Below are 40,935 nucleotides of genomic sequence, written 5' to 3'. Positions count from 1 at the left end.
AACGTGTGGAGCTGACGAATACTAATCGGTCGAGGGCTTATCCAAGCACATTCGGCATGCAGCTAAGCAAGAGACCTTCGCAAAGGTTCGTATCCAGTTTTCAGGGTGGAAGTTGCCCGAATTACATACCGTTCCCTGATAGCTCAGTTGGTAGAGCACTCGACTGTTAATCGAGTTGTCACAGGTTCGAGTCCTGTTCGGGGAGCCATTTCTGGAGAGATACCCAAGTGGCTCAAGGGGACCCTCTGCTAAGGGGTTAGACTGCGCAAGTGGTGCGAGGGTTCGAATCCCTCTCTCTCCGCCAGAACTTGTTTCACATTCTTCCGGCCCGTTGGTCAAGTGGTTAAGACACCTCCCTTTCACGGAGGTAACAGGGGTTCGAGTCCCCTACGGGTCACCATTTTCGTTCCCATGGAGGCTTAGCTCAGCTGGGAGAGCATCTGCCTTACAAGCAGAGGGTCGGCGGTTCGATCCCGTCAGCCTCCACCATAACTGCATAGCAGTATTTTTAATGACGCGGGGTGGAGCAGCCCGGTAGCTCGTCGGGCTCATAACCCGAAGGCCGCAGGTTCAAATCCTGCCCCCGCAACCAATTTCAGACATTATCGGATCATTCCGAAGTGAATAATACGGAGCCGTGGTGTAGTGGCCCAACATGCCTGCCTGTCACGCAGGAGACCGCGGGTTCGAATCCCGTCGGCTCCGCCATTCTTTTCACTTGCTCATGCGGCTCGGTAGCTCAGTCGGTAGAGCAGAGGACTGAAAATCCTCGTGTCGGCGGTTCGATTCCGTCCCGAGCCACCATGTTCATTAAGCACTTTTACATCACTTGCCGGTGTAGCTCAGTTGGTAGAGCAACTGACTTGTAATCAGTAGGTCGTGGGTTCGACTCCTATCGCCGGCACCATTTGTTCGAGCCATTAGCTCAGTTGGTAGAGCACCTGACTTTTAATCAGGGTGTCGTAGGTTCGAGTCCTACATGGCTCACCATTTTCTCTTAATGAAGATGACAATTCTTTTGCGCGCGTATGGCGGAATTGGCAGACGCACCAGACTTAGGATCTGGCGGGCGACCGTGGGGGTTCAAGTCCCTCTACGCGCATTAAGACCTTAACAAAGAATGCTTCGAAGATCGATCCGATTGCTTTACGGAAAGATTGCATCATGCGGAAGTGGCTCAGCGGTAGAGCATCGCCTTGCCAAGGCGAGGGTCGCGGGTTCGATTCCCGTCTTCCGCTCCATATTTTGCGCCCTTAGCTCAGCTGGATAGAGCGTTTGACTACGAATCAAAAGGCCGGGAGTTCGAATCTCTCAGGGCGCGCCATTTTAAAATTAATCGTTACATAACGGGACGTAGCTCAGCTTGGTAGAGCACCTGGTTTGGGACCAGGGGGTCGCATGTTCAAATCGTGTCGTCCCGACCATATTTTTACGATTCAGCTCCTTGCTTACGCGGGGAGCTTTTTTGTTGTGTGGCAAGATCTTCGATTATTGTGCTTGCCCTAGGGAGTGGCACCAAAGTCTTGAGTTAGTGTGCTTTGCCCTTAGGGACAGTATTGATGAGTTAGGATTCGTGCACAGCGAAGAAATGGTGGATAGCATAAATCGGTGGCTAACAGGAACAGCAAGCATGACCTTGGAGTCGTTCAGCGATCGGGACCTGGGAAGCGGTATTATTAATCATGATAAAAACGTTTTATACCATTCGGGCATTGGAACGGCTTTTTTAGCGAGCGTTTTATGATTTAGTGCGCGAAAACCCAGTAAAATCAAGGTCCCTACAGTTATAAAAAACGTTTTAGTTTTATGTTGTTAGATGTGCCCAGGTAATGGTAAGATGTGAATATAAGTAAATGTAAGTGCTTACAATCTGAAAATCATCTTTCTCGAGGTGATGATGATCAGGCGGATTGGTTTGTATAAAACGTTTTATGTGGTGAATAAAATCATGCTTATCACTCTGGGGGGTTAAGTTCATGCAAAACAAGAAAGTTGTTGCTTTACTTACCACAACCGTCCTTTCGGCAACGTTGCTTGCGGCTTGCGGATCGAATAACGACGCAAACTCCGGCGACACGGCGAACACCGCGAATGACACGTCTACTAACGCAACCAACGCGGGCATCTCAACGGACAAGGGCAATTCAACCAATACGGGCGATTCAACCGACACAGGCAATACCGCGACAAACGAACCGGCTAAAGCGGACAAAACGATCACGTTCTCCACGATTACCAACTATTACACGGCTGGACTTCAAACCGCTGCCGACGATTACCATAAACTGCATCCGGAAACCACCGTGAAAATCGATATCGTGTCCGACAACACGACCTACCAGACTTCTTTTCAAGCGAAGATGGCTGCCGGCGGCGACGATGCGCCGGATATCGTGCATGCGAATCTGCTCGGCGACAGCCCGGCGAACAATGTCAAGAAGGGCTTCCTGCTGAAGCTGGACGATTTCGTCAAGAAACCGAACCCTTACAACAACGGCACATCGCTGTGGGACGGCATCAACGCGGACTACTGGCCGTACGCGTACACGGCTGACGGCAACATCTTCATGCTCCCGTTCGATATCGTCGGAACCGGGTTCTTTTATAACAAGGATCTCTTCGCGAAAGCGGGCATCGCGGATGCGCCGACGACTTGGGAAGACCTGTTTGCCGACCTGCAGAAGCTGAAGGACTCCGGCGTCATTCCGCTTGCCATGTCCCAAGCTACGGGAAGCGACTATGAAGGCTGGATGGTCAGCGCATTCCTCGACTGGTCGACGCGCCAATACGTGCCCGAGACGCTCGTTCAAGCAGGCGACGCCAGAGATACGCCGCAGGTCGAAGCGATCAATGCCAAGGTAAAATACGACGTCAATAATCCATTCTTCGATATCGGTGCCGTGGCGGATACGGAACGCCAGCTGGCCTTGTGGAAGTCCGGCAAATACGACGCCCAGGGCCCGGCCGAACAAAAGACATGGTCGACGTTGAAAGAGCTGTCGAAATTTCTGCAGCCCGGCTACGCAACGATGAAGGACGGAGACGCTTACCAGCTCTTCATCGCCGGCAAGGCGGCCGCTTATTGGAACGGAAGCTGGCAGGTCGGCCAGATCCTGAAGGATCAGAAGTCGCTCGGCGATAAAGCGTTCCAGTGGGGCACGTTCAAATTTCCGGACTTTGCGACGCCAGACCCGAACTTTCCGGGACATCCCCGCGGTATTCTCGTCCCCGGCCACCAACTGTCCGTTACGAACAAGAAAGACAAAGATACGGTAGAGCGCTCCGAGGATTTCCTGCAATTCCTGTACTCGCCGGGCGAAGCGCAAAAGGTATTCACGGACACGATCAACGCCGGCCAATTCGTTCAGGGCCCGAGCCTCGTGAAGGGCGTAACCTTGTCGGATGAGGTTAACTCCTACCTGGAGGGATTCAAAGTAGCCGGCAATATGACGGCCATCGCGCTGTTGACGGGCGGCAATCCTTCCGCGGAGCCGAACGCAACGGCGGAGATGAAGAGCCTTGAGCTTCAGTACTACAACGACAAGCTCTCGCTCGCCGATTATTTGAAGAAACGCGCCGATTTGACGAAGAAAACGAACGAGCAATACATCAAGGACAATAAACTCGACCTGGATCCGAAAACGAATCCATAAGCTGCAACGCAAACGGTGACGGGGCTGTGGCGATGACCACCCCCGTCCTCGTCTTTTACCATGTCGGACGCCATGCAAAGGAGAGCCACGGATGAACTTGGCCAAGTGGAAGAGATACGGCATTTCGTATTTGTTTCTTATCCCTTCGTTTCTGTTCATTGCGACATTCCTGTATTACCCGGTCTTACTTGCCTTCTTTCATTCCTTCACCAAATGGAATCTCGTGCAGTCGAGTTGGGTTGGACTGGATAACTTCAAACGGATGTGGACCGAAACGTCGTTCGTGACAGGCGCGAAAAACCAGCTCATCTATTCGGTGACGGATATCGTCAAGGCGATCGCGTTCCCGCTGATCGGAGCGGAATTGATTTATTTGCTCGGCGGCAACAAGCTCAAATACCTGTTCAGAACCGGCTTTATCTTGCCGATGCTTCTGCCGGGCGTCGTGACGATCCTGCTGTGGCAGAACATCTACGATCCGACGAACGGGCTCCTGAATCAACTGCTTCACGGACTCGGGATGAATGCGACCCATGCTTGGCTAGGCGAAGACGGTACGGCGATTTGGTCTATCGTCCTGATGGGGCTGCCGTTCATATCCGGTCTTCCGTTCCTGATCTTCTACGCGGCCATCGGCAACATGAACCAGGAGCAGCTCGAAGCGGCGCGAATCGACGGGGCAAACGGCTGGAACGTATTTACCAAAATGCATCTGCCATTCCTCATTCCGCAATTCAAAGTCGTCATCATACTCACGATCATCGGCAGCTTGCAGGACTACGTGAAAATCCTGATCATGACGGGCGGCGGGCCGGGCGTCGCGACGACGAATCCGGCGATGATCATGTACAACGCGGCATTCGGAAGCTCGCAATACGGTTATGGTTCCGCGATCGGCGTTGCGCTTTTCCTGGTTATCCTTATCGTGACGGTGTTCAACATGAAACTTCTAAAAACGGACTATTAAAAGGGGGCGCTCGCATGTCGGGTTCATTGAAAAAATGGCCAGGTGGGGTTCTGCTCTCCGTTTTGCTCCTATTGACGCTGGTGCCCTTCCTGTTGCTTCTCTTCTTCTCGTTCAAAACGCAGCTCGAGGTGCTGATCGATTTCTGGGGCATGCCGGAGAAGCTTCACTTCGAGAACTACGAGGCGGCCTGGAAAGCGGTCAGATCCAGCATCGGCAATTCGTTGTTCGTGTGCGTCGTGACCGTGTTCGGCGCGGTCGTGATCGGGTCGCTGTCGGGGTACGTGTTCGCCAGGCATCGATTTCCGCTTAAAGGCCCGCTGTACCTGCTGCTGATCGGCGTCATGATGATTCCGTCCCTGCTCACGGTCGTGCCGCTGTACGCCATCATCAACAACCTGCATATGACGCACTCGTTCTGGGGGCTGATCCTGCCTTATATCTCCGGGACGCAGCTGCTTGGGATCCTGCTGTGCCGAACCTTATTCGAGTCGCTGCCGGAGGAGCTCTTCGAAGCGGCGCGCATCGACGGCGGCGGCGAGTTTTATTTGTACGCGCGCGTGGCGATGCCGCTGTGCGTTCCGATTCTCGTCACGATCGGCATCGTGACTTTCCTCGCGGTCTACAGCGATTACCTGTGGCCGTTTATCGTCCTGGACCAAGCGCATCAGACGTTTACGATGGCGGCGGTCGGATTGAACAAGTCGGGCCGGTCGGATATCGGACTATCGTTCTCGGCTTATATCATCGGCAGCGTTCCGACGATTCTCGTTATTCTATTCGGCATGAAATATTACATCGAAGGCATGGTATCGGGCGCCGTTAAATCGTAGCCGTCAAATCGCAATCGAAAAGAGGAACGTTATGGAGACGCAATCTACGGAAACGAAGCTGCCGAAATGGATATGGCATCCGGATCGGGAACGCAGGCTCAGCCTTTCGCTGACCCGTACGTTCAAGGCAACGCATGAAATTCGCCACGTCTCCCTGCATGCCGCGTTTACGGGCGGAGCCCGCGTTTTTCTGAATGGCGCGCTTGTTGCCGCGGTGGAAGAACAAGCCGGCAACGCCGGAGCTTTCAAGCAAATCGCCCGGTTTCCGGAGACGCTTCAGCCCGGGGAGCACGAGCTGCGCCTTGAGCTGGAATGCAGCGAAATCGTCCCGCTGGCGGAAGTGAACTATTACCTGTGGAACCGCAGGGTAGGGGCGATCGCATACCTGCAGGGCGAAGGCTTCTGGCTGGCAACGGACGAATCCTGGCGCTCGGACGAAAGCGATGCCGCAGTGATTTGCCTGCTAGGCGAAGAGCCGTTCGGCGACTTGGAGAACAGTCCGAACACGTTCGTAGCCGGCGGATTCGGCGATATTCGGGCTTTCGACTTGACCGGCGTTACGCTGCTGGACGCCACGGCGGCGCAAGCATCCGTCAGCGGCGCCAAGGCAAGACTGACCGGCGTGCACGCTCAAGACGGGGACATCGCGCTTCCGAAGCAGCAGCAGCTGGAGCTGTTCTATCATCTTCGCAAGCAGAACGAATGGAAAGCCATGCGCGCCATTCAAAACGACATGGCGCTGGGGGAGGCTTCCGCGGTCGTGCTGGATCTCGGTGCCGAGCATAATTGCCGGTTTATCGCGGCCAACAACGGCCTGAAGCCCGTAAAACTGTTATGGAACGGCGCTGAATCGCTGCAGGAGCTCCAGCGCTACGACGGATGCATCACGGAATGGGTCGTCGTGCAGCCGGGACAGACCGCATGCACGCTTCCGCAAGGCTTTCGATACATCCGCTTGCATGTGCTGGGCGAGATCGGACAGCCTTTCGACCTAGCGCTGACCTTCCAATCGGTGCATGTCGCGCTGAATCAAGTCGGCAAGCTGGAGAGCGATTCCGCCCGGCTGAACGCCATATTCGAGGTATCGGCGCATACGAGCCGCATCTGCCATCAGATCGGTTTGTGGGACGGGATCAAGCGGGATCGTCTCAACTGGACGTTCGATTTCTATTTGGCGGCGAAATCGTGCTATTTCGTATGGGACGACTATGCCGTCATCCGACGCGCGGTTCGGGAGCTGGGGTTCGGCACGCCGAGCGGCCACTGGATGAACGGCATTTGCGAATACACGCTCTGGTGGATCAAGACGGTCTGCGAGTATTACGAACAGACGGGCGACAAGGATTTCGTCCTGGAGCTGAAGGAGCCGCTGCGGCGCCATGTCGCTTGGGTGCAGCGGAATACCCGGCCCGGCGAAGGATTGCTCGTGCAGCAGGACGGCGTTCTGGTGGAATGGGTTCCGATGACGGGCGACGAGAAGCTGCTCGCATTGCAAGCGATTTATGCGCTGACGCACCATGACCTGAAAAAGCTGGCCGCGTTCCTGCCGGAGCTCGAACTGTCGTTCCAATGGCCGAAAAAGGCGTTGAAGGGCAGCGACTATCTGAAAAAGGATCACGCGCTCGCGGTGAAAACGCTCGGCATCGCGAGCGGATACGTCTCGGACGAGGAGGCGGTCGCGTTTCTCGAGAGCTGCTCGCTGCAGGATCCGCTTACTCCTCTATCTGCGTTTCAGCTCGCGGAATGCTATTCCCGTTACGGCCGTCACGAGCAGGCGTACGATGTTATCGATAAAGTATGGGGCGGGATGCTGGACCATGGCGCAACCGCTTTCTGGGAGGCTTTCAAGTTGGATACGACCGGGGCGGAGGATTACCACGATGCGCTTACGACCTATACCGCGTACGGCTCCTACCGGATAAGCCTGTGCCATGCTTGGTCCAGCACGCCGGCGAAGTGGATTGGCGAAACCGTGCTCGGCGTGCAACCGCTCGAGCCGGGCTACCGCCGCGTTCGCGTCGCGCCGGCCGCGGTCGGCGGCATCCGCGCATGCAGCGGCACGGTGAACACGCCGCTTGGGCCGCTGACGATCAAGTGGCATCTGGATGCCGATGGCGAGCTGCGCGCGGTCGTGAACGCCCCGCCGGGGATGCGGATCGAAGCGCAGGAGCAAATGGTCGTCGAGCCAGGCGAGGTGTAAGAAGAACAAAGATTGACGAGAACACGCCCCTTGAAGCGAATGGCGACCGTTTGCGGTCATGCCAGGGAAGCTTCGAGGGGTTTTATTTGCCGCGCGCTTACCGAAATAACGGAAGCTGCACGGAGGCGGCAGAAATAGGCTATGGCGTTCCAAGCGCGTAATAAGCCATAATATAGGGATGCATGTGGAAATGGATTGAAGGAGGAGCAGCCGCAGTGGAGCTTTTGAAAGAAAAGATCAAACAGGAAGGCATCGTGCTGGAGGGCAGCGTGCTCAAGGTGGATACGTTCTTGAATCATCAAGTGGACGCGGAGCTGATGCACGAGATCGGGCGGACGTTCGAGCAGCTGTTCTCGGAAAGCGGCGTGACCAAAATCATGACGATCGAGTCGTCGGGCATCGCCCCGGCCGTGATGACGGCGCTTCGGATGCGGGTGCCGATGGTGTTCGCGCGCAAGCGAAAATCGTTGACGCTGCGAGAGGATCTCTATACGGAGCGGGTCTATTCCTATACGAAACAGGAAGAAAGCGAGGTCACCGTGTCGCGCAAGTTTCTGGCGCCGACGGATCGCGTGCTGATCATCGATGACTTCCTCGCGCACGGCGAGGCCGCGCTCGGCATGGCGCGTATCGTCGGCCAAGCCGGCGCCGAGGTTGCCGGCATCGGGATCCTCATCGAGAAGTCGTTTCAATCCGGACGCGGCAAGCTGCTCGAGCTCGGATACCGGGTAGAATCGCTCGCGCGCATCGCTTCGCTGGATGGCGGGACGGTTACATTCGCGTAGATGTTGGAGGCGCCCGCATGAATGCTGATGCGGCGTAAGCTTACGAAAAAGCAAAGACCCAAAAACGTCCCCGCCGTTAGTCGGCAGGGACGTTTTTGGTATTCGGGCGAAGACGTGTCGTTGTAGATGCCGCAAGAGCGCGTCAGGTTAGGCCGTATGCACGACAGCGGCATTGTCTTCAGCCGCTTCCGGCTTCTTCTGCAGGCGCGCATTGCCGAGCGTAAGCGCGATAATCGCGCCTGCCGCCATGACGAACAAGGCGAGAATGAAGCCGTGAGAGATGGCGTTGCCGATCGCATCCCGCATGAAGGCAAGCAGGTCAGCGGGCATATCCGATGCGCCGCGGAGAACGGTCTCCGGATTCGTCAGCGTCGCCGCCTGGTCGTTCGGCAACTGGAATTCGGCGATCGCTTCCCGCGACGAATCCTTCAGACTCGCGTTGACGAGCACGGCCATCAAGGAGGCGCCCATCACGCCGCCGATATTGCGCCAAAAGCCGACGACGGAGGAGGAGATGCCGATGTATCTCGTATCCACGGCCATCGCCACCGCGCTCTGGCCCATGCTCATCAGCGGTCCGATCACGCCGAGACCGAGCAGGATCATGATGCCGATCACCTGCCAGTACGGCATATCCGGCGAAAGATTCATGAGCAGGAGGGAAGCGACGACGCCGAGCGCCATGTTCGCGAACATCACCGTACGGAACTTCAATTTGCCCGCGACGAAGCCCGCCGCGATCGCGCCGCCGATCAGGGAAGCCATCATCGGCGTCAGGACGCCGTTGGAATTGGCTTTGCCGAGCACGCTCGTCGCGTAGAGCGGCAGGTACGTGATGGCCGAGAACATGATGAACCCTTGGCAGAAACAGAGCAGGCTCGTGCCGAGCACCAGCCGATGCTTGAAGATCGAGAGCGGCAGCATCGGTTCCTCGGCCTTGGATTCGACCCGCAGGAACGAGACCGCGCCCAGCGCGCCGATCGCGAAGAGTCCGATGATTTGCCAGGAGCCCCAAGCGTAATCCTTGCCGCCCAGCTCAAGCGCGAGCAGGACGGAGACCGTCGTGACGATCAGCAAAACGGCGCCAAGATAATCGATCTTCGGCTTGCGCTCGGCCTTCGACTCGCGGAGGGAGAACAGCAGCACGAGCATGGAGGCGATGCCGATCGGCAGGTTGACGTAGAAGCACCAGCGCCAGCTGAAGTGCTCCGAGATCAAGGTGCCGAGCTGCGGACCGGCGACGGACGACAGGCCGAACACGGCGCCCATGACCCCGGACAGCTTGGCCGCCTGCTTGGGATCGCCGAACAGCGTGAAAATAATGGAAAACGATATCGGAAAGACGGAGCCGGAGCCGATGCCTTGGATGACGCGGAACCAGATCAATTGGTCGATGGTTTGCGCCATGCCGCAGAGAGCGGAGCCGATCAGGAATAGGGATATGCCGATCAGGTAAAACTTCTTGCGACCGAACAAATCGGACAGCTTGCCGAAAATAAGCATGGTGCTGGTGGCCGCGAGCATGTAGGCGGTAAATACCCACGAGATTTTCTCGAATCCTCCGATGTTCTCGATGACCTTATTGACGCTGGCGGATACGATCGTGTTATCCAGCGAGGCCATCAGCAATCCTAATGCCATGGACAGGACGATGAGTCCCGTATGTTTCGAAGCCGTTGACATGGACGTTGCCTCTCCTTTCAAGTCGATATAAGGTGGTTGACCTGTGCGGCTGCGCGCCGAACGGGGCTATTCAAGCTCCGTAAGCTTTCGCAGCGCTTCGTGCAGGGTCTTGGTCTTGGCCGCGTTCAGTTCGAAGCCGATGTCGAGACAGAGCGTCTTTACCGTCGACAGTTCGGGCTTCATCTCGGTAACTTTTTGCTTTATCAGGCTTATCTGCTTCTCCGCTTCCTCGGACTTGCGAATCTCGTCGCGTACCCAGTCGGTCAGCGTATCGTGGTCCATATGCTCGCCGAAGAACATCCGCACCATAAAGTCCGAGCGGTAGACGTCCTTCTCCACCGGCGATTCCAAATAGGCCTGAAACTGCGCCCGCCCCGCTTCGGTCAGCGAATAGACGTTTTTGTTCGGGCGGCTTTCCTGAATGACGCTTTCCTTGAGGATGTAGCCCTGCGCTTCCAGCTTCGCGAGCGTCGGATAAATCGTGCCGAAGCTGGCATCGAAGAAGAAGGACAGCGGCATCTCGAGCATTTGCTTGATCTCGTACCCGGATAACGGCTGGCGGTGAAGCAAGCCCAATATGACATCTTGACTGTTCATGCGTATAACGGCCTCCCGCGATATAGTTTGGCGATGGATTTAATATATCAGGTCAGTATATATCGAGTCAATATATAAATCGATGACAGGCGGAAACTCCGCAGGCGAAAAAAACGTTCCCGCTTAGGCGAGAACGTTTTTTGTCGGTGCTATGGCGGGTTGCGTTCAAGGAATACGAGTCAAACGCGATACAGGCGGTTATGCCCACGTTTTCTTCAAGATATGCAGGTACCGGAGGAGCGCGGTTTGGAAAGTTTCGATCGGGTCGGGCAAACCGTCCAGCAAGGCTCGCATGACCGCTGCCATTTCTCCGCGATGAGGCGCTGCCCAGCGTCTTGCGGCAGTCGGCCAGAGCAGCCGCGCGGCGGTGCGCGTCAGCGTATCGTCCATCTCTTGATTATGGCCGAGCGCGATGATGCTGCGGATGGCGGCAAGCTCGAACGAGGAGAGACTTTCCGGACCGTCGCCGACCGAATCCGCACCGAGCCTGGCTTGCAGCTCGGCGCCCAGCTCCTTGGACAGTCCGCTCAGGCTTTCCGGATCGAGCCGTCTCGTGCCGATGACCGCAAAGAGGAGCATGGCGGCGATCAGTTCCAGCAGGTCGCCGGTACGCCTTGCCGACGCGTCGAGCACGAGCACGCCGTGTTTCGGGATGATCCGCACGAAGCCCTCCGTCTCCAGCCTTTGGAGCGCGGCCCGGATCGGCGTTCGGCTCATGTCGAGCCGCGAGCCGAGCTGGACCTCCGAGGTTACCGTGCCTTGCGCAAGTGTGCCTGCAATGATTTGGGCGTAAATGCTATGATAGGCTTGATCGCGAAGCGAGCGTTGGGTCATGCGTGCTTATGCAGCCTCCTCCGGTGAAGTCTTTAGTTGAAGTATAGCATAGGCATGAATGCCGCGACTCTCGGTGTACGAAGCCGGGAGGCATGGCATCAAGGAAGAATGGAAACTCCATCGGCGAGGAGCTGGGCAGATTGGACAAGCGGGATGCGGCCGTCACGCTGCGCGAAACGGCGTTTCAGGTCATCAAGCAGCATATCGTGAACGGGGAATGGTCCGGGGGAACCTTCTTGACGGAGAAGTTTCTGAGCGAGCTGCTCGGCATGAGCAAGACGCCGATCCGCTCTGCGCTGGACCGTTTGGAAATGATGGGGCTGGTAAAGCTTTCGCCCAAGCAGGGCGTAATCGTGCAGGAGCTGTCGCTGAAGAAAATTCTCGAATTCTACGAGCTTCGGCTTTCGTTGGAAACGTACGCCGCCCGAAAGCTGACGGGGAGGATGGATGCGCCGTTCTTCCAAAGGCTGGATGCCAACATCGCGCTGCAGGACGAGGCGATTCGCCATGACGATATCTCGGGCTACGTGGAATTGGATCGGGCGTTCCATGCCATGATCGTCGGGGGATTGGACAACGAGGAATACGCAGAGGTCATGTCGCGGATTCAGGATAAGTTTCTCCTCGCGGTACGCATGACGTTCGTCAAAAACAAACGGCGGCTGATCGGCAGCATCGAGGAGCATCGACTGATCCGAGAGGCGCTGGCAGGACAGGATCCGGCGTTGTCGGCGAAGTTGATCGAAGCGCATATCGAGTATGTGAAGAAGATTATGTTTTGATTGGGAACGGGGGAGGAAGCAGGCGAATGCTGCATTCCCTGTCTTGCGACAGGGAACGAAAACCAATCGCCTCTTTCGAAGAAGCAGATGAATGCTGTACTCCCCGACCTCCGTCGGTGAGCACAAACCATTCATCTCATGTATACAAGTTAGACATCTTGTCGCTGTCACCCCCCTGTGCTACGTTGAAGCTAGCAATCCACACTTCGCGCAAGGGGAGAGACGCTAATGAGAATCACCGACATTCGCACGTTTATTTTGGGCAATCCGTGGAAGAATTGGCTGTTCGTGCTCGTCGACACCGACGAGGGCGTGACGGGGCTCGGCGAGGGGACGCTGAACGGCTTCGCCAAGACGGTGGAGGCCGCGATTCACGAGCTGAAGCATCTCGTCATCGGACGCGATCCGTTCGACGTCGAGACGATCAGCCTGAAGCTGTTCCGCGACGTGTATTCCGACGGCGGGCAAATCCAAGGCTCCGCGCTGGCCGCTATTGAAACCGCTTGCTGGGACATCATGGGCAAGGTGACGAACCAGCCGCTGTACAAGCTGCTCGGCGGCCGATGCCATGACAAGCTGCGCGCGTACGCCAACGGCTGGTACCGCGGACCGAACACGCCGGAGAACTTTCACGAGAAGGCCAAAATCGTCGCCGCCAAGGGCTATACGGCGCTCAAGTTCGATCCGTTCGGCGCGGCTTGGCGGACGGTGACCCGGCAGGATTTCGCGGCGGCGCTCGAGAATATCGCCGCGGTCCGGGAAGCGGTCGGGCCGGGCGTCGACATTCTCATCGAAGGCCACAACCGCTTCAGCGTCAGCACCGCGCTGCAGTTCGCGGACGCCATGCTGCAATACGAACCGACGTGGTTCGAAGCGCCGGTGCCGCCGCATTTGGTGTCGTCGATGGTGGAGGTGGCCAGGCGCAGCCCGGTACCGGTCGCGTGCGGCGAGGATTATTATTCCCGCGAGCAGTTCGCGGAGCTGCTGAGGCACGACGCGGTCCACATCATCCAGCTCGAGCCGCAGTTTCTCGGGATTGCCGCGTCGAAGCAGGTTTGCGGCATGGTCCATGCGCACAACGGCGTCACCGCGCCGCACAGCGCGCAGGGCCCGGTCTGCTCCGTCGTGTGCAGCCATTTGAACATGGCGACGCCGAATTTCTACCTGCACGAAATTTTCGACGAGTTCAACGAGCCGTGGGAAGAACAAGTGCTGATGCCGGCGCTCCGCGTGCAGAACGGCTACTTGACGCCGCCGGAGGGACCGGGTCTCGGCGTGGAGTTGAATCTGGCGGAGATCGACAAGCATCCTTACCAGGTCGGCAACTGGCTGCCGCTCTTCAAGCAAGGCTGGGAGAAACGCGAGTCGGTGAAGGAAGACTAATCTCATTCGGGAGCGATGAAAACCATGACGCAAGCGAAAGCGGAACAATTCGCGCACGCGGCGGAGCTGCTGCTGGACGCGAGAGCGATTTTGGCCGAAGGGCCGCATTGGAACGCCGCGCAGGGCAAGCTGTATTGGGTGGATATTCAAGGCTGCTCCTTCGGCAGGCTGGACGTTCGCTCCGGCCGCAACGAACAATTTCCGATCGGCAAGACCGTCGGCGCCGTCGTGTCGGCCGCGGAAGACGGCGAAATCGTCTATCTCTCCACGCGGGACGGGTTCGAACGGTACGATTGCCGGACGGGCGTGCTGACCGCGATCGCCGATCCGGAAGCGGATAAGCCGGCCAACCGGTTCAACGACGGCAAATGCGATTCCCGCGGCCGATTCTGGGCCGGTACGATGGAAGACGCGGAGCACGACGTGACCGGCGCCTTGTATGTGCTCGATAACGATCTAGGCTGCCGCAAGGCGCATGAGAACGTCGGCGTGTCGAACGGCATCGCCTGGAATGCCGAGGAGACCGGGATGTACTACATCGATTCCATGAAAGGGACCGTGACGGCGTTCGATTACGACGCGGCATTCGGGCGCATCGCCAATCCGCGGATCATCATCGATTTTCAAGCGGAGCAGGGCGCGCCGGACGGCATGACGATCGATGCCGAAGGCATGCTTTGGATCGCGCATTGGGGCGGCTGGCAGGTGTCCAGATGGAATCCGGAGACCGGGGAGAAGCTGGATGCGGTATACGTGCCCGCGGCCAAAGCGTCGTCCTGCATCTTCGGCGGCGATGATCTCGAGACGATGTACATCACCACGGCGAGCATCGGCTTGTCGCCCGAGCAGCTGGCGGAACAGCCCCACGCAGGGGGGATTTTCGCGTATCGTCCGGGCGTGAAAGGAACGCCGTCGCATGCCTTTCGCGGCGCTTCAAGCTTAAGCTAAACTTTAGCAAAAACTAGCCTTAGGTCGGCTATCAAAGTCTCTGAAATCGGGTATAGTAGACGTAGAGACGAAAGCGGACCGCAAGCGAATCAGCTGCGTTCGCCTGCGAGGAGATGGTGTTTGTGAAGAGGCATGCTATAGGAATCGCGCTGACCATTCTGGGTTTATCGGCTTGCATTTCAACGGTGTCGGCTGTTGATAACGAGTATGCGCCGGTCAAGCAAACGCCGGATACCATAACGGTCTTTATCCGCGGCATCGACGTGAAGGACGGCCGGGAAACGCTGCAGGTCGACCCGATCTCGTGGTTCGAAGGCAAGGCCGCGGACGAACAATTTCTGAAGGACGAACCGGATTCCGGGCTTGACGGCGCGCCGGACGGTTATTATATCGTCAACGACGACGAGAAGCTGGAGACGCTCGAGGTCGATCCGCAGGCAGCCGTCCTGATGCAGATTTACGATCGCACGGGCAGCCTGGTGGATGCGACGACGGAGTGGAACCAAGCGATTTCGCTCGCGAAATTCAATGCGGTCTACCGCAACAATGGCGTTCTCGACGCGAGCGATTATCCGTATCATCTGACGGTGAAGGACGGCAAGGTCGTCCGGATCGTACAACAATTCATTCCTTGATCGCCGATAAATGCGAAGGCCCTTCCACGATGGTGGAAGGGTTTTTCGTTCGGAATGGCGTACAATGAAAGGAGCATGATTTCAGGCGTTGCGAAAAGGGAGCTGAGCAGTCGTGTTTGATCCAACCATATTCGATAACCTGAAGGTCGCCATCGAGAATTGCGTCTACGATCTGGACAATTTGGATGCGCGCGTCGTCATTACGGATCGCATCGACCGGCTGGACATGGCCGTCATGTCCCGGGCGTTCGCGCTGCAATTTTCGCTGGCGAGCGGCGGCGGCGTTACCGCCGAGATCCGGCTGGAAGCGTCCTTGAAGGAGCTGGCTGCCGAAATTCTCGATCAACCGGGAATGTCTCCGGGGTGCAAGCTCAGGCTCCGGTTCTTCATGCCGGTGGAAGACATTGATCGAACCTGCGCGAACGCGGAGCGGCAGCTGACGGAGATCTGGCAGCCGGACATGCCGCCGACGCAAACGATCAGCTTCTTGTACGGCGAGCCGAACCGTTCGTACCAGAACGAGATCGAGGTGCATTTCAACCGCAAAATCAACGAGGAGCAGATGGAGGACGTGCCCGTCCTGATCGACCATATGCTGAGAACGCTCGAGACGCTTGAGGCTTATCCCGATAAGCGGCCGTAGCTGCCGGCAGTCCTTCGCAACGGCATGCGCATAGGCGAAACCAATGGACGATATAGGTTCTTCGTATTTCACGCCGTCGGCGCCGTGGATTATGATGGATACAGCCTTGGAGGTGGTCGAGATGGAAAACATGCACCATGTGCGCAGCACGTTCGATGCGTCGGCGAACGGCTACGATGCGCAGCGCCGGAAATTGATTCCCTGCTTCGATGACTTTTACGGCACGGCCGTATCGCTGGCGGTGACGAACGCGAAGGAGCCGCGCATCCTCGATCTGGGAGCGGGCACGGGATTGTTCGCTTCGATGCTGCTGCAGAAGCATCCGAAAGCGCGGCTGACGCTGGTCGACTTGTCGGACAACATGCTGGCCGTCGCGAAAGAACGGTTCGGCGGAAAGCCGGACATCGCATATTTATGCCAGGATTACACGAGCTATGGTTCGGAGGGCGAGTACGATCTGATCGTCTCGAGCTTGTCCATTCACCATCTCTCGGATGAAGGCAAGCAAGTCGTGTACGGAAATGCCTTCGCCAACCTGAAGCCGGGCGGGATCTTCATTAACGCCGATCAGGTGCTCGGCCGCACGCCGTTCATCGATACGCTCTACAAGCAGGACTGGTGGAGCAAAATCGCGGCGAGCGGGCTCACCCAAGCGGAACTGGACGCCGCGCGCGAGCGGACGAAGATCGACCGCATGGCGGGACTCGGCGATCAGCTGGCCTGGCTTGAGCAGGCGGGTTTCGCGGACGTGGATTGCGTCTACAAGTATTTCAATTTCGTCGTCATGTACGGGCGCAAGCCGTTATAGCTGACTTACCGGCGTATTCGAATCGCCCTGCGTGCAATCGTCTCGTACGATTCGCCCGGGGCTTTTTTTTGTTGCGGTCGGACGAGCCGTCAAGCGCGCACTGCCGCGCGGATGTCGGATCACGAATTCGCGGCGTTTCGCCGAACTGCGGGGCGGCGGATCACGCGACCGACGTTAAGCTTTCCCCGTTTCGGCCGATAAACAAGGTAAGTTTATTAATGACGCCTGGGCGGCGTAGGCTGATGGTCATGAAACCGAGCGTTTCAAATTAGGGAGAATTTAAGGATGTTGAATTTTTCCATCGCCTGCTATAATGGTAGTCTACCTTTTTTATTTCCCGGAAGGAGATTCTATGCGAACCAAATTACTCGGTCTGGCTCTTATTCTTGTCGTTATTGTCGGCAGCCTCGGCTTGCGCTCCAACGATGCTTCGGCCATAACGAAGCTTCCCTATCAAGCGAAAGTGATCACCGCCGCGCTAAATATTCGCAGCGAGCCGTCCCTCCAGGCATCCGTCGTGGGCCAGCTGAAGGCAGGCGACGTCGTCAGCGTCACGGAGGAAGACGACGACGGCTGGGTGCTAATCAAGAAAAATAAATTAAGCGGCTATGCGGCGGGCTACCTGCTCCGCAAGCAGGACGACAGCGGGCAACCGGCGGGCTCGTCCCCGTCCTCGACGGGCGGCAAGGTGAGCACGAGCCCGGGCTCGACCGCGACCGTCACCGCGGATTCGCTGCGCATCCGGTCCGGTCCGGGCACAAGCTACAAGACGATCGGTTCTTTGACGCAGGGCGAACAAGTCACGGTCACGGGCAGCCAGAGCGATTGGCTGAAGATCCGCACATCCGGCAACGTTGCCGGCTGGGTAGCGAAGGAATACGTCGACAAAGGCGTGTCGCAGCAGCATTCGTCCGGCGGCACGGGCATTCGGGGCAAGCTCGTCGTCGTGGATGCCGGTCATGGCGGCAGCGATCCCGGCATGATCGGGACGACGTACGACACGAAGGAGAAGGAGCTGACGCTCAGCACCGCGCAGTACCTGAAGCAGGAGCTCACGCGGCTCGGCGCGAAGGTCATCATGACGCGGACGACGGACGTGAAGCCCGAGCTGTCGGAACGGGTGCAGGTCAGCGAGTCCAATCATGCGGATGCGTTCGTCAGCATTCATTATAATTCCTCGGTGAAGAAGACGAGCGGCACGCTGACGTTCTTCTATTCGGACAAGAAGGACAGGCCGCTGGCGTCGGCGGTGGAGGCGGAGCTGTCCAAATCCGGCATCGGCCTTCGCAGCAACGGGCTTTCGTTCGGCGACTTGTACGTGCTTCGGGAGAACGCGACCGTCGCGACGCTGGTGGAGCTCGGATTCCTCTCCAACCAGAAGGACGAGTCGATCGTCCGCGGGTCCTCTTACCAGAGGAAAGCCGCGGCTGCCATCGCCCGGGGCGTGGCGGATTATTTCGATTGAGATAGGCAATTCGGCGGCGATTCGTCCGCGAGTCGCGTGATTTCCGAGAGGCTCGGCCTTCGGAACCGGTGCATTCGGCTTTCGCGGCAGCAGGTCAACCAGTCAACTGGTTGGCCTTTTTTGCGTTTTCATGGCGTCGTGCCCGTCCATGCCGCGGGGCGGCGATGCCAGTTTGACACCGAGTTGTAACTCTTCTGTAACGACATTAAATAGGGGGCGTTTTATAATCGTTCTGTAGCCGGAAAACAGCGGTAATTTAGACAGCAAGTGGGGCCATTTCCCCTTCTGGAAGGAGAATAATCGATGCCCAAACCATTAGGAAGCAGCCGGTATATGCCCGGTCTCGACGGGTTGCGCGCGATCGCCGTTTTCGCGGTAATCGCTTATCATCTTAACCTCTCGTGGGTGCCGGGCGGACTGCTCGGCGTCGGTATATTCTTCGTCCTCTCCGGATACCTCATCACGGACATCCTATTGAAGCAGCATGCCGCGAAGGGGCGGCTTGACCTGCGCGATTTTTGGATCCGGCGCGCGCGGAGATTGCTGCCCGCGATGCTGATCATGCTTGGCCTCGTCTCCGCGTGGCTGTTGGTCGCCGATGCTTCGCGGCTGGCCTCCATGAGGGGAGAAATCGTGTCGGCGCTGCTTTACTATAGCAACTGGCGGTTGATCTTTCATCACGTTTCTTATTTCGAGAGCTTCGGCCCGCCTTCGCCGCTCGGCCATCTATGGTCGTTGGCGGTCGAAGAGCAGTTTTACCTGCTATGGCCGATCGCGCTCGTAGTGTTGGTCCGCGCGGTAAAGCAGCGCGGCCGGCTGATACTCTGGATTTTGGCGGGGGCGGCGTTGTCCGCGGGCGCGATGGCGCTGATCTACGTGCCCGGTCTCGATCCGAGCCGCGTGTACTACGGAACGGATACGCGGGCGTTCGGTTTGCTGATCGGCGCGGCCCTGGCGGTCGTCTGGCCGAGCTGGAAGCTGGCCGAGCCGATATCGCGCCGGGGAAGCATCGCGGTGGATGCCATCGGCACGGGCGGACTGCTCGTCGTCGCGCTGATGATCGCCACGGTCGGCGAATACGATGCGTTCCTGTACCGCGGTGGCATGGTCGTGCTTTCGCTGGCGGCAGCGGCGGTCGTGGCCGCCATGGCGCATCCGGCCAGCCGGCTTGCGCGAATCATCGGCAGCAAGCCGCTGCAGTGGTTCGGCGCCCGCTCGTACGGCATTTATTTGTACCATTATCCGGTCATCGCGCTCTCGACGCCGGCCGCGCAGGCAGATGAATTTCAGCCGCTGCGCGCGCTGATTCAAGTGCTCGCTTCGATGGCGCTCGCCGAGCTGTCCTGGCGGTACGTCGAAGAACCGATCCGCCATGGGGCGCTTGGCAGGCTGTTTGGCCAACTGCGAACGGGCCAAGGTCTGCAGCCCGGGCGAAGACGCGGCATGATGCTGGCCTGCATCTGCGCGCTCGTCATCGCGAGCGTCTCCTGCTCCAGCCAAAACAATTTGGTGCAAGGGGATAACGGGAAAGCCCAGACGGGCAGCGGTCAAACGGCGGATACAGGCGCTAAAGGCGACGAGTCCGGCGTTGTGCCGTCCGGGAATCATCAAACGGGCAGCGACGCGGCCGGGACGGGGAATCAGCCTGCAGGGTCGGCGGAGGAGCCGGGGGCCGGCAATCAGCCTGCAGGGTCGGCGGAGGAGCCGGGGGTCGGCGGCAGGACCGCAAACGGCGGCGCGGGCAGCGAGAGCGGAGAAGCCGGCGGCGCAGGCGCGAATGGCGGGAGCGGGACTGGAACAACGCAGCCAAGCGATGACGGCGGTACCGTATCGCCGCCCGCGAATAGCGATACCGAGGGTGACACGGGCAAAGACACTGCCGGAAGCAACGGCGATAACGGGGGTTCGAACGCCGCCGGGAGCGAAGGTACGGCCGGGGGCAAAGGCAGTACAACCGGAGGAGAACGCGGCACAGCCGGCGCTGGCTCGAATGGCGACGTCGGCGATACGGGCGAGCCGGGCGATATGCCCGGCAAAGGGCAGGCAGGCGGCACGAATACGCCCGCAGGTTCCGCGGACGGCGCGAACCCGCCGGTTCCGCCGGTCGCCAAAGACGGCATTACCGTCATCGGCGACTCCGTGATCTTGGACGCCAAGCCGTTCCTGGAGGAGCTGGTCGAAGGCATCGTCGTCGACGGCAAGGTCGGACGGCAGCTGTCGCAGGCGGATGACGTGGTCGCCGACCTCAAGCAGCGCAAACAGCTCGGCAGGACGGTCGTCATCGAACTCGGCACGAACGGGTCTTTCACCGCGAAACAGCTGCAGCAGCTGCTGGATGAGATCGGTCCCGACCGGACGATCTATTTCGTCAATACGCGCGTTCCGCGCAAATGGCAGGATGCGGTCAACGACATGCTGGCGGATACCGTATCGAGCCTGCCGAACGCGAAGCTGATCGACTGGTACACGGCAAGCGAGGATCACGCCGATTTCTTCGGCAAGGACGGCGTTCATCTGAAACGCAGCGGCGGCGAGTTTTTTGCCAATCTGATCGTGGGCTCGCTTTGACGGCAAGGCATGGAACGGGAGAGGCCTCCGTCGGGGCCTCTTTTTCTCGGCGTATGTTGTTGGCTTGCCCGGATTGATCTGAGGACTTCAAGGAATTGGCCTGATGCTGGGCGCTAGGCAATAAGACCTCTCGGCGGTCGCTTGCTCGTCGATTCCCGCCCGAAAAGCCCCCGCTGCGCTCAGCGGGGGCTTTCGCGTGCCGTCGTCAAGCCCGCGGCGGAAGCTCGTCCTCGTCATTCCGGCTTCCATACCTGCTGCTTCGACGCTTCGTCGAAATAATGAATTTCTTCCGGCGCGATCGCGAGGATCACGTAGTCGGGATCGTCCGGTCCGCTGAACCATTCGCGGAGACTGTCGTTCCACAGCCTGCCGCGGAGGGCATTATCCTTGGTGATGTCCGCCGTGCCTTCGATCTCCACGATCTGCGAGGATTGCTCGCCGTCGTAGCCGAGCAGCAGCGAGATTGCCGGATTCGTGCGCAGCTCTTCCACTTTATGCGTCTTGCGGTCCGTCGCGAGGTAGACGTTCAAGCCCTCGTGGAAAACCGCCATGTAGCGTATCCTGGGCCGGCCGCCCTCCACCGTGGCGAATGCTCCGATTCGATGCTTGTCCAAGGCTTCGGCGATACGGGCCTCGAGTTGTTGCTTCTCCATGATAGCCATTGTATGATCTCTCCTTCGTTTTGAAATTAGTATGACGCAAGCCCCGGATGCTTCCGGCAAATCCGCCAACCGATAGGTTGCTGCGAATGCGACGGTCTCATTCATGCGTCCATGCGTCGTCGCCCGAGCGTGTTCGAACAGGCTGTCTTTACCCAATGCCGCCGGTTGCGAATCCGCCTCATGCTTCTTAGCGGGAGGGGCACCGGCGGCGGCCGATGCCCGATCCGTCTTCACTGGCAGGCCGGATAAGGGAAGATATCGTTGATATCGCCGAAAGGATAGTGAAAGGTGGCGAATTGGGACGCGTACATGTACTGCAGCACGTAGACTTCGCCGCCTTGCACGCCGCATAGCTTGCCGGAGACGCCTTGGCCGTTCTTCAAGGAAATCCCGACGGGGCTGCCGATCAGGTACATCGCCTTCTGCTGCAGCTGCATGCCGCCTTGCGTTTGATTGGGATTGGGCATAAACACGGGAGAAAAGTTCACTCCTTGTCTCGAGAGTATGGGATGCTGCAGTATGCGTATGCCCCGGATGACGGCTTGGGCACGGCGGATGCCCGGACTGCCGGGATATCCGCAAAGACAAAGCGGAAAAGCTCTTCGTTTCTCGAAGGAATTCATGCGGGAATAGTTCGCGGAGATAAGGTATACTAGACCGCGTACCAGGTTGTCCATTCCGCTTAAGCGAAGGAGCGTGCCTTATGAAAATGAACAAAATCCATCATGTCGCCATCATTTGTTCGAATTACGAGCTGTCCAAGCATTTCTATACGGAGGTGCTCGGCCTGACGGTCGTCGCCGAAACCTTCAGGGAAGAACGCGAATCCTACAAGCTTGATCTGGCGATCGGCGACGATTACCAAATCGAGCTGTTCTCGTTTCCGAATCCGCCCGAACGGGTAAATCGGCCGGAGGCGCGCGGTCTTCGCCATCTCGCCTTCGAGGTGGACGACGTGGGGGCGGTCGCGACGGATCTGGAAGCCCGGTCGATAGCGGTGGAGCCGATCCGCATCGATCCGTTCACCGGCAAAGAATACACCTTTATCGCGGACCCGGACGGACTGCCGATCGAATTCGTTCAAAAATAACGGCAAGAAATTGGAAGGATTCCATCATTTCGGGAATACTATCAAGGTAATTGCGCAAGTGTGAACATTATGTCAACAAAACTAACGCCAAGAGGGAGAAGACCGCGTTCCCATCAACAAAATTTGTTTACAAATTCATTTTTACACCGTATATTTGATACATATCCAAACAAATGATAAAAATAGTTTTTTACAAATGTTCAGGGTAGGGGCGGCAATACACCAATTATTAAGGAATGGGGCGTTTTAAGAGATGAAGAAAAGTTTAAGCTTACTCGTACTTTGCGTGTTAGTTCTGGCGTTGGCGGCATGCGGCAGCAACAACGGCAATAACGGCGGAAACAACGCGAATACCGGATCCAACGGCGGTACGAGCAACGGCGGCTCGAACAACGGCGGCACGAAAGCAACGTTCAAAGCGGGCATGGTGACGGACTCCGGCACCATCGACGATAAATCCTTCAACCAAGGCACTTGGGAAGGTCTGGAACGCGCGAAGAAAGAACTCGGCGTCGACGACAAATACCTGAAGCCGTCGGGAACGACGGAAGCCGACTACTTGAAAGAAATCGGCAACCTGTACGATGCAGGCTTTAAAATGATCGTCGTGCCGGGCTTCAAATTCGAGACGGCGATCTTCGCCGCCCAAGATAAATACAAGGACGCGAAGTTCGTCTTGATCGACGGTACGCCGCATTCGGCCGAACCAGACGCAAAGCCGGTCGTTGGTACAAACACGGTATCGATCTACTTCGCGGAGCACGAGTCCGGATTTATCGCCGGCGTAGCGACCGCGGTTCAATTGAAAGAAGGCGAAGCCGGCTTCATCGGCGGCATGGAAATTCCTCCGGTTCAGAAGTATAACTGGGGCTTCCAGCAAGGCGTGAAATACGCGAACGACAACCTCGGCACGAAAATCACGATCAAGCCGGAGAACGTCGTGTACCAAGGCAGCTTCGACAACGCGGCAGCAGGCGGCCAGATCGCGGCGCAAATGTACGACCGCGGCGTTAACGTCATCTTCACGGCGGCGGGCGGCGTAGGCGTAGGCGCGATCAAAGAAGCGAAAACGCGCGCTGAAGCAGGCAAAACCGTATGGATCATCGGCGTCGACGGCGACCAATACAAAGACGGCGTGTACTCGGGCGACAAATCGGTCATCCTGACGTCGGCCATGAAGAAAGTTTCCGAAGCTTCCTTCGACATGGTGAAGGCGAACCAAGAAGGCACGTTCCCGGGCGGACAAACCTTGACCCTTGACATCAAGAACGACGGCGTGGGCATTCCGGCCACGAACCCGAACCTGACGGACGACACGATGACGAAAGTCAACGACGTGATCACGAAGCTGAAGAGCGGCGACGTGAAAGTGGCTGCTGAAAAAGGCGACCTGATCAAGTAAAATAAGGCCATAAGCATGTCAAATCCTTGAAGAGACGGGCTTTCCGTCTCTTTTTGGTTGCTTGTCCAACCATTCATTCGCGAAAAAGGTGAGCTAACGTATGGACTTTGTAGTGGAAATGCTCAATATACGCAAAGAATTCCCCGGCGTCGTCGCGAACGACGACATCACGCTGCAGCTGCGCAGAGGGGAAATCCACGCGCTTCTCGGCGAGAACGGCGCCGGCAAATCGACGCTTATGAGCATTCTGTTCGGCATGTACCAGCCCGACAAGGGGAGCATCAAGATTAACGGGGAAACCGTCAGGATCGCTAACCCCAACGTCGCGAACAATTACGGCATCGGCATGGTCCACCAGCATTTCAAGCTGGTCAGCAATTTTACCGTTACCGAAAACATTATCCTGGGCAACGAGCTGACGCGCTTCGGGACGCTCAACATCCAGGGCGCCGCGCGCAAGATCGAAGAATTGTCCAAGCACTACGGCCTGAACGTCGATCCGCACGCGAAGATCGAGGATATCTCCGTCGGGATGCAGCAGCGGGTCGAGATTCTGAAGATGCTGTACCGCGACGCCGAGGTGCTGATTCTCGACGAGCCGTCGGCGGTACTGACGCCGAAGGAGATCGAAGAGCTGATCAAGATCATGCTTAACCTGGTCAAGGAAGGCAAATCGATCATCATCATCACCCACAAGCTGAAGGAAATCAAAGCGTCGGCGGACCGCTGCACCGTCATCCGTCGCGGCAAGACGATCGGCACGGTGGACGTCAAGACGACGAGCGAAGCGCGGATGGCCGAGATGATGGTCGGCCGCGACGTTACGTTCACCGTCACCAAGGCGGACAGCAACCCGGGCGAGGTCATTCTGAAACTGGACGACCTGACCGTCTTGAACAACAAGAACGTCGCGGGCTTGAAGCGATTCTCGCTGGACGTGCGCGCCGGGGAAATCGTCGGCATCGCGGGCGTCGAGGGCAATGGACAGTCGGAGCTGGTCGAAGCGATCACCGGTTTGCGCAAAGCCGAAAGCGGAAACATTTTCCTCGAAGGCAAGGACATCACGCGCGACTCCATCCGGTCGCGGATCGACAAAGGGATCGCCCATATTCCGGAGGACCGCCAGAAGCGCGGACTCGTGCTCGACTACTCGCTTGAGGACAACATGATCCTCGAGGTTTATAACCGCGAGCCGTTCTCGAAGCGCGGCATCCTGAATCGGTCGGCCATTCGCAAATACGCCAGCGACATTCTAAGCAGCTTCGACGTGCGCTCCGGCCGGGGGCCGCTGTCCCTGTCCCGCTCGCTCTCCGGGGGCAACCAGCAGAAGGCGATCATCGGGCGCGAAATCGAGCTTAACCCGTCGCTGCTCATCGCCGTGCAGCCAACGCGGGGCCTCGACGTCGGGTCGATCGAATACATCCATAAACGGCTGATCGAGCATCGGGACAAAGGCAAAGCGGTGCTGCTGATCTCGCTCGAGCTCGAAGAGGTGCTGAGCGTCTCCGACCGCATCGCGGTCGTCAACAATGGCGAGCTGATCGGCGTCGTCGAGGCTGCCGCAACGAACGAACAAGAGATCGGCCTCATGATGGCCGGCGTCGGCAAAGGGGGAGAACAATGAGAAACCTCATCATATCCCTGTGCGCCGTGCTCTTCGGTTTGATCGGCGGCGCCGTTCTGATGGCGGCAACGGGGCATGATCCATTTCAAGGCTATAAATATTTGTTCGAGGGCGGGCTCAAAAACTCGTCGCGGTTCGGCGATACGCTCGCGACCGGAACGCCTCTCGTCTTCACGGGGCTGTCGGTGGCGTTCGCGTTCCGAACGGGGCTGTTCAATATCGGCGCCGCGGGCCAAATGTTGTTCGGCGGCTTCTGCGCCACGGTAATCGGCCTGAACGTCGATACCGCCAGGCCGCTGCTGCTGCTCATGATGATCGTGGCGGCGATGCTCGGCGGCGCGGTATGGGCGTTCATACCGGGCTTGCTCAAAGCCAGATTCAACGTGCACGAAGTCGTCTCCACGATCATGATGAACTGGATCGCCTATTGGACGATCTATTACGCGGTGCCGGCCTATCTGAAGGCGGAATCGGTCGAAACGGAATCCCGGCTGCTGCCGGACAAAGCGACGCTCAAATCGGCGTTTCTCTCCGACATGTTCGGCGGCTCCTACCTGAACATGGGCTTATACATCGCGGTCATCGCGGTCATCGTGATCGCGTTCATCATCAATAAAACCACGCTCGGCTACGAGCTCAAAGCGGTGGGCTACAACCGCCACTCCGCGGAATACGCGGGCATCCGGGTCAACCGGAGCATCATCACGTCGATGCTGATCTCCGGCGCGCTCGCCGGGCTCGGCGGCCTCGCGCAGTTTGCGGGCAACGGCGCGAACATCCAGATCGGCGTGCTGCCGACGCAGGGCTACGACGGCATCGCGGTGGCGCTGCTCGGGGCGAACTCGCCGATCGGCGTGCTCATATCCGCGCTGTTCTTCGGGCTGCTGTACTCCGGGCGCGGCTTCATGAACGCCATGACGGAGATTCCGCCGGAAATCGCGGATTCCATTATCGCGATCATCATTTACTTCGCCGCCACCAGCGTGCTGATGGATCGTCTGATCACCCGGATCGTCGGCCGCCGGCGGGCATCCGCGAAAGCGGGAACAGGTAACGGCGGACCGGTCAGCGGAAAGGAGAAAGCATAGCCATGTGGACGACAATTGAACAGATTTTCCCCTATGCGATCATGTTTACCATTCCGCTGCTCATCACCGCGCTCGGCGGGTTGTTCAGCGAACGAAGCGGCGTGGTCAATATCGGGCTCGAAGGACTCATGGTCATGGGCTCCTTTATCGGGGCGCTGACGATCAGCAAGCTGCAGACGGCGTGGCCGACGCATACGGTGGTCGCGATATGGATCGGTTTGCTGACGGCGCTGGTCGCCGGCGTGCTGTTTTCCCTGCTGCATGCTTTCGCGAGCGTCCATCTCAGCGCGAATCAGGTCATCAGCGGAACCGCGATCAACATGATCGCCGGCGCCATCACCGTCTTCTTGTCCCGCAACATCACGGGCAGCGGCAACATCCGGCTGACGAACGGCTTCCAGCCCTTCGACGTGCCGTGGCTGTCGGATATTCCGGTCATCGGACCGCTCGTGTTCACCAAGACCTATTGGACGACATGGCTCATTCTGCTCGTCGTGCTGCTCAGCGCGTTCATCCTGAAAAAGACGCCGTTCGGCCTGCGTTTGCGGGCATGCGGCGAATACCCGCAGGCGGCTGAAGCAGCAGGTGTCAACGTACGCAGAATGCGTTATATTGGGGTTATGATTTCCGGCGCGTTTGCCTCCTTGGGAGGCGCGATCCTGCTCGTCACGATCGCGGGCGAATTCACGGGCACGGTAGCGGGCCTCGGATTCTTGTCCTTGGCGGCGCTGATCTTCGGGCAATGGCGGCCGCTCGGCATTTTGGCGGCGACGCTGTTCTTCGGCTTTGCGAGCACGTTCGCGAACGTGTCGCAGGTCATCCCGGCCTTGCAGCATATCCCGCCGGTCATTCTTCAGTTGTTCCCGTACGTCATTACGCTGATCGCGCTCGTTATTTTCTCCAAGAGCTCGCAAGCGCCGAAAGCAGCAGGGGAGGTATTCGATTCCGGCAAACGTTAAAGATAAGCCAGTGATGGCCAGGGGAGTGTTGGGAATCCATGTATGACGAACGCACAGACGACAAACGAGGCAAAATGCTAGACGCCGTTCGTATGTATTATCAGCTGGACTACAGTCAGCAGGAAATCGCCAAGCAGCTTGGGGTATCGAGACCGACGGTCAGCCGTTTCATCCAGCAGGCCAAGGAAGAAGGCTACGTGGTCATCAATATCATTGATCCGCTCGAGAACAACGACCTGCTTGCAGGCCAGATCGAACGCAAATTCGGGCTCAAAAAAGTGGTGATCGTCAATGTGCCGAACTACTCGGACGCCGTGGTCAAGAAATACCTCGGCGCCGCGGCGGCCAAGTATTTGGACTATGTCATCAAGGACGGCGACATCGTGGCGGCGACGTGGGGAACGACGCTGTACGAGGTCGCGCTGAACCTGCACGATAAGCATGTGAAGGATGTCAAGGTGGTGCAGTTGAACGGGGGCGTCAGCCATTCCGAGACGAGCACCTACGCCAGCGAGATCATCAGCCTGTTCGGCAAAGCGTTCCACACCGTCCCGTATTTCATTCCCCTGCCCGCCATCGTCGACCATCCGATCGTCAAAAAGACGATCGAGACCGACCGTCATATTCGGAATATTTTGGAGCTTGGGAAAAAAGCGAATATTGCGATGATCACGGTCGGCGCGCCGACGGAAGATTCGGTCCTGATCAAGGCCAACTATTTTAACGAATCCGAGTTGAAGCTGATTTACGAGAAGGGAGCGGGGGACATCTGCTCCCGCTACATCAATATCAACGGCACGATTTGTTCGCAGGAGCTCGATCAGCGCACGATCGGCATCGACTTGAACGACTTGAAGAAGAAAGAGCAGTCCATCCTCGTGGCGGGCGGCATCCGCAAAGTCGACGGCATCTACGGGGCGCTTCGCGGCAGGTATGCCAATGTGCTGATCACGGACCAATTTTCGGCCAAATATCTCATGGAGCGCCTATAAACTCACAAGAAAGAAAGGAACGAATCAGAATGAGCAACGAATTGGAAGGAGCAGCGCTCGCTGCTTACTTTGACCATACATTGTTGAAGCCGGAATCGACGTTCTCGGACATCGTCAAGCTATGCACGGAGGCGAAGCAGTACCGGTTCGCGACGGTATGCGTCAATCCGTACTGGGTCGCGGATGCGGCGGAGCAGCTGAAGGGCACGGGCGTCGGCATTACGACGGTCATCGGCTTTCCGCTCGGCGCTTCCAGCTCGTTCACCAAGATCGCGGAGACGCGCGACGCGATTGCGAACGGCGCGACGGAGATCGATATGGTGCTGAATGTCGGCGCCTTGAAATCGGGCCGGTTCGCGGCGGTGGAACAGGACGTGCGGGGCGTAGCGGAAGCATGCAAGGGCCGCGCCAAGCTGAAGGTCATTCTCGAGGTCGGCCTGCTGACCGACGAAGAAAAGGTCACGGCGAGCGTGATCTGCAAACGGGCGGGCGCCGACTTCGTCAAAACGTCCACGGGCTTCGGTCCCGGCGGCGCGACCGTGAAGGACATCGCCCTGATGCGCGAAGCGGTCGGCCCGGAAATGGGCGTCAAGGCATCCGGCGGCGTGCGCGACCGCGAGACGGTCCTCGGCTTGATCGCGGCGGGCGCGACGCGCATCGGCGCCAGCGCCAGCGTAGCCATCGTGAACGGCGGCAAAGGCGAAGGGTATTGAACCGCATAAGCCCTACACAAAGCGAGAGAGGTGCATGCATGCACCTCTCTCGGTTATTTTTGCTTAGAATTGCAAGTAACGCGCGCGAATGATATTCAGGTGATGCTGCTCATGGCCGGCGATGACGTATGCGAGCGCGCGGGCGGACATCGTCGCGTTGCTGGCGGTGCCCGTGCGCGTCCAAGCTTCCGGAGAGATCATGCGCATCAAGCTGGTCGTCGCGGCGCGAACCGCTTCGTAATCGGCCGACAGCTGCGCGACGGGAAAGGCATCGAAGCCGGAATTCGCCATGTAGTCGTCCTGGTCGAAGCCGGGCAGCGCCGTCCGGTCGCCGCGCGCGATGCGCATCATCCGGTAGCTCATGACGCGCTCCGTGTCGGCGATATGGCCGAGCACCTCCTTCAGGCTCCATTTGTCCGGCGAATAGCGGTAACGCGCCTGTTCGTCCGTCATCGCGGAGAAAAGCGCGGCGAGCTGCTTGCGGTTGTTTTCGAGCAGCGGGAGCACGTCGTCCGTGTCGATCAATCCGATATAAGTGCCGAAGTGGGAGCCGAATTCATCGGCGGCCGGGCGTTGAAGCATAATGGCGTCATCTCCTCAGAAGGTTGAATTATGAGCGCTTATGGGTGTAAGCTACTAGAACAAGCGTAACCCCCGAACCTAGCAAAAACAAGGAGTGTTTTCAAAAATGGCAGGAAGATCGAAAGAAGAATTGAACGGCATTTCGCATCTGGGCAATCAAGGCACGCAGTACCTGTTCAACTACAGTCCCGACGTGCTGGAGACGTTCGACAACAAGCATGTCGGCCGGGACTACTTCGTCAAATTCAATACCCCGGAATTCACGAGCCTGTGTCCGATTACGGGCCAGCCGGACTTCGCATCCCTGTACATCTCGTACATACCGGACGTGAAAATGGTGGAGAGCAAGTCGCTCAAGCTGTACCTGTTCAGCTTCCGCAATCACGGCGATTTCCACGAGGACTGCATGAACATCATCATGAACGATCTCATCGCGCTGATGAACCCGCGGTACATCGAGGTGTGGGGCAAATTCACGCCGCGCGGCGGGATCTCGATCGACCCGTACACCAACTGGGGCCGGCCGGGCACGAAATTCGAGGAAATGGCGCAATACCGTTTGATGAATCACGATATGTATCCGGAGAAAGTAGACAACCGATAACGACGGTTCGACAGCGCATATGCCATCGGATCGACCGTCCGCAAACTACAACCGCAATTAGACAACCGTAACCTGGACCCAGCGACTTTCATAAGATAAGCCGCACTCAGCACAATAGAACTCTCTCTTGCAATCCCGGCTATTCGGCGCGTACCGTGCGCAGCCGGGATTTTTGAGGGAAGGAGCGCGCGAGCCGACAACGGCAGGCGTTTCTTCTTATTTGGCGAAAGGACGTGGCTGCAGCAATGAAGTTTTCGTGGGAACGCAATCTCGTCGTGCTTTGGACCGGCGTGTTTTTTTGCAGCATGGCGTACTCCATCTCGATTCCGTTTTTGCCGATCTTCCTGAATACGGAGCTCGGCGTGGAGCATCACTTGGAAGCGTGGTCGGGCATCGCCTTCGGCATCACGTTTCTGGCGAGCGCGCTCATCTCGCCGTACTGGGGATCGCTCGCCGACAAATACGGGCGGAAGCCGATGCTGATCCGTTCGGGCTTTAGCTTGGCGGCGCTTTATCTGATCAATTATTTTGTTCATGACCCCTATTGGTTTCTGATCATCCGAATCTTCCAGGGGCTGCTGGCCGGCTTCGTGCCCGCCTCCATCGCGCTTGTCGCGACGAACACGCCCGAGGAGAAGACAGGCTATGCGCTTGGCATCATGTCGACGGCGGGGGCAACGGGCAGCATTCTCGGGCCGCTCGTCGGCGGCGTGGTCAGCCATTATCTCGGCAACCGCGAGGCGTTCCTGTTCTCCAGCGCCATCGTGCTCGTCTCCGCGCTCGTCGCGGTGTTTCTCGTCAAGGAGAAGAATTTCAACCGGAAAGCGGTCCGCTCGCATGTGCGCGACGATCTGAAGCATGCCTTGTCGAACCGGACGTTCTCGATGCTGCTCCTGATGGTGGCGATCAGCACGTTCTCCGTCATGATCCTGGAGCCGCTCATCACGGTCTACGTGCTGCGCATGGGCGTATCCAAGGACAGCGCCTCGCTGAGCTCCGGCATTATCTTCTCGGCGGTCGGCATCGCCACGGTCATCATGGCGCCGCGCTGGGGCAAGATCGGCCGGCGGATCGGCTACGAGAAGGTGCTCTTCGTCGGCTTGATCGGCAGCGGAATCGGCAACCTGCTGCAGGTGCTCATCACGAATTATATCGGCTTCGGGATCCTGCGGTTCGGCTACGGACTCTTCTTCGCGGCCGTGAACCCGGCCATTAACGCGATGATCGTGCAGACGACGGAAACGGATTTCCGCGGCCGGGCGTTCAGCTTGAACCAATCGGCTGCCCAGATCGCGACGATGGCCGGGCCGATAATCGGAGGACTGCTCGGCGGCTGGATGCCGATCCGTTGGATCTTCGTAATCAACGGCGCCTCGTTGCTGCTGTCGGCGCTGCTGTTCAAGGCGAAAAGTTCCGGCAAGAAGGCCGTTGCCGCCAGGCATAGCTGATCGTCGTGAACCATAGATGTTCGAAGAGGAAGGCCGTCTCGCTTAGAGACGGCTTTTTTCATGTTCAGCCGGCCGTATGCCGGTCGACGGCCGGCGAAGCGGTTGGAGAAGTTGAGCCCGATGCCGGTTCCTGCCGAAGGAGAGAGCTGCGCGATCATGCTTGCCGAAATCAACGAGTACGCCCGGAGGCCGCCAGGTCGCGGTTCTGAACGTTTTTCCTCGTTCGGTTCGGAAAAAGGTTTAGTCGGCACGATTTCGATGCGAAACATGCGAAGCCCGTCCAAGCTCGGGACGCACATGTTTCGTTTTTTGCATCGAGCGATAGGGGGACATGCGGCTCGGCGCGGGCAAGCAGGAGCGCCGCAGCAGCGGAGGAACCGTTGCCGCGCGCGGGTTGGAGCGGCCCGCAGGAAAAAGGTTTAGTTCGGGATTTCGGTATGGCGATCCCTTGTCTTTGCCGCGCTACCGCCGCCCGCCCGACTTGAAAACGGTTTATTGCCGGGAGGCGCGGATCCCCGGCATACTTAGGGCATCCCGAAGGCGCAGCGCCGGTTACCGCAATGGCCGGCATGCGCCGTCCTCGCCACCATACCGATTCTGCTCGCCTGTCCGTGGTTGCAGCGGTACTTCGTCAACGGCGTCATGCGGGGGCGGTCAAAAGGTGGCGGCTGCGATAAGCGATCATGCGCCGAACAAGGGAGCAATGCGAACGAAAAGGGAGCGAGACAATGAAAGCTTACGAAGGCGTATTTGCCATCAACGATAGATGGCTGCAGGACGGGATGGACCGTCAGAATTTGGAAGGGAACAGCCGTTATTACGGAGGCATCGTCAATCCGGAGTACGGCGTTGCTTCGCCGAATCATAACACGGGAACGCCGACGCCGATGGCCGTCTGGGCGGCGGCGCTCTGCAACCCGGGATCGCGCCATTATCGCGAACCCGGGCTGGCGGAGCGATTCGCGCTGGCCGCTCGTTATATGTTGAACGCGCAGCATGCGGACGGGACGATCTCTCCCGGCTGGACCAATTTTCACTCGCCGCCGGACACGGCATTCGTCGTCGTCGGGTATGCTCAGGTGTACCGGCTGCTGGAGAAGGACGACTGGGAACCGCTTCGCGGAGCGGCGGCCGACGTTCGGCTGTTTCTGGAGCGGTCGGTCCCGGCTTTGGTCACTGGAGGCTGCCATACGCCGAACCATCGCTGGGTGATGTGCGCGGCGCTTGGATTCGCGCACGAGCTGTTCGGGATTCCGGAGGCGCGCGCGCGGGCGGAGCAATGGCTGGCGGAAGGGATGGACATTACGCCGGACGGCGAGTGGACGGAACGGAGCAACGGCATCTACAACGCGGTGAGCGACATCATGCTCATTCATGCGGCACGCCTCTTGGGCCGGCCGGAGCTGCTCGATTCCGTTCGCGCCAATCTGCGCATGATGCGCTACCTCATTCATCCGAACGGCGACGTCGTGACGGACTATTCCGGCCGCCAGGATTTCGGCCGGACGCATGACGTGTCTTCCTACTTCCTGCCTTACGCCATGATGGCCCGCGAGGATGCGGACCCCGAATTTCATGCGATGGCGGACTGGGCGCTCGGCTTCCTTAAGCACCCCGGCGGCTCCCAAGCGAATGCGGCCGTGCTGCTGCTGCTGCAGCCCGATTTGCAGGAAAGGGCAGCGGAACCGGCCGACCTGCCGACGGAATACCGCAAGCTGATCAATGTCGGCTTTTCCCGGACACGCTACTTGGCGGAGAGGGAGGGAGTGGGGCATCATGATAAAATCGCCCATAGCCGCATGCATCCCGACTTCGGCGCTCCCGTGGCCCGTATTCGCAATCAGGCCGATAGCGTCACGATCAGCGCCGAGACGGCATCGTTCTTCGCGCTGAGACACGGCGCGGCCCGCTTGCTCGGCGTACAGGTCGCCTCGTTCTTCGCTCCCGGCTTCGTGCCGATGAACAGCCTCGAAGCCGCGGAGAGCGGTTATCGGCTTGTCGGCGAGCAGCGGAAAGGATACTTCGGCCCGGTGCCGGGGGCGCAGCTTCCCAAGACGGCCGGCGAGAAGACCAGCCCTTGGTACCTGCTGCCGCATCAGCTGCGATCGGAGACGCACGCGCAGAAGCACCGCGTCGAGGTCGACGCGCTGGAGATCGCCGGCGGCTGGGAACTGGTCATCCGTTCGGACGAACCGGAAGAAGCGATGGCGCAAATATCCGTCGTGCTGGCTCCCGAGGGCTTATTGTCGGGCGGCGAGCTTGCCCCGGCCGGAGCGGGAACGCAATTTTGGAAATCGGGAACGCTGCGTTACGAAGCAGGCGGGAATACGCTGGAGCTGAGCGGGGGCGCGTTCGAGCACGCGGCTTCAAGCGTGCGGGAAGCGAATTACCCGGCGAACTGCCGGACGCTGCTCGTGAACGTCATGACGCCGTTCGAGACGCGCATTCGCATTGCGGCGGTGCCGAGAATTCCGGAGAGAGGACGACAATGACCGATTATATCGAACCGCGCGAGAGCATCGGCTATGGAGAAAAAAACATTTTTCTCGTCTTGCGCCCAAAGCGATTTTCGACTGACACGATGCTGTCAGGGGACTTGTAGTAAGATGTAACCGAGACCTGATAACAAACTCGTTACGGAGGCGGTAAACGATGTTCACGAACGTAAAAGCATTCATCGAGGATTACAAGTACGAGTCGCAATCCACGCAAAAACTGCTGGATGCGTTGACCGACGAATCGCTCGACAAAGCGATCGGATCGGGCTACAGAACGCTTGGCATGCTGGCATGGCATCTCGTGCATGACGACAAAGGCATGCTGCAGAAAGCGGGCTTGCGCTTCGAAGCGCCCGCGGCAGGCGCGGAGCCGCCGCATTCGGCCGCGGCCATCGCGCGGGCTTATCGCGAGACGACGGCGTCGCTCCTCGATGCGGCGGCCGCCTGGAGCGACGATAAGCTGTTCGAGGTGAACGACATGTTCGGCCAATCGTGGCCGAACGGGTTGACGCTGTACCTTTTCGTCAAGCACGAGATTCATCATCGCGGTCAACTGACGGTCCTGATGCGGCAAGCCGGCCTTCCCGTGGCCGGCATGTACGGCCCGTCCAAGCAGGAATGGGAAGCGATGGGCGTTCCGGCGCCGACCAAATAACGCCGAATCAACGGAATCGCGAAAAAGCCGGAAGACCGCGGCGCCCCGCTTTGGGAGGCTTCGGTCTTCCGGCTATGAGCGGCGTTGCCGCGCGGTCTGCGATCTGGAAGGCTGGCGATGTTGCGCAGGAATCAGGCGGTTTGCGGCATGTTGCCGTTTTGCATCGATTGCCAAGCCGATCTCCATTTGAGGAGACGCGATTTCAAATTGCGAACGCGTTTCATGTCGTTCCATTCCCTCCCTAGGGCGCGTAATCTTCTTCCTTGATCGTAACGCTTCACTGTTAACGCACCGTTATCGGCTCGTTACGATTTTCCGAAGAAAATGTAAAGATCCCTCGATCGCCTGTTTATGCAGGCGATGCGGGATCTTTTTCGATTCAGGGGCAATTGCGGGACGAGGAAGCGGCCTCGCGCAGGATGGCTGCCATGTCCGGGTGCTCGAAATGCTCGGCCCAGTCGAGCGGGGTGCCGCCGTATCTGGCGTCTTTGAGCGAGAGATCCGCGCCGCGGGCAAGGAGCAGCTCCGCCAAAGCGGCATTGGCGCCCGCCGCGGCCCAGTGGAGCGCCGACGCGCCCGTCCGGTCGAAGCCGGAGGGAACGCCGTTCACGTCCGCGCCGCGATCCAACAGATAGTCGGCGCTTGCCGGACTGCCGCCGATGGCCGCGTAGATAAGCGCCTGCTGGAGAAGCTCTTCGGGCTTGGCGCCGCCGGGGATCGGCAGGTTGACCGGCTCGCGGTGCCGTCCGGCGCTTGGCAGCAGGACGCCGTCCGCGCCGAAGAACGAAGGCAGCAGGTCTGCCCGTCCGACGGCTGCCGCGAGCTCGAGGTCGAGCGCGGCGCCGCGCCGCACGAGCAGGTCCGTCACCTGGCGGCAGCCGTACCAGATCGACTGGGCAAGCGGCCGCCGGTCGTCGTGCAAGCCGTCGATGGGCGCGCCGGCATCAAGCAGAAAGCCCGCCAGATCGGCATCGTCGTTGCTGGCCGTCCATTGAAGGCCGGTCTCGCCGCGCTCGGGGTCGATCGCGCGGGCATTGACGTCCGCGCCGGCTTCGACGAGTGCCCTGGCCGTCTCCAGCCGCCGCGGATAATGGCCCGGCCAGTCGCAGAGCTGATGCAGCAGCGTTCGCCCTTGGGCCGAGCGGGCATTCGCGAGCTCCGGGCTTTGCGCGAGCAAAGCGCGCAGCCGTTCGACTTCGCCGAGCTTCACGGCATGGTAAGCCGCGCGGTAGCCGTCCTGCAGCCGTTCGTCCGAGGCTTGGTCATCGTTCTCGTTGGCACGGGTCATTTCGGTTCAACTCCTTTTTTTGGGAAGGACGAGTCGGGCTTTGCCTCCACTCTATCATGAATTGCCGCTCGGGAAAATACGATGTAATAAGCGGTTGTAAGCATCGGGCGCTCTGTATGCTTCAGGAAAGGAGCGTTGGGGATGGAATTCGGGCTTTCGGAGGAAGAACGGATGATCCGGGACATGGCGGCGCGCTACGCCGAGCAGGAAGCGGCGCGGCGTGCGGCGGAGCTGGACGAGGCGGAGACGTTCGACCGCCAATCGTTCGACGGGATGGCGGAATTGGGCTTCGCGGCGCTGCCGTGGCCGGAGGAAGCAGGCGGAGCGGGAGGAGGCTTTGGCGGGTTGGCGCTGGTGCTGCAGGAGCTTTCGCGGGTGAGCGCGTCGCTCGGCGCGGCGCTTTGGGCGCATGTGTATTTGGCTGCTTGGCCGCTCATGCGATTCGGGGGGACGGAGGCGAAGCAGCGGTTTCTGGGCCGGCTGCTCGCGGGCAGCGCGCTTGGAACAGGCATGCTGCCGGGGACCGCGGGCGGAGCATCCCGGCTGCGCGCCGGCGTGACGGCAGCGCGCGAGGGAGACGGCTACTTGCTGGAAGGACGGCAAACGTACGTGCTCGGCGCCGCGCAGGCCGAACTGTTCGTCGTCTATGCGGAGACGGCTGATGAGAAGGAACGCGCCGGGAGCTCCCGCAAGCGCTTCAGCGCGTTCCTGATTGATCGGGACTGTCCCGGTCTCGCGGTTCAGCCCGTGAGCAGAAAGCTTGGCCTGCGCTCCGCGGGATTGGCGCATCTGACGTTCCAAGCCTGCCGGGTTCCGGCGGGTCATCGCCTCGGCCGCGAAGGCCAAGGGAGCGCCATCGCCAAGCAGGCGGAGGCAGGCGCGCGCTGCGGATTGGCGGCGGTGGCCGCGGGCATCGCGCGGGGCGCGGCCGATGCGGCGCTTGGCTACGCGAAGGCACGCTCGCAGTTCGGCAAGCCGATCGCGAAGCACCAGGCGGTCGCGTTTCTGCTCGCCGACATGGAGACGAATGCGGAAGCCGCTCGACTGCTCGTGAATCAGGCCGCATGGCGCGCGGATGCCGGGCTTGCGGACGAGGGCTGGGCGGGGATGGCGCTCAGCTTCGCATCCGACGCCGCGATGGCGGGGAGCATCCAGGCGGTACAGGTGTACGGCGGCTACGGCTATATGAAGGAATACCCCGTCGAGCGGTATATGCGGGATGCGAAAGCGGTACAGATGATCAAGGCGTTCGGCTTGTCGCCGGCGCGGCTAAGAACGGGAAAGGGGAGCGGACGTGACTGAGACGGTCATCATCGGAAGCGCGCGCACGCCCTTCGGCAAATTCGGCGGCGCGCTCAAGGGGCTTGCGGCGGCAGAGCTGGGCGGCCTCGCCCTGCAGGGCGCGCTGCGGCGGAGCGGAGTATCCTCGCTTGCGGTCGAGGAGGTCGTCATGGGCATGGCGGTGCAGGCCGGCGCGGGGCAAAATCCGGCCCGGCAGGCGGCGCGTCATGCCGGCCTCGGCGTGGAGGTGCCGGCGGAAACGGTGAACAAGGTGTGCGCGTCCGGTCTGCGCAGCATTACGCTGGCCGCGCAGATCATCGCGGCGGGCGATGCGGAGGTCGTCGCCGCCGGCGGCATGGAGAGCATGAGCGGCGTTCCTTTCGCGCTGCCGGACTACCGGTTCGGCAGGCGCATGGGCGACGGCGCCGCCGTGGACCTGCTGCTCGGCGACGGGCTGACCTGCGCGTTCGGGGGCGGGCATATGGGCGAATACGCGGATAGCATCGCGGCGGAATACGGCATCTCCCGCACGGAGCAGGACGAATGGGCGCTGCGCAGCCACGAGCGCGCGGTGCAGGGCATCCTGCAGGGCGTCTTCCTCGCGGAGATCGTGCCCGTGCCGCTGGCCGGCGGGACGTCCGCCAAGAGCCACGTGTTCGCCGTCGATACCGACGAAGCGCCGCGAGGCGACACGAGCCTGGAGAAGCTCGCCGCGCTCCGGCCCGCCTTCGCCGCGGCCGGCGCCGGCACGATCACGGCCGGCAACGCGCCGGGCTTGAACGACGGCGCGGCGGCGGTGATCGCTGCCTCCAAGGATCGCGCGCAGCGCGACGGGTGCGTGCCGCTGGCGGCGATCGTGGGGCATGCGGCCGTCAGCGTGGAGCCGCGCCTGTATGCCATCGCCCCGGCGCTGGCGATCCAGAAGCTGCTGCAGCGGCAGAACCTCCGGCTGCAGGACATCGACCGCTTCGAGCTGAACGAGGCGTTCGCCGCCGTCGTGCTCGCCTGCGGCCGGCTGCTCGGCTGGGACAGCGACAAAGTGAACGTGCACGGAGGCGCGATCGCGCTCGGGCATCCGGTGGGGGCGAGCGGCGCGCGAATCGTCGGGACGCTCATCAACGGGCTGCGCCGCCGCGGCGGCGGACTCGGCATCGCCGCCGTCTGCAGCGGCGGCGGCCAGGGGGATGCGCTGCTGGTCCGGGTAGACGGGTAGCGGCTGTCCGGCCGCGTGGTGCTTGTTACGGGTGCAGCGCGAACCGATGATCGCATAAGCAGGTGCGGATAAGGCGGGAGGCGCGGAGCTGAACGCGACGCCGCGAGCGGAGGCGCGGCGGCCGATAATGGCTGCGCACCAGTCTGCGGAAGCGGCTCGGAAAGCGGCATTGAAAAGGCGCGGAGAGAGTCGCGGCGCTGCGCATGGACGTTAGGTTGGCGGCCGATGACGGCTGCGAACGTTCGCGAAAACAGCCGTGAAGCGATAGGTTCCGCTTCGCTTCGCGATGGATGGTTTGGCAAAGGAAGGAGTTGACGCCATGGGCATCAACAACATCTCCGTCGTGGGCGCGGGCCAGATGGGCAGCGGCATCGCGCAGGTCGCGGCGCTGGCGGGCTGCCGCGTGCTGCTGCACGATACCGACGACGCGCGGATATCGGCGGCGATGGATACGATCGGCAGGTCGCTGATGATAGGCGCGGCCAAAGGAAGGTACTCGCCGGAAGAGGCGGCCACCGCGCTGGCCCGTCTTGTCCCGGGCGGCGGATTAAGCGCGGCCGCCGACGCCGAGCTGGTTATCGAAGCGGCGACGGAGAACATGGCCGTGAAGAAGGGAATTTTCGCGGCGCTGGACGGCATCTGCGGCGAAGGGACGATTTTGGCGAGCAATACGTCTTCGCTGTCGTTAACGGAGCTGGCCGCGGCGACGGAGCGGCCGGAGCAGGTCATCGGCATGCATTTCATGAATCCCGTGCCGGTCATGAAGCTGGTGGAAATTATCCGCGGGCTGCGCACGAGCGAGGAGACGTACGCCGAGGCGGCGGGGTTGGCGGTCCGGATGGGAAAGACGCCTTTGGAGGTGCGGGATTTTCCGGGATTCGTCAGCAACCGCATTCTGATGCCGATGATCAACGAGGCGGTCTATGCCGTATACGAGGGCGTGGCGAAAGCGGCAACCGTCGATGACGTCATGCGGCTGGGCATGAACCATCCCATGGGACCGCTCGCGCTGGCCGATCTGATCGGGCTCGATACCTGCCTCGCCATTATGGAGACGCTGCACGAGGGCTTCGGCGATTCCAAATACCGGCCGTGTCCCCTGCTGCGCAGCTACGTGCACGCCGGCTGGCTCGGCAGGAAGAGCGGACGGGGGTTCTATGAGTACGCCGGCGGGGAAGGGGGCTGATCTCCCGATGAGACTGCGGTTCACGGAGGAGCAGGAGGCGCTTCGGCTGAAGGTGCGCGCTTTTGCCGAAGCCGAGGTCGCTCCTGCCGCGCGGGCGATGGAAGAAAGCGATGCGTTTCCCCGGGCGCTCGTGACCGCGATGGGCCGCGAGGACTTGCTCGGCCTGCCGGTCTCGGCCGAATGGGGCGGCAACGGCTGCGACATGGTCTCTTATATGCTGGCGATCGAAGAAATTTCCAAGGTCAGCGCGGCAGCGGGGGTCATTCTGGCCGTGCATACGTCGGTCGGCACGCTCCCCATCGTTTATCACGGCACGGACGAACAGAAGCGACGCTGCCTTCCGCGGCTTGCGTCCGGCGCTTGGCTGGGGGCGTTCGCGCTGACGGAGCCGCATGCCGGTTCGGACGCTTCGACGATCCGCACGGCAGCCGTGCGCAGCGGGGACGATTACGTCCTGACGGGTTCCAAAGCGTTCATTACCAATGCCGGCGAAGCCGATCAATACCTGCTGTTCGCGGTCGTGCCTGCCGATGAAGGGGCCGCGCCCGCGCAGGACGGAGCATCGACGCGTCCCGCGGACATGGCGCGCCGCGCCGGCGGCATCACGGCTTTCCTGGTGGAGAAGGACACGCCGGGCCTCATCGTCGGGCGCAAGGAGAAAAAGACGGGGCTTCGCGGCTCGAACACCTGCGCGCTCCTCTTAGAGGACGCGCGCGTCCCGGCGTCGCAGCGTCTCGGCGCGGAGGGGCAGGGCTTCCGCATCGCGAAGTCGGCCTTGAGCGGCGGCCGCATCGGCATCGGCGCGCAGGCGCTCGGCATCGCGCGCGCGGCGTTGGCGCTGGCGGAGCGGGAGCTGCCGCGGGTGCCGC

35 protein-coding genes and 13 tRNA genes (1 of these 48 cut by a window edge) are annotated in these 40,935 nt (G+C 59.8%); 41 read left to right on the top strand and 7 right to left on the bottom strand.

The genetic code is table 11. The features are described from left to right. Positions 1-132 precede the first annotated feature (132 nt). The 18 genes from AC50YL_RS17190 to AC50YL_RS17105 all read left to right on the top strand — a co-directional run bounded on the left by AC50YL_RS17190 (position 133) and on the right by AC50YL_RS17105 (position 8,435). Positions 133-208, top strand: a tRNA-Asn gene (locus AC50YL_RS17190). Positions 209-213: 5 nt separating this feature from the next. Then, positions 214-304, top strand: a tRNA-Ser gene (locus AC50YL_RS17185). 21 nt (positions 305-325) lie between these two features. Then, positions 326-400 (top strand) — tRNA-Glu (locus AC50YL_RS17180). A gap of 13 nt (positions 401-413) precedes the next feature. Next, positions 414-489: transfer RNA gene (locus AC50YL_RS17175), tRNA-Val, on the top strand. Between the two features lie 26 nt (positions 490-515). Beyond that, a tRNA-Met gene (locus tag AC50YL_RS17170) sits at positions 516-592 on the top strand. A 39-nt stretch (positions 593-631) separates the two neighbouring features. Then, positions 632-708, top strand: a tRNA-Asp gene (locus AC50YL_RS17165). 20 nt (positions 709-728) lie between these two features. After that, positions 729-804 (top strand) — tRNA-Phe (locus AC50YL_RS17160). A gap of 27 nt (positions 805-831) precedes the next feature. Then, positions 832-907 (top strand) — tRNA-Thr (locus AC50YL_RS17155). A gap of 7 nt (positions 908-914) precedes the next feature. Further along, a tRNA-Lys gene (locus AC50YL_RS17150) sits at positions 915-990 on the top strand. 32 nt (positions 991-1,022) lie between these two features. Next, positions 1,023-1,102 (top strand) — tRNA-Leu (locus AC50YL_RS17145). A 64-nt stretch (positions 1,103-1,166) separates the two neighbouring features. Beyond that, positions 1,167-1,241: transfer RNA gene (locus AC50YL_RS17140), tRNA-Gly, on the top strand. A gap of 6 nt (positions 1,242-1,247) precedes the next feature. After that, positions 1,248-1,324 (top strand) — tRNA-Arg (locus AC50YL_RS17135). A gap of 23 nt (positions 1,325-1,347) precedes the next feature. After that, positions 1,348-1,424, top strand: a tRNA-Pro gene (locus AC50YL_RS17130). Between the two features lie 552 nt (positions 1,425-1,976). After that, complete coding sequence (locus tag AC50YL_RS17125) at positions 1,977-3,653, top strand: ABC transporter substrate-binding protein (RefSeq protein WP_494833403.1); 1,677 nt, start codon at positions 1,977-1,979, stop codon at positions 3,651-3,653. Between the two features lie 91 nt (positions 3,654-3,744). Beyond that, positions 3,745-4,620 (top strand): carbohydrate ABC transporter permease, encoded by an 876-nt coding sequence (locus AC50YL_RS17120; protein WP_494833402.1) that lies wholly within the window; start codon positions 3,745-3,747, stop codon positions 4,618-4,620. 14 nt (positions 4,621-4,634) lie between these two features. Then, positions 4,635-5,450, top strand: coding sequence for a carbohydrate ABC transporter permease (locus AC50YL_RS17115; RefSeq protein WP_494833401.1), 816 nt, complete (start codon positions 4,635-4,637; stop codon positions 5,448-5,450). A gap of 31 nt (positions 5,451-5,481) precedes the next feature. After that, a complete protein-coding gene (locus tag AC50YL_RS17110) occupies positions 5,482-7,650 on the top strand; it encodes an alpha-L-rhamnosidase-related protein (RefSeq protein ID WP_494833400.1) in 2,169 nt (722 codons plus the stop codon). A 215-nt stretch (positions 7,651-7,865) separates the two neighbouring features. Then, the gene (locus tag AC50YL_RS17105; RefSeq protein ID WP_494833399.1) at positions 7,866-8,435 is read left to right on the top strand and encodes a xanthine phosphoribosyltransferase; all 570 of its coding nucleotides are present in this window, start codon (positions 7,866-7,868) and stop codon (positions 8,433-8,435) included. Positions 8,436-8,582: 147 nt separating this feature from the next. Here the strand turns inward: AC50YL_RS17105 and AC50YL_RS17100 are convergent, their stop codons facing one another. From AC50YL_RS17100 to AC50YL_RS17090, 3 genes are all read right to left on the bottom strand, one after another. Then, positions 8,583-10,118, bottom strand: coding sequence for a DHA2 family efflux MFS transporter permease subunit (locus AC50YL_RS17100; RefSeq protein ID WP_494833398.1), 1,536 nt, complete (start codon positions 10,116-10,118; stop codon positions 8,583-8,585). A gap of 66 nt (positions 10,119-10,184) precedes the next feature. Then, positions 10,185-10,715, bottom strand: coding sequence for a PadR family transcriptional regulator (locus AC50YL_RS17095; RefSeq protein WP_494833397.1), 531 nt, complete (start codon positions 10,713-10,715; stop codon positions 10,185-10,187). A gap of 198 nt (positions 10,716-10,913) precedes the next feature. Further along, entirely contained in the window at positions 10,914-11,549 is a 636-nt protein-coding gene (locus AC50YL_RS17090; protein ID WP_494833396.1) for a GntR family transcriptional regulator, read from the bottom strand. Positions 11,550-11,641: 92 nt separating this feature from the next. Here AC50YL_RS17090 and AC50YL_RS17085 point away from each other — a divergent pair, with 92 nt between their 5' ends. The 8 genes from AC50YL_RS17085 (at position 11,642) to AC50YL_RS17050 (ending at position 20,781) form a co-directional block, all read left to right on the top strand. Further along, entirely contained in the window at positions 11,642-12,331 is a 690-nt protein-coding gene (locus AC50YL_RS17085; protein WP_494833395.1) for a GntR family transcriptional regulator, read from the top strand. A 228-nt stretch (positions 12,332-12,559) separates the two neighbouring features. Then, positions 12,560-13,714: a mandelate racemase/muconate lactonizing enzyme family protein gene (locus tag AC50YL_RS17080; RefSeq protein WP_494833394.1), complete on the top strand. Its 1,155-nt coding sequence runs from the start codon at positions 12,560-12,562 to the stop codon at positions 13,712-13,714. 24 nt (positions 13,715-13,738) lie between these two features. Then, complete coding sequence (locus tag AC50YL_RS17075; RefSeq protein ID WP_494833393.1) at positions 13,739-14,662, top strand: SMP-30/gluconolactonase/LRE family protein; 924 nt, start codon at positions 13,739-13,741, stop codon at positions 14,660-14,662. 122 nt (positions 14,663-14,784) lie between these two features. Beyond that, positions 14,785-15,297, top strand: a complete 513-nt coding sequence (locus AC50YL_RS17070) for a hypothetical protein (RefSeq protein WP_494833392.1) — start codon at positions 14,785-14,787, stop codon at positions 15,295-15,297. 112 nt (positions 15,298-15,409) lie between these two features. Continuing rightward, positions 15,410-15,940, top strand: coding sequence for a hypothetical protein (locus AC50YL_RS17065; RefSeq protein ID WP_494833391.1), 531 nt, complete (start codon positions 15,410-15,412; stop codon positions 15,938-15,940). A gap of 121 nt (positions 15,941-16,061) precedes the next feature. Further along, complete coding sequence (locus AC50YL_RS17060) at positions 16,062-16,748, top strand: class I SAM-dependent methyltransferase (RefSeq protein ID WP_494833390.1); 687 nt, start codon at positions 16,062-16,064, stop codon at positions 16,746-16,748. Between the two features lie 352 nt (positions 16,749-17,100). Then, a complete protein-coding gene (locus AC50YL_RS17055; protein WP_494833389.1) occupies positions 17,101-18,213 on the top strand; it encodes an N-acetylmuramoyl-L-alanine amidase family protein in 1,113 nt (370 codons plus the stop codon). Between the two features lie 303 nt (positions 18,214-18,516). Further along, entirely contained in the window at positions 18,517-20,781 is a 2,265-nt protein-coding gene (locus tag AC50YL_RS17050) for an acyltransferase family protein (RefSeq protein WP_494833388.1), read from the top strand. Between the two features lie 233 nt (positions 20,782-21,014). Here the strand turns inward: AC50YL_RS17050 and AC50YL_RS17045 are convergent, their stop codons facing one another. Both AC50YL_RS17045 and AC50YL_RS17040 read right to left on the bottom strand, forming a co-directional pair. After that, a complete protein-coding gene (locus AC50YL_RS17045) occupies positions 21,015-21,443 on the bottom strand; it encodes a pyridoxamine 5'-phosphate oxidase family protein (protein ID WP_494833387.1) in 429 nt (142 codons plus the stop codon). Positions 21,444-21,673: 230 nt separating this feature from the next. Continuing rightward, positions 21,674-21,880 carry a hypothetical protein gene (locus AC50YL_RS17040; protein WP_494833431.1) on the bottom strand — a complete coding sequence of 69 codons (207 nt, stop codon included), beginning with the start codon at positions 21,878-21,880 and terminating at the stop codon, positions 21,674-21,676. A gap of 266 nt (positions 21,881-22,146) precedes the next feature. Between AC50YL_RS17040 and gloA2 the strand changes: the two genes are divergently transcribed. The 7 genes from gloA2 to deoC all read left to right on the top strand — a co-directional run bounded on the left by gloA2 (position 22,147) and on the right by deoC (position 29,311). After that, the gene (gene gloA2, locus AC50YL_RS17035; RefSeq protein WP_494833386.1) at positions 22,147-22,533 is read left to right on the top strand and encodes an SMU1112c/YaeR family gloxylase I-like metalloprotein; all 387 of its coding nucleotides are present in this window, start codon (positions 22,147-22,149) and stop codon (positions 22,531-22,533) included. A 253-nt stretch (positions 22,534-22,786) separates the two neighbouring features. After that, positions 22,787-23,935: a BMP family lipoprotein gene (locus AC50YL_RS17030; protein ID WP_494833385.1), complete on the top strand. Its 1,149-nt coding sequence runs from the start codon at positions 22,787-22,789 to the stop codon at positions 23,933-23,935. 100 nt (positions 23,936-24,035) lie between these two features. Further along, entirely contained in the window at positions 24,036-25,559 is a 1,524-nt protein-coding gene (locus AC50YL_RS17025) for an ABC transporter ATP-binding protein (RefSeq protein ID WP_494833384.1), read from the top strand. Then, entirely contained in the window at positions 25,556-26,647 is a 1,092-nt protein-coding gene (locus AC50YL_RS17020) for an ABC transporter permease (RefSeq protein WP_494833383.1), read from the top strand. The genes AC50YL_RS17025 and AC50YL_RS17020 overlap by 4 nt, the downstream gene beginning before the upstream one ends. A gap of 2 nt (positions 26,648-26,649) precedes the next feature. Further along, positions 26,650-27,606 (top strand): ABC transporter permease, encoded by a 957-nt coding sequence (locus tag AC50YL_RS17015; protein WP_494833382.1) that lies wholly within the window; start codon positions 26,650-26,652, stop codon positions 27,604-27,606. A gap of 38 nt (positions 27,607-27,644) precedes the next feature. After that, on the top strand, positions 27,645-28,598 hold the full coding sequence (gene deoR / locus AC50YL_RS17010; RefSeq protein ID WP_494833381.1) for a DNA-binding transcriptional repressor DeoR: 954 nt from the start codon (positions 27,645-27,647) through the stop codon (positions 28,596-28,598). Between the two features lie 29 nt (positions 28,599-28,627). Next, a complete protein-coding gene (deoC, locus tag AC50YL_RS17005; RefSeq protein ID WP_494833380.1) occupies positions 28,628-29,311 on the top strand; it encodes a deoxyribose-phosphate aldolase in 684 nt (227 codons plus the stop codon). 63 nt (positions 29,312-29,374) lie between these two features. On the opposite strand, the gene AC50YL_RS17000 is transcribed toward deoC, so the two are convergent. Beyond that, positions 29,375-29,893 carry a DinB family protein gene (locus AC50YL_RS17000; RefSeq protein ID WP_494833379.1) on the bottom strand — a complete coding sequence of 173 codons (519 nt, stop codon included), beginning with the start codon at positions 29,891-29,893 and terminating at the stop codon, positions 29,375-29,377. Between the two features lie 106 nt (positions 29,894-29,999). Here AC50YL_RS17000 and queF point away from each other — a divergent pair, with 106 nt between their 5' ends. From queF to AC50YL_RS16980, 4 genes are all read left to right on the top strand, one after another. Continuing rightward, a complete protein-coding gene (queF, locus tag AC50YL_RS16995) occupies positions 30,000-30,497 on the top strand; it encodes a preQ(1) synthase (protein ID WP_494833378.1) in 498 nt (165 codons plus the stop codon). A 245-nt stretch (positions 30,498-30,742) separates the two neighbouring features. Then, positions 30,743-31,945, top strand: coding sequence for an MFS transporter (locus AC50YL_RS16990; RefSeq protein ID WP_494833377.1), 1,203 nt, complete (start codon positions 30,743-30,745; stop codon positions 31,943-31,945). Positions 31,946-32,673: 728 nt separating this feature from the next. Beyond that, a complete protein-coding gene (locus AC50YL_RS16985) occupies positions 32,674-34,437 on the top strand; it encodes a hypothetical protein (protein ID WP_494833376.1) in 1,764 nt (587 codons plus the stop codon). 160 nt (positions 34,438-34,597) lie between these two features. Then, positions 34,598-35,098, top strand: a complete 501-nt coding sequence (locus AC50YL_RS16980) for a DinB family protein (protein WP_494833375.1) — start codon at positions 34,598-34,600, stop codon at positions 35,096-35,098. Between the two features lie 379 nt (positions 35,099-35,477). On the opposite strand, the gene AC50YL_RS16975 is transcribed toward AC50YL_RS16980, so the two are convergent. Next, positions 35,478-36,386 (bottom strand): ankyrin repeat domain-containing protein, encoded by a 909-nt coding sequence (locus tag AC50YL_RS16975; RefSeq protein WP_494833374.1) that lies wholly within the window; start codon positions 36,384-36,386, stop codon positions 35,478-35,480. A 141-nt stretch (positions 36,387-36,527) separates the two neighbouring features. Here AC50YL_RS16975 and AC50YL_RS16970 point away from each other — a divergent pair, with 141 nt between their 5' ends. The 4 genes from AC50YL_RS16970 to AC50YL_RS16955 form a co-directional block, all read left to right on the top strand. Further along, complete coding sequence (locus AC50YL_RS16970) at positions 36,528-37,688, top strand: acyl-CoA dehydrogenase family protein (protein WP_494833373.1); 1,161 nt, start codon at positions 36,528-36,530, stop codon at positions 37,686-37,688. Then, positions 37,681-38,880: an acetyl-CoA C-acetyltransferase gene (locus AC50YL_RS16965; protein ID WP_494833372.1), complete on the top strand. Its 1,200-nt coding sequence runs from the start codon at positions 37,681-37,683 to the stop codon at positions 38,878-38,880. Before AC50YL_RS16970 ends, AC50YL_RS16965 begins: the two co-directional genes overlap by 8 nt. Positions 38,881-39,199: 319 nt before the next feature. Continuing rightward, entirely contained in the window at positions 39,200-40,066 is an 867-nt protein-coding gene (locus AC50YL_RS16960) for a 3-hydroxybutyryl-CoA dehydrogenase (RefSeq protein ID WP_494833371.1), read from the top strand. 7 nt (positions 40,067-40,073) lie between these two features. Continuing rightward, positions 40,074-40,935 carry the 5' portion of an acyl-CoA dehydrogenase family protein gene (locus AC50YL_RS16955; RefSeq protein ID WP_494833370.1) on the top strand. The gene runs 329 nt beyond the window's last position, so only the first 862 of its 1,191 coding nucleotides appear in the window; its start codon is at positions 40,074-40,076; its stop codon lies off the right edge, out of view.

The sequence above is a fragment of the Paenibacillus sp. J22P277 genome (assembly GCF_059383675.1).
The sequence above is the reverse complement of the archived record's forward strand: the minus strand, read 5'-3'. Positions and strand labels throughout refer to the sequence as shown.

What these genes read in the sequence shown, in the direction of transcription:
- AC50YL_RS17125 (WP_494833403.1), top strand. Translation starts at nt 1,977, where the DNA reads ATGCAAAACAAGAAAGTTGTTGCTTTACTTACCACAACCGTCCTTTCG.
- AC50YL_RS17120 (WP_494833402.1), top strand. Translation starts at nt 3,745, where the DNA reads ATGAACTTGGCCAAGTGGAAGAGATACGGCATTTCGTATTTGTTTCTT.
- AC50YL_RS17115 (WP_494833401.1), top strand. Translation starts at nt 4,635, where the DNA reads ATGTCGGGTTCATTGAAAAAATGGCCAGGTGGGGTTCTGCTCTCCGTT.
- AC50YL_RS17110 (WP_494833400.1), top strand. Translation starts at nt 5,482, where the DNA reads ATGGAGACGCAATCTACGGAAACGAAGCTGCCGAAATGGATATGGCAT.
- AC50YL_RS17100 (WP_494833398.1), bottom strand. Translation starts at nt 10,118, where the DNA reads ATGTCAACGGCTTCGAAACATACGGGACTCATCGTCCTGTCCATGGCA.
- AC50YL_RS17095 (WP_494833397.1), bottom strand. Translation starts at nt 10,715, where the DNA reads ATGAACAGTCAAGATGTCATATTGGGCTTGCTTCACCGCCAGCCGTTA.
- AC50YL_RS17090 (WP_494833396.1), bottom strand. Translation starts at nt 11,549, where the DNA reads ATGACCCAACGCTCGCTTCGCGATCAAGCCTATCATAGCATTTACGCC.
- AC50YL_RS17085 (WP_494833395.1), top strand. Translation starts at nt 11,642, where the DNA reads ATGGCATCAAGGAAGAATGGAAACTCCATCGGCGAGGAGCTGGGCAGA.
- AC50YL_RS17080 (WP_494833394.1), top strand. Translation starts at nt 12,560, where the DNA reads ATGAGAATCACCGACATTCGCACGTTTATTTTGGGCAATCCGTGGAAG.
- AC50YL_RS17075 (WP_494833393.1), top strand. Translation starts at nt 13,739, where the DNA reads ATGACGCAAGCGAAAGCGGAACAATTCGCGCACGCGGCGGAGCTGCTG.
- AC50YL_RS17060 (WP_494833390.1), top strand. Translation starts at nt 16,062, where the DNA reads ATGGAAAACATGCACCATGTGCGCAGCACGTTCGATGCGTCGGCGAAC.
- AC50YL_RS17055 (WP_494833389.1), top strand. Translation starts at nt 17,101, where the DNA reads ATGCGAACCAAATTACTCGGTCTGGCTCTTATTCTTGTCGTTATTGTC.
- AC50YL_RS17050 (WP_494833388.1), top strand. Translation starts at nt 18,517, where the DNA reads ATGCCCAAACCATTAGGAAGCAGCCGGTATATGCCCGGTCTCGACGGG.
- AC50YL_RS17045 (WP_494833387.1), bottom strand. Translation starts at nt 21,443, where the DNA reads ATGGCTATCATGGAGAAGCAACAACTCGAGGCCCGTATCGCCGAAGCC.
- AC50YL_RS17040 (WP_494833431.1), bottom strand. Translation starts at nt 21,880, where the DNA reads ATGCAGCTGCAGCAGAAGGCGATGTACCTGATCGGCAGCCCCGTCGGG.
- gloA2 (WP_494833386.1), top strand. Translation starts at nt 22,147, where the DNA reads ATGAAAATGAACAAAATCCATCATGTCGCCATCATTTGTTCGAATTAC.
- AC50YL_RS17030 (WP_494833385.1), top strand. Translation starts at nt 22,787, where the DNA reads ATGAAGAAAAGTTTAAGCTTACTCGTACTTTGCGTGTTAGTTCTGGCG.
- AC50YL_RS17025 (WP_494833384.1), top strand. Translation starts at nt 24,036, where the DNA reads ATGGACTTTGTAGTGGAAATGCTCAATATACGCAAAGAATTCCCCGGC.
- AC50YL_RS17020 (WP_494833383.1), top strand. Translation starts at nt 25,556, where the DNA reads ATGAGAAACCTCATCATATCCCTGTGCGCCGTGCTCTTCGGTTTGATC.
- AC50YL_RS17015 (WP_494833382.1), top strand. Translation starts at nt 26,650, where the DNA reads ATGTGGACGACAATTGAACAGATTTTCCCCTATGCGATCATGTTTACC.
- deoR (WP_494833381.1), top strand. Translation starts at nt 27,645, where the DNA reads ATGTATGACGAACGCACAGACGACAAACGAGGCAAAATGCTAGACGCC.
- deoC (WP_494833380.1), top strand. Translation starts at nt 28,628, where the DNA reads ATGAGCAACGAATTGGAAGGAGCAGCGCTCGCTGCTTACTTTGACCAT.
- AC50YL_RS17000 (WP_494833379.1), bottom strand. Translation starts at nt 29,893, where the DNA reads ATGCTTCAACGCCCGGCCGCCGATGAATTCGGCTCCCACTTCGGCACT.
- queF (WP_494833378.1), top strand. Translation starts at nt 30,000, where the DNA reads ATGGCAGGAAGATCGAAAGAAGAATTGAACGGCATTTCGCATCTGGGC.
- AC50YL_RS16990 (WP_494833377.1), top strand. Translation starts at nt 30,743, where the DNA reads ATGAAGTTTTCGTGGGAACGCAATCTCGTCGTGCTTTGGACCGGCGTG.
- AC50YL_RS16985 (WP_494833376.1), top strand. Translation starts at nt 32,674, where the DNA reads ATGAAAGCTTACGAAGGCGTATTTGCCATCAACGATAGATGGCTGCAG.
- AC50YL_RS16980 (WP_494833375.1), top strand. Translation starts at nt 34,598, where the DNA reads ATGTTCACGAACGTAAAAGCATTCATCGAGGATTACAAGTACGAGTCG.
- AC50YL_RS16975 (WP_494833374.1), bottom strand. Translation starts at nt 36,386, where the DNA reads ATGACCCGTGCCAACGAGAACGATGACCAAGCCTCGGACGAACGGCTG.
- AC50YL_RS16970 (WP_494833373.1), top strand. Translation starts at nt 36,528, where the DNA reads ATGGAATTCGGGCTTTCGGAGGAAGAACGGATGATCCGGGACATGGCG.
- AC50YL_RS16960 (WP_494833371.1), top strand. Translation starts at nt 39,200, where the DNA reads ATGGGCATCAACAACATCTCCGTCGTGGGCGCGGGCCAGATGGGCAGC.